49 protein-coding genes and 2 pseudogenes (2 of these 51 running past the window's edge) are annotated in these 55,650 nt (G+C 72.4%); 24 read left to right on the top strand and 27 right to left on the bottom strand.

What is annotated here, in order from left to right:
• Positions 1-137: the beginning of a carboxymuconolactone decarboxylase family protein gene (locus tag ACFVVO_RS08825; protein WP_390053009.1), read on the bottom strand. The gene continues 514 nt to the left of window position 1, outside the view; 137 of the gene's 651 nt are visible here — the first part of the coding sequence; it begins with the start codon at positions 135-137; its stop codon lies off the left edge, out of view.
• Positions 138-360: 223 nt separating this feature from the next.
• Between ACFVVO_RS08825 and ACFVVO_RS08820 the strand changes: the two genes are divergently transcribed.
• Together ACFVVO_RS08820 and ACFVVO_RS08815 are read left to right on the top strand one after the other, a co-directional pair.
• The gene (locus ACFVVO_RS08820) at positions 361-1,533 is read left to right on the top strand and encodes a PucR family transcriptional regulator (RefSeq protein ID WP_390053007.1); all 1,173 of its coding nucleotides are present in this window, start codon (positions 361-363) and stop codon (positions 1,531-1,533) included.
• A gap of 223 nt (positions 1,534-1,756) precedes the next feature.
• The gene (locus ACFVVO_RS08815) at positions 1,757-4,189 is read left to right on the top strand and encodes a SpoIIE family protein phosphatase (protein ID WP_390053005.1); all 2,433 of its coding nucleotides are present in this window, start codon (positions 1,757-1,759) and stop codon (positions 4,187-4,189) included.
• Between the two features lie 303 nt (positions 4,190-4,492).
• Here ACFVVO_RS08815 and ACFVVO_RS08810 read toward each other — a convergent pair whose 3' ends face one another.
• The 3 genes from ACFVVO_RS08810 to ACFVVO_RS08800 form a co-directional block, all read right to left on the bottom strand.
• A complete protein-coding gene (locus tag ACFVVO_RS08810; RefSeq protein ID WP_390053003.1) occupies positions 4,493-6,109 on the bottom strand; it encodes a cation acetate symporter in 1,617 nt (538 codons plus the stop codon).
• Positions 6,106-6,642, bottom strand: coding sequence for a DUF485 domain-containing protein (locus tag ACFVVO_RS08805; protein WP_390053001.1), 537 nt, complete (start codon positions 6,640-6,642; stop codon positions 6,106-6,108). Before ACFVVO_RS08805 ends, ACFVVO_RS08810 begins: the two co-directional genes overlap by 4 nt.
• 720 nt (positions 6,643-7,362) lie before the next feature.
• Positions 7,363-8,583: a metallophosphoesterase gene (locus tag ACFVVO_RS08800; RefSeq protein ID WP_390052999.1), complete on the bottom strand. Its 1,221-nt coding sequence runs from the start codon at positions 8,581-8,583 to the stop codon at positions 7,363-7,365.
• Between ACFVVO_RS08800 and ACFVVO_RS08795 the strand changes: the two genes are divergently transcribed.
• Positions 8,537-9,004, top strand: coding sequence for an RHS repeat domain-containing protein (locus ACFVVO_RS08795; RefSeq protein WP_390052997.1), 468 nt, complete (start codon positions 8,537-8,539; stop codon positions 9,002-9,004). The two genes, ACFVVO_RS08800 and ACFVVO_RS08795, sit on opposite strands and share 47 nt — an antisense overlap.
• Positions 9,005-9,224: 220 nt before the next feature.
• Here ACFVVO_RS08795 and adh read toward each other — a convergent pair whose 3' ends face one another.
• The 6 genes and pseudogenes from adh to xylB all read right to left on the bottom strand — a co-directional run bounded on the left by adh (position 9,225) and on the right by xylB (position 16,202).
• Positions 9,225-10,748: an aldehyde dehydrogenase gene (gene adh / locus ACFVVO_RS08790; protein ID WP_390052995.1), complete on the bottom strand. Its 1,524-nt coding sequence runs from the start codon at positions 10,746-10,748 to the stop codon at positions 9,225-9,227.
• A gap of 56 nt (positions 10,749-10,804) precedes the next feature.
• The gene (locus ACFVVO_RS08785) at positions 10,805-12,127 is read right to left on the bottom strand and encodes a GAF domain-containing protein (protein ID WP_390052993.1); all 1,323 of its coding nucleotides are present in this window, start codon (positions 12,125-12,127) and stop codon (positions 10,805-10,807) included.
• A gap of 78 nt (positions 12,128-12,205) precedes the next feature.
• Entirely contained in the window at positions 12,206-12,808 is a 603-nt protein-coding gene (locus tag ACFVVO_RS08780) for an N-acetylmuramoyl-L-alanine amidase (RefSeq protein ID WP_390052992.1), read from the bottom strand.
• Between the two features lie 112 nt (positions 12,809-12,920).
• Positions 12,921-13,097, bottom strand: a pseudogene (locus tag ACFVVO_RS08775) (acetamidase); the annotation flags it as partial.
• A gap of 372 nt (positions 13,098-13,469) precedes the next feature.
• On the bottom strand, positions 13,470-14,693 hold the full coding sequence (locus ACFVVO_RS08770; protein WP_390052990.1) for an ROK family protein: 1,224 nt from the start codon (positions 14,691-14,693) through the stop codon (positions 13,470-13,472).
• Between the two features lie 63 nt (positions 14,694-14,756).
• Complete coding sequence (xylB, locus tag ACFVVO_RS08765; RefSeq protein ID WP_390052989.1) at positions 14,757-16,202, bottom strand: xylulokinase; 1,446 nt, start codon at positions 16,200-16,202, stop codon at positions 14,757-14,759.
• A gap of 186 nt (positions 16,203-16,388) precedes the next feature.
• On the opposite strand from xylB, the gene xylA reads away from it, so the two are divergent.
• The gene (gene xylA / locus ACFVVO_RS08760) at positions 16,389-17,555 is read left to right on the top strand and encodes a xylose isomerase (RefSeq protein ID WP_390052987.1); all 1,167 of its coding nucleotides are present in this window, start codon (positions 16,389-16,391) and stop codon (positions 17,553-17,555) included.
• Between the two features lie 81 nt (positions 17,556-17,636).
• Here the strand turns inward: xylA and ACFVVO_RS08755 are convergent, their stop codons facing one another.
• Both ACFVVO_RS08755 and ACFVVO_RS08750 read right to left on the bottom strand, forming a co-directional pair.
• Positions 17,637-18,998 carry an SWF or SNF family helicase gene (locus ACFVVO_RS08755; protein ID WP_390052985.1) on the bottom strand — a complete coding sequence of 454 codons (1,362 nt, stop codon included), beginning with the start codon at positions 18,996-18,998 and terminating at the stop codon, positions 17,637-17,639.
• The gene (locus ACFVVO_RS08750) at positions 18,995-21,757 is read right to left on the bottom strand and encodes a DEAD/DEAH box helicase (protein WP_390053378.1); all 2,763 of its coding nucleotides are present in this window, start codon (positions 21,755-21,757) and stop codon (positions 18,995-18,997) included. Before ACFVVO_RS08750 ends, ACFVVO_RS08755 begins: the two co-directional genes overlap by 4 nt.
• 363 nt (positions 21,758-22,120) lie before the next feature.
• Here ACFVVO_RS08750 and ACFVVO_RS08745 point away from each other — a divergent pair, with 363 nt between their 5' ends.
• Entirely contained in the window at positions 22,121-22,303 is a 183-nt protein-coding gene (locus ACFVVO_RS08745; protein WP_358929048.1) for a hypothetical protein, read from the top strand.
• 115 nt (positions 22,304-22,418) lie between these two features.
• Here the strand turns inward: ACFVVO_RS08745 and ACFVVO_RS08740 are convergent, their stop codons facing one another.
• Together ACFVVO_RS08740 and ACFVVO_RS08735 are read right to left on the bottom strand one after the other, a co-directional pair.
• On the bottom strand, positions 22,419-23,261 hold the full coding sequence (locus tag ACFVVO_RS08740) for a hypothetical protein (RefSeq protein ID WP_390052983.1): 843 nt from the start codon (positions 23,259-23,261) through the stop codon (positions 22,419-22,421).
• Between the two features lie 161 nt (positions 23,262-23,422).
• Positions 23,423-23,719, bottom strand: coding sequence for a hypothetical protein (locus tag ACFVVO_RS08735; protein ID WP_390052982.1), 297 nt, complete (start codon positions 23,717-23,719; stop codon positions 23,423-23,425).
• A 130-nt stretch (positions 23,720-23,849) separates the two neighbouring features.
• Here ACFVVO_RS08735 and ACFVVO_RS08730 point away from each other — a divergent pair, with 130 nt between their 5' ends.
• The gene (locus tag ACFVVO_RS08730; RefSeq protein ID WP_390053376.1) at positions 23,850-24,719 is read left to right on the top strand and encodes an oxygenase MpaB family protein; all 870 of its coding nucleotides are present in this window, start codon (positions 23,850-23,852) and stop codon (positions 24,717-24,719) included.
• Here ACFVVO_RS08730 and ACFVVO_RS08725 read toward each other — a convergent pair.
• Positions 24,696-25,229 carry a PadR family transcriptional regulator gene (locus tag ACFVVO_RS08725; protein WP_390053374.1) on the bottom strand — a complete coding sequence of 178 codons (534 nt, stop codon included), beginning with the start codon at positions 25,227-25,229 and terminating at the stop codon, positions 24,696-24,698. The genes ACFVVO_RS08730 and ACFVVO_RS08725 overlap by 24 nt on opposite strands.
• Positions 25,230-25,351: 122 nt before the next feature.
• On the opposite strand from ACFVVO_RS08725, the gene ACFVVO_RS08720 reads away from it, so the two are divergent.
• Complete coding sequence (locus tag ACFVVO_RS08720; protein ID WP_390052980.1) at positions 25,352-26,107, top strand: alpha/beta fold hydrolase; 756 nt, start codon at positions 25,352-25,354, stop codon at positions 26,105-26,107.
• Between the two features lie 13 nt (positions 26,108-26,120).
• On the opposite strand, the gene ACFVVO_RS08715 is transcribed toward ACFVVO_RS08720, so the two are convergent.
• A complete protein-coding gene (locus ACFVVO_RS08715) occupies positions 26,121-26,720 on the bottom strand; it encodes a class I SAM-dependent methyltransferase (protein WP_390052979.1) in 600 nt (199 codons plus the stop codon).
• Between the two features lie 152 nt (positions 26,721-26,872).
• On the opposite strand from ACFVVO_RS08715, the gene ACFVVO_RS08710 reads away from it, so the two are divergent.
• The 5 genes from ACFVVO_RS08710 to ACFVVO_RS08690 are packed head-to-tail and all read left to right on the top strand — an operon-like array spanning position 26,873 to position 31,795.
• Positions 26,873-27,646, top strand: a complete 774-nt coding sequence (locus ACFVVO_RS08710) for an MHYT domain-containing protein (protein ID WP_390052977.1) — start codon at positions 26,873-26,875, stop codon at positions 27,644-27,646.
• A gap of 53 nt (positions 27,647-27,699) precedes the next feature.
• Positions 27,700-30,288, top strand: a complete 2,589-nt coding sequence (locus ACFVVO_RS08705; RefSeq protein ID WP_390052975.1) for a nitrate- and nitrite sensing domain-containing protein — start codon at positions 27,700-27,702, stop codon at positions 30,286-30,288.
• On the top strand, positions 30,285-30,722 hold the full coding sequence (locus tag ACFVVO_RS08700) for a roadblock/LC7 domain-containing protein (protein ID WP_390052973.1): 438 nt from the start codon (positions 30,285-30,287) through the stop codon (positions 30,720-30,722). The genes ACFVVO_RS08705 and ACFVVO_RS08700 overlap by 4 nt, the downstream gene beginning before the upstream one ends.
• Positions 30,723-30,740: 18 nt before the next feature.
• A complete protein-coding gene (locus ACFVVO_RS08695; RefSeq protein WP_390052971.1) occupies positions 30,741-31,154 on the top strand; it encodes a DUF742 domain-containing protein in 414 nt (137 codons plus the stop codon).
• Positions 31,155-31,195: 41 nt separating this feature from the next.
• Complete coding sequence (locus tag ACFVVO_RS08690; RefSeq protein ID WP_390052970.1) at positions 31,196-31,795, top strand: ATP/GTP-binding protein; 600 nt, start codon at positions 31,196-31,198, stop codon at positions 31,793-31,795.
• Positions 31,796-31,805: 10 nt separating this feature from the next.
• Here ACFVVO_RS08690 and ACFVVO_RS08685 read toward each other — a convergent pair whose 3' ends face one another.
• Complete coding sequence (locus ACFVVO_RS08685; protein ID WP_390052968.1) at positions 31,806-32,234, bottom strand: PPOX class F420-dependent oxidoreductase; 429 nt, start codon at positions 32,232-32,234, stop codon at positions 31,806-31,808.
• A 92-nt stretch (positions 32,235-32,326) separates the two neighbouring features.
• Between ACFVVO_RS08685 and ACFVVO_RS08680 the strand changes: the two genes are divergently transcribed.
• Both ACFVVO_RS08680 and ACFVVO_RS08675 read left to right on the top strand, forming a co-directional pair.
• Complete coding sequence (locus tag ACFVVO_RS08680; protein ID WP_390052966.1) at positions 32,327-32,737, top strand: roadblock/LC7 domain-containing protein; 411 nt, start codon at positions 32,327-32,329, stop codon at positions 32,735-32,737.
• Between the two features lie 124 nt (positions 32,738-32,861).
• The gene (locus ACFVVO_RS08675) at positions 32,862-33,974 is read left to right on the top strand and encodes a DUF6397 family protein (RefSeq protein ID WP_390052964.1); all 1,113 of its coding nucleotides are present in this window, start codon (positions 32,862-32,864) and stop codon (positions 33,972-33,974) included.
• Here the strand turns inward: ACFVVO_RS08675 and ACFVVO_RS08670 are convergent.
• Positions 33,911-34,780 (bottom strand): acyl-CoA thioesterase, encoded by an 870-nt coding sequence (locus ACFVVO_RS08670; RefSeq protein ID WP_390052962.1) that lies wholly within the window; start codon positions 34,778-34,780, stop codon positions 33,911-33,913. The two genes, ACFVVO_RS08675 and ACFVVO_RS08670, sit on opposite strands and share 64 nt — an antisense overlap.
• 19 nt (positions 34,781-34,799) lie before the next feature.
• Positions 34,800-37,313: a DEAD/DEAH box helicase gene (locus tag ACFVVO_RS08665; protein ID WP_390052960.1), complete on the bottom strand. Its 2,514-nt coding sequence runs from the start codon at positions 37,311-37,313 to the stop codon at positions 34,800-34,802.
• Between the two features lie 145 nt (positions 37,314-37,458).
• Between ACFVVO_RS08665 and ACFVVO_RS08660 the strand changes: the two genes are divergently transcribed.
• Entirely contained in the window at positions 37,459-38,253 is a 795-nt protein-coding gene (locus ACFVVO_RS08660) for a metal-dependent hydrolase (protein WP_390052958.1), read from the top strand.
• Positions 38,254-38,267: 14 nt separating this feature from the next.
• On the opposite strand, the gene ACFVVO_RS08655 is transcribed toward ACFVVO_RS08660, so the two are convergent.
• From ACFVVO_RS08655 to ACFVVO_RS08640, 4 genes are all read right to left on the bottom strand, one after another.
• Complete coding sequence (locus ACFVVO_RS08655) at positions 38,268-38,531, bottom strand: type B 50S ribosomal protein L31 (RefSeq protein WP_390052956.1); 264 nt, start codon at positions 38,529-38,531, stop codon at positions 38,268-38,270.
• Positions 38,532-38,573: 42 nt separating this feature from the next.
• Positions 38,574-39,044 carry a DUF5709 domain-containing protein gene (locus ACFVVO_RS08650; protein WP_390052954.1) on the bottom strand — a complete coding sequence of 157 codons (471 nt, stop codon included), beginning with the start codon at positions 39,042-39,044 and terminating at the stop codon, positions 38,574-38,576.
• Between the two features lie 465 nt (positions 39,045-39,509).
• A complete protein-coding gene (locus ACFVVO_RS08645) occupies positions 39,510-41,291 on the bottom strand; it encodes an ABC transporter ATP-binding protein (protein ID WP_390052953.1) in 1,782 nt (593 codons plus the stop codon).
• Positions 41,288-43,114 carry an ABC transporter transmembrane domain-containing protein gene (locus ACFVVO_RS08640; RefSeq protein WP_390052951.1) on the bottom strand — a complete coding sequence of 609 codons (1,827 nt, stop codon included), beginning with the start codon at positions 43,112-43,114 and terminating at the stop codon, positions 41,288-41,290. The genes ACFVVO_RS08645 and ACFVVO_RS08640 overlap by 4 nt, the downstream gene beginning before the upstream one ends.
• A gap of 215 nt (positions 43,115-43,329) precedes the next feature.
• Here ACFVVO_RS08640 and ACFVVO_RS08635 point away from each other — a divergent pair, with 215 nt between their 5' ends.
• Positions 43,330-44,076, top strand: a complete 747-nt coding sequence (locus ACFVVO_RS08635; protein ID WP_390053372.1) for a L,D-transpeptidase family protein — start codon at positions 43,330-43,332, stop codon at positions 44,074-44,076.
• Between the two features lie 55 nt (positions 44,077-44,131).
• Positions 44,132-45,754 (top strand): peptide-N4-asparagine amidase, encoded by a 1,623-nt coding sequence (locus ACFVVO_RS08630; RefSeq protein ID WP_390052950.1) that lies wholly within the window; start codon positions 44,132-44,134, stop codon positions 45,752-45,754.
• Between the two features lie 58 nt (positions 45,755-45,812).
• Here the strand turns inward: ACFVVO_RS08630 and ACFVVO_RS08625 are convergent, their stop codons facing one another.
• Positions 45,813-46,262: a MarR family winged helix-turn-helix transcriptional regulator gene (locus tag ACFVVO_RS08625; RefSeq protein ID WP_390052949.1), complete on the bottom strand. Its 450-nt coding sequence runs from the start codon at positions 46,260-46,262 to the stop codon at positions 45,813-45,815.
• 112 nt (positions 46,263-46,374) lie between these two features.
• Here ACFVVO_RS08625 and ACFVVO_RS08620 point away from each other — a divergent pair, with 112 nt between their 5' ends.
• The gene (locus ACFVVO_RS08620; protein WP_390052947.1) at positions 46,375-48,177 is read left to right on the top strand and encodes an ABC transporter ATP-binding protein; all 1,803 of its coding nucleotides are present in this window, start codon (positions 46,375-46,377) and stop codon (positions 48,175-48,177) included.
• A 71-nt stretch (positions 48,178-48,248) separates the two neighbouring features.
• Positions 48,249-49,139 (top strand): endolytic transglycosylase MltG, encoded by an 891-nt coding sequence (mltG, locus tag ACFVVO_RS08615; RefSeq protein ID WP_390052945.1) that lies wholly within the window; start codon positions 48,249-48,251, stop codon positions 49,137-49,139.
• A gap of 12 nt (positions 49,140-49,151) precedes the next feature.
• Here mltG and ACFVVO_RS08610 read toward each other — a convergent pair whose 3' ends face one another.
• Positions 49,152-50,246 (bottom strand): NAD(P)-binding domain-containing protein, encoded by a 1,095-nt coding sequence (locus ACFVVO_RS08610; protein ID WP_390052943.1) that lies wholly within the window; start codon positions 50,244-50,246, stop codon positions 49,152-49,154.
• A gap of 119 nt (positions 50,247-50,365) precedes the next feature.
• Between ACFVVO_RS08610 and ACFVVO_RS08605 the strand changes: the two genes are divergently transcribed.
• The 4 genes and pseudogenes from ACFVVO_RS08605 to ACFVVO_RS08590 all read left to right on the top strand — a co-directional run bounded on the left by ACFVVO_RS08605 (position 50,366) and on the right by ACFVVO_RS08590 (position 53,116).
• Complete coding sequence (locus ACFVVO_RS08605; RefSeq protein WP_390052942.1) at positions 50,366-50,788, top strand: secondary thiamine-phosphate synthase enzyme YjbQ; 423 nt, start codon at positions 50,366-50,368, stop codon at positions 50,786-50,788.
• A 137-nt stretch (positions 50,789-50,925) separates the two neighbouring features.
• Entirely contained in the window at positions 50,926-52,323 is a 1,398-nt protein-coding gene (locus ACFVVO_RS08600) for an FAD-binding oxidoreductase (protein WP_390052940.1), read from the top strand.
• Between the two features lie 33 nt (positions 52,324-52,356).
• Positions 52,357-52,618: pseudogene (locus tag ACFVVO_RS08595) on the top strand (hypothetical protein); the annotation flags it as partial.
• A 141-nt stretch (positions 52,619-52,759) separates the two neighbouring features.
• On the top strand, positions 52,760-53,116 hold the full coding sequence (locus ACFVVO_RS08590; RefSeq protein ID WP_390053395.1) for a hypothetical protein: 357 nt from the start codon (positions 52,760-52,762) through the stop codon (positions 53,114-53,116).
• A 57-nt stretch (positions 53,117-53,173) separates the two neighbouring features.
• Here ACFVVO_RS08590 and ACFVVO_RS08585 read toward each other — a convergent pair whose 3' ends face one another.
• On the bottom strand, positions 53,174-53,566 hold the full coding sequence (locus tag ACFVVO_RS08585) for a DUF5997 family protein (protein ID WP_390052938.1): 393 nt from the start codon (positions 53,564-53,566) through the stop codon (positions 53,174-53,176).
• A 58-nt stretch (positions 53,567-53,624) separates the two neighbouring features.
• Here ACFVVO_RS08585 and ACFVVO_RS08580 point away from each other — a divergent pair, with 58 nt between their 5' ends.
• Positions 53,625-54,416: a LysR family substrate-binding domain-containing protein gene (locus tag ACFVVO_RS08580; RefSeq protein WP_390052936.1), complete on the top strand. Its 792-nt coding sequence runs from the start codon at positions 53,625-53,627 to the stop codon at positions 54,414-54,416.
• A gap of 49 nt (positions 54,417-54,465) precedes the next feature.
• On the opposite strand, the gene ACFVVO_RS08575 is transcribed toward ACFVVO_RS08580, so the two are convergent.
• Positions 54,466-55,650: the 3' portion of an MFS transporter gene (locus tag ACFVVO_RS08575; protein WP_390052934.1), read on the bottom strand. It continues 318 nt past the right edge of the window; the window shows 1,185 of its 1,503 coding nt (coding positions 319-1,503); its start codon lies beyond the right edge, outside the window; its stop codon occupies positions 54,466-54,468.

The raw sequence follows: 55,650 nt of genomic DNA, 5'->3' as shown, positions 1-55,650 counted from the left end.
CGGCCGTCGGCGTCCCGGGGGATCGGGGCGAGCAGATCCCGGGTGGACGGGTCCCAGCCGTCCTCGGGCAATGGCGCGAGGCGTGGGCCGGTGTCGGCGGCGGCGTGGTGGGGTCGGTGATGGTGCTCGTCGGTCATGGCGGTCTCCGCACGGTTCGTCAGGGTGGGCAGGTGGCACGAGGGCGGGTCTGAGCACGGTCGATCGGCGCCACCTCGTGTGCGCGCCCATGTGCTCCTTCCGCCGCCGTGCCACTGTGCTTTCGGGGGCTGGGGGTTGTCGACGGCTCCCCGGCCAAGGCCGGAGGGCGGCATATTGTTCAAATGCACAACGGCCGTTACCGGAGGGGCGGAGGTGAGGTTCATGCCCGGGCAGTCGGACGCGACGGCGCCCCTCGAACGGGTCATCGCCGCGATGGCCGCGCAGCAGCGGCACGTGGGCGGGCGGTTGCACGCGGATCTGGCGGACCATGTCCCGTCCTACCGCGCGGTCCCGCGGGAACTCCTGGACCAGATCTGGCACCGGCACCTCCAGCGGGCTCTCGTGGTGGTGCGCGAGGGGACGGTGCCCGCGCCGGAGGACTTCGATGAAGCCGCTGTGGCCCGCGACCGGGCCGCCCGGGGCGTGCCGCTCAGCGACGGGCTCCGCGCCTTCCGCCGGGCGCTGAGCGCGATACGGGACCTGTTCATCGCCGAGGCGACCGAGCGTGGACTGGACCCCGGCCTCATCGTCGACCGCACCAAGTGCCTGTGGGAGCTCGCGGACGTCGCGAGCCTGCAGATCGCCGCCGTCCACCGGCAGGCGGAGGTCGACTCCGCCCTGTTCGACGCACGCCGCCGCGCCGACTTCCTGCGTGGACTGCTCCACGGGACGCTGAGCACGGTGGAGATCCACAGCGGTGCGGCGATCTACGGACTGGACCTGTCACGGCCGTACCGAGCCATCAGAGCTGTTGCGAACGGCAACGTCGGTCCTGACGCGCTGGAACGCTCCCTGGAGTCCCGCGGCCGGAGGAACGGCCGAGGCCCGTTGCTGACCGTGCTGGACCAGGCTGTCGCCGGAGTCGTCGAGGCCAGGCCGGAGATCGGTGACCTGGAGGTGACGGCGGGGCTCGGCCCGCCGACGGACCTGGCCGCGGCGCACCGCTCCTTCCGTGCCGCCGGCAGGCTGCTGGAAGCGGCCCGGGCGTACGGTCTGCGCGGCGTGTACGACCTGAGCGACCTGTCCTGGCGGGTGGCGGTCGTCGCCGAACCGGAACTCGCCGAGTTGCTGCTCGACCGCTATCTGCGCCCGTTGGAGGCGGAGGGGGAGTTCGGTGCGCTCATCGAGCAGTCGGTGCGGGGATACCTGGAGAGGGGACGGCAGATCCGCGAAGTCGCCCGCAGCGCACACGTCCATGTCAACACCGTCCGCTATCGGCTGCGCCGTTTCGAGGAGCTGACCGGCATCAGCCTGGACGCTCCGGACACCGCGGTGGAGCTCAGCTGGGCCCTGGCGGCACGCGAGCTGGGGGCACCTCCACGGGGTCAGGCATGAGCGGGCCGCCGCGCCTGCCGTCATCCCTCATGCCCGCCACGCCGTGCCACGCGGCGGGCGAGACCGCGGGCCTCCACCGGGTTCAATTGGCTCCCATGGCATCAGCAGGTCAGCGCGCATGGGGAACGCCGAGCCACCGCCCGGACTCCGTCATGCCGGTCACCGGCCGCGGCCAGGACGGACGGCAGAACATCGGTGACCGAGTACAAGGTGGTGTCCAGCCGTGGAGGAGCGGGTGAAGGAGTTCAGCGATAGCCACGACGATCCGTTCGCCCTGCACGTCGCCGCCCTGGCGGTGCTCGACGACCAGGGGGTCGTGGCCGGATGGAACCGGCGGGCCCAGGAACTGCTCGGCTATCCGGACACGGCTGTGATCGGTCGTCCGGCGTACGAGGTCCTTGTCGAGCCGCGCGATCTGCCGGCCGTCACGGAGGCCGCGGCGAGCTGCAGGCGAGGCGGCGGCTGGTTCGGCGTGCTCACCTTGCGGCACCGTGACGGGCGGCTCGTGGAGATGGGGCTGAGGGCCCATGCGCTCTCACGAGATGACGGGGTCCGTGAGTGGGTTCTCGCCGGGGCGCTCGCGGTTGACGTCCTGGAATGGCAAAGAGACCGGGCGGTTCTCGACGGGTTGTACCGCCGGTGCCCTATCGGCCTGGTCGTCCACGGCCCCGACCTGACCCTTCTCCGGGTCAACCGGGCCATCGAACGCTTCACCGGCGTCCCCGCAGCGGACTTCCAGGGGCTGCCCACCGGCTGCTTCCTCATCCCCGACGACGCACGCAGGGCCGTGGACCGGGTGCGCCGGGTGATGGAGACCGGAAGACCGTTGGTCTACTCCGAGCAGTTCGTCCGCCTCGAACGGGATCCGGCTCAAGAGCGGGTCGCGATGGTCTCGTCCTTCCGGATGGAGGACCCCTCCGGCCGCATCCTCGGGGTGGCCGAGATGATCGAGGACATCACCGAACGCCATCGGGCCCAGCGTCGGCTAGCGCTCCTCGACCAGGCCGGCAGCCGTATCGGAACCACCCTCGACGTGGCAGAGACCGCCCGGGAACTCGCCGAGGTGATGGTGCCTCACCTCGCCGACCATGCGTCAGTGGACCTGCTTCAGACGGTGACGCGCGGTGAGGAACCGGTGCGGGCCCTGGCAGGGCCTGTGGTTCGGGTGGGGGCCAGCAGCGTCGGTGCCCAGCAACCCGGTCCGCCGCACTCGCAGGGCGAGCCGGTGGAGTTCGGGTCCGACACACCCGAGGCCAGATGCCTGGCCGAAGGCCGGCCCGTCCTGGAAGCGGTTCTTGCGCCCGACTGGTTCTCGACGGGAGGCCGCCAGGGGTCCCACGCTCCGGACCTGGGCGTCCACTCGCTGATCGCGGTACCTCTTGCCGCGCGTGGCCTGGTGCTGGGCGTGATGACCCTGTGGCGTTCGCGCCGCCCCGATCCCTTCGAGGCGGACGACCTCACCCTTGCCCAGGAACTCGCCTCGCGCGCCGCCGTCGCCATCGACAACGCCCGGCGCTTCTCCCAGCAGCAGCAGACCGCGTACACCTTGCAAAGCAGCCTGCTGCCCCGGGCCGTTCCGGACCAGTCGGCCGTCGAGGTGGCCCTGCGGTACCTGCCGGCCAGTGCGTCCCCGGGCCTGGGCGGTGACTGGTTCGACGTCATTCCCCTGTCCGGGTGCCGGGTCGCTCTCGTCGTCGGTGACGTGGTGGGACGCGGCATCCATGCCGCCGCCACCATGGGCCGGCTGCGCACCGCCGTACATACGCTCGCCACCCTCGACCTGGAGCCGGACGAGGTCCTCTCCCGCCTGGACGACCTGGTCAACCTGCTGGCGGTCGAACAGGAAGCAGTGGACGGACGGCCCGTGGGCGAGCAGGTCGTCGGTGCCACCTGCCTGTACGCCGTGTACGACCCGGTCTCCCGGCGCTGCTCCGTGGCCCGCGCCGGTCACCCGCCGCCGGTGGTGACCGCTCCGGACGGACGGGCGGCTCCGCTCGACCTGCCCGCCGGTCCACCGCTCGGCCTGGGCGGACTGCCGTTCGAGGCCCGGGAGATCGAACTGTCCGAGGGAAGCCTGCTGTGCCTCTACACCAACGGAGTCATCGGCGAACGCCACATCGATGCCGACGTCGGCCTGAACAGGCTGTGCGCAGCGCTCACCCGCCCTGCGGACGCCCTGGAACGAACATGCCAAGCGGTGGTCGACTCGCTCGTGCCCTCGCGCCCCAGCGACGACGTCGCTCTGCTGATCGCCCGTACCCGCATGCTGTCACCGGACGATGTCGCCTTCTGGCACCTGCCGCCGGAGCCTGCAAGCGCCGCCCGGGCCCGGGCATTGACCTCGGCCAAGCTGACCGAATGGGGTCTGGAGCACTTGGCCTTCACCACCGAGTTGATCGTCAGCGAACTGATCACGAATGTCTACCGGTACGCCGGCGGCCCTGCGACCCTGCGGCTGATCCGTGAACGGTCTCTGGTGTGCGAGGTCAGCGACACCAGCCACACCTCGCCACACCTGCGCCGCGCCCGTACCACCGACGAGGGCGGGCGCGGCCTGTTCTTGGTGGCCCAGATGGCCGAACGCTGGGGTACCCGTTACACCCGCGAGGGCAAGACCGTGTGGACCGAACAACCACTGACCGGCACACGCATCTGACCGTCCAGGCCATGCCGGGGTGGCCGTGGGCACAGGAGTGTCGGTGCGGGCGTACGGCGACAGGGCCGGAGCGAGCCGTACTCCGGAAGCCAGGCGATCACGAGAACGTCGGGCAGGCCGCGGCCGGCGCGGGCGGCCTCCAGGGAAACATCCGACGAGCCGTGATTCAGCCCGGGTTGATGCCATGAGGGCAGGTGGGGTCGGCACACGGCTGCCATGAAGCGGCCGTGCGGCGCGGACCTGGGTTCCTGGCGGACCGCAGCGGCGGCACAGCGGCCGCTGCGGTCCGCCCCGTCGCCGTGCTTATTCGGCCGCGGCGAGCAGCCGTGCCTCGCTCTCCTCGTACAGTCGCCGGTTCTCACGGCTCTCGGCGGCGCGGCGTCGGTGGTCGAGACGGCTGCCCAGCCAGCCCGCCAGATAGCCGAACGGGATGGACACCAGGCCGGTGGACTGCATGGGGAACCAGTGGAAGTCCGCGTTCGGGAAGACGGCGGACGGCATGCCCGACACGGCCTTGGAGAAGACCATCAGCACCAGCGCGCAGGCCGTGCCCCCGTAGAGGCTGGCGAGCAGTCCGGTGCGCGTGAACCCTCGCCAGAACAGGGAGTAGGTCAACGCGGGGGCGACGGCCGATGCCCCGATGCAGATCGCCAGCGTGGTCAGTACGCCGACGTCCCAGTTCTGGACCAGGGCGGAGAGCAGGATGGCAACGGTCCCCACCACCACGCACGCCCACCCCGCCACTGTCATCTCCGTACGTGGCGCCGCCCGTTCCCGCCGCAGGCTATGGGCGAACAGGTCGTGCGCGAGCGAGGAGGCCGCGGCCAGGGTCATTCCCGCGACCGAGGACAGCAGGGTGATGAACACCGTGCCCGCCATGGCCGCGTAGAGAACCGTCGTGCCCGCGGAGCCGACGCCACCGCCGAGCGTCCGGGACAGCATGAGCACCGACGTCCTTCCGTGGGGGTCGGTCGCGGTGATGTACTGGGCCCCCACCAGGGCCGCCGCGCCCGTACCCATGACGATCACCGCAAGGCAGAACGTGGTGACCGTACCGACGGCCCATGACATGGAGCGGCGCACGGCGGGCGCGTCCCGCGCGGAGTACAGACGCATCGTGATGTGCGGCAGGCAGGCCGCGCCGAGGATCACGGTGATCTGAAGACTGGCGAAGTCGAGCCGTTGAGTCGCCGAGGTGCCCAGTTGGAGGCCCTGCTGGAGGAAGGCCGGGCCCGTTCCGCTGCCGCGCTCGGCGGCCCGGAGCACCTCGCCCAGGCTCCAGTCGAAGCGCTTGAGGACCAGGGCGGCGACCGTGATGCTGGTGCCGAGCAGGAACACGATCTTGATCATCTGGATGAGCGCGGTGCCCCGCATCCCGCCGATCGCCGCGTAGATGATCATCAGGCTGCCGATGAGGACGATGCACGTCGTCCTGGCTCCGGTCTCGTGCGGCATGCCCAGGATGAAGGTGAGCAGCGACCCGGCCCCGGAGAGCTGGACGACCAGGAAGGGGAGGGTCGCCGAGAGCGTCACCACGCAGGAGGCGATGCGGACGGCCCGCCCGGGCATGTTGCGGGCCAGGACGTCACCCATGGTGAAGCTGCCCGCGTTGCGCAGCGGCTCGGCCAGCAGGAACATCAGCAGCACCAGCGACAGGGCGGTGCTGACCGCCAGGACGTAGCCGTCGTATCCGGCGAGCGCGATGATGCCGGTGGTGCTCAGCACCGTAGCCGCGGAGATGTAGTCGCCCGCGATCGCCAGGCCGTTCTTCAGGGGCGTGAGCGAGAGGTAGCCGGTGTAGAAGTTCGTCAGGTCGTCTCGGTCCGGCCCGGCCATCACACACATCAGCAGCGTGAGCGTCACCAGGGTGCTGAACAGGACCAGGACGATTGCCTGCGTTCCTGAGCCGAAGTCGTTCATCTCGCCACCCCGGTGTCCCTGCTCGGGCGGACCGTTCGCTCCCTGACGGCCCGCGCCAGCGGGTCCACGGAGTGTTGTGCGCTGCGTCCGTACCAGAGGACGGCCGCGAAGGTGACGGCGAGCTGGAAGATCCCCAGGCCCATGCCCAGACTCAGCTCCCCGGCGATCTTGGAGGCCATCAGGTCCGGCGCACAGCAGGACAGCACCACATACACCACGAAAGAGCCGAGCGCGGTGAGCGTGGAGACCCGGCGGAGCACTTGGTAGGCCGAGCGGAGGGCGGCGAGGTCGGCATCGTGCGGATGGGGATCGTGCGCGTGCGGTGGGCGCCAGGCGGTTTGTCCGTACGGGTCGTACGAGGGGGCGTCGTATCCATACGAGTTGTCCTGCGGGACGTCGTGTCCGTACGACTCCTGCCATGGGTCCCGCCCGTACGACGCCCGCCGAGGGGTGTAGCCATGGGGCTGGGTCGGCCGCTGCGGCCATTCCGGCGATGCAGGCGGTGGGTACCGGTTGTCGTCGGGGTGTGTCATCGCATGGCCTTCCGGTGTGGCGCGGATCCGTGGGAGGTGGCGGGGAGGCTTCGGTATGGTCGGCGCACGATACCGACTGGTTGGAATGCCTGATAAGCCTGCTGAGAGTCACGTTTTCAGCTCGATGCGGCATCCGGCCGACGGCGGTCCATGACCCCGGGACCCCAGGTCCATGGGCGCATGAGTCGGTCGGCCACCTCGCCGCCCTGCGCGAGCACGCTCAGCGGCTCACGGGCGGCCTGTTCCCGCAGGCGCCCTACAACGTGCTGCGTACGCACACGGACCCGGTCCGGTCCGGTCCGGTGCAACCAGATCCCCGGTCACCCGGCCCGCTACGACCGGGCATCACGACAGCCTCACGACTTCGTGCGCCTCCGCTGTGCCGCCATCCGCGATGTCGGGTGCACGGGTGGGTCGGCTCCCTGCCTGGATCCCCAGCTGCCGCAGGACGACATCCACGCGGCCGCCATGACCTTCTGCGGGCGTTCGATCAACGTCGAACGGTGCCTGCTTCCGGAAGGGCGCCAGGAGGGCGTGTACCCCCTAGGCGCCCAACTTGACCGCTCTGGAAGACCCCGAGCTTCTTGGAGGAGTGGCTACAAAGAAGCCGTCCGCCCGGGAATGGTCCGGATCCTGTCCTCAGCGGGACGAGCCTGGTCATCTGCCGACGCCGCACCCCGCAGCTCGTGGACAGCTCCAAGCGGATGTGCCCGCCCAGTGCTACGGCGAGGTGGGCACGAGCGGGGAGCGGAGCACGAGCAGGGTGATCTCGCTGGGGGCGAAGATGCGGAACGGCGGGCCCCAGAAGCCGGTGCCGCGGCTGGTGTAGAGGAGGGTGCGGGTGCCGTGGTGGCTGAGGCCGGCGAGGGCGGGCTGGTCGATGCGGACCAGGTGGTGGAAGGGCCAGATCTGGCCGCCGTGGGTGTGGCCGGAGAGTTGGAGGTCGATGCCGTCGGCTGCCGCCCGGTCGACGAACTTGGGCTGGTGTGCCAGGAGCAGGACGGGTAGGTCGGGGTCGGCGCCGTTCAAGGCTCCGGCGAGGTGGGCGCGGTGGCCTGCCAGGCCGGAGGATTCGGCGGTGACGTCGTCCACGCCGGCGACCACGAGGGTGTCGCCGCCGCGTTCGAGCAGCAGATGGCGGTTGCGCAGCGGTTCCCAGCCCAGCTCGTCCATCAGGTCGACCCAGCCCTGGGCCTCGCTGTAGTACTCGTGGTTGCCGGTGACGTATACACGGGCCCGGCTGGCTCGCACGGTACCGAGTGGGACGGCCTGGGCGCGGCGGCGTTCGGCCGTGCCGTCCGCGATGTCGCCGGTGTGGCAGACCAGGTCGGCTTCCAGAGTGTTCACCGTCTCGCACACCCGCGCCGACCAGCGCGTGCGGTCGAGTGGGCCGTAGTGCGTGTCGGTGATGAGGACGACGCGGATGCCGTCCAACCCGGCACCCAGCCGCGGGAGTTGCACATCGAGTCGGCGCACGCGTGGCACGCGGCGGGCCTCGGCATACCCCCAGGCGAGTAGTACGGCGGTTACGCCGAGGACGGCCCACGTGACGACTCGGGCCCGGTCCTGACTCTCGCCGACGCCGGCCACGGTCAGGGCGAGCCGCAAGAGGACGCAGAGCAGAACGGACCAGGTGAACAGAACCCAGCTGGTGCCCAGCAGGGTGCCACCGACGATCGCCGCCCGGTCCTGCTGGTGCCGGCCGTGGCCGCGCACCATCGCGAGCGGCATACATATGAGGCCGAGGGCGAACAGGGCGGTGCCGACCAGCGTGACGGGCAGTGGCCAGTGCTGGCCGGTGTGCAGGAGCACCCAGCAGGGCACGGCCCACAGCAGGACGGGGGCGATCAGGGGGATGTAGCGCATCAGGCGGTGCAGTCGGCCCTGCCGCGGTGTGCGCGGTTCAACCTCGGCGGGTCGGGTGTTGCTGGTGTCGGTCACGCTTCCCCTCCCTCACCAGGCAGCCGTCTCGCGCACTGTATCCGGTCGTCCTCGGGCCGGCCGAACGGGCGTTCATAGGCGCGGTCCCTCGGGGCGAAGGGTTCTGTCGGGTCGGCTCATCCAGGCCGTCGCCCCCGGCGCACGGCGATCAGCGTCACGACCCCCATGGGCGTCTGCTGTCCGGGACCGTCAACGGCCGTTCCATCTCCGGAAGTTACGACCCGCTGGTCGCCGTACCCACCGCACCGCCCCGAACGGCGCCACCAGCGAGTGGTCCTACGACGCTGCGGGCAATCCGACTCGGCTGACGACCGCCGGCCGCACGATCGACATCGCGTACGAGCCGGTCGGCCAGGAGACGACCCGGCATGCCGGGGCCGCGATCACCATCATGGATCGAAGGCCTCAGGCGTCGGCCTGACCCTCGACGATCCAGGGTCGCCTTCGGTCAGATCGAGTGGTTCCAGTACCGGACGGAAGGCGAACGCGGGTCGGGTACGCCGTTTGGTCCGTGACTGGTCCGTGACGGATTCACTTGGAGTTCGGACAGTGACGCGAGGAATCGCGTTGGTCGCGGAGAGTGACTCCCGTATCGGGTTGCCTGGAGCGCAACGAGACCTCCAGGCAACCGACTTCGGGCTCTAGAAGAAGCCCAGCTTCTTCGGCGAGTACGACACGAGCAGGTTCTTCGTCTGCTGGTAGTGGTCGAGCATCATCCTGTGCGTCTCGCGGCCGATTCCGGACTGCTTGTAGCCGCCGAACGCGGCGTGAGCCGGGTAGGCGTGGTAGCAGTTCGTCCATACGCGGCCCGCCTGGATCGCGCGGCCCGCGCGGTAGGCGGTGTTGACGTCGCGGGTCCATACGCCCGCGCCCAGGCCGTACAGGCTGTCGTTCGCGATCTTGATGGCGTCGTCGAAGTCGTCGAAGGAGGCCACCGAGACGACCGGTCCGAAGATCTCCTCCTGGAAGACCCGCATGCGGTTGTCGCCCTCGAAGATCGTCGGCTGGACGTAGTAGCCGCCCTTCAGTTCGCCGTCGTACTCGACGCGTTCGCCACCGGTGAGGACCTTGGCGCCCTCCTGCCGGCCGATGTCCAGGTAGGAGAGGATCTTCTCCAGTTGGTCGTTGGAGGCCTGTGCGCCGATCATCGTGTCGGTGTCGAGCGGGTGCCCCGGCTTGATCAGCCGGGTGCGGGCCACGGCCGCCTCCAGGAACTCGGCGTAGTTGCCACGCTGGACGAGCGCCCGGGAGGGGCAGGTGCACACCTCTCCCTGGTTGAGCGCGAACATGGTGAAGCCCTCGAGCGCCTTGTCCCGGAAGTCGTCGTCGTGCGCCCAGACGTCGTCGAAGAAGATGTTCGGGGACTTGCCGCCGAGTTCCAGCGTGACGGGCTTGATGTTCTCCGAGGCGTACTGCATGATCAGCCGCCCGGTCGTGGTCTCCCCGGTGAACGCCACCTTCGCCACCCGCGGACTGGAGGCCAGCGGCTTGCCCGCCTCCGCGCCGAAGCCGTTGACGATGTTGAGCACGCCCGGCGGCAGCAGGTCGGCGATCAGGCTCACCCAGTAGTGGATGGACGCCGGGGTCTGCTCGGCCGGCTTGAGGACGACCGCGTTGCCCGCGGCGAGCGCCGGCGCGAGCTTCCAGGCGGCCATCAGAATCGGGAAGTTCCACGGGATGATCTGCGCGACCACGCCGAGTGGCTCGTGGAAGTGGTACGCCACCGTGTCGTCGTCGACCTCGCTCAGCGAGCCCTCCTGCGCCCGGATGACGCCCGCGAAATAGCGGAAGTGGTCGATGGCGAGCGGGATGTCCGCAGCCAGCGTCTCACGCACCGGCTTCCCGTTCTCCCAGCTCTCGGCCACCGCGAGAGCCTCGAGGTTCGCCTGCATGCGGTCGGCGATCCGCAGCAGGACCTCGGAGCGTTCCGCCACCGCCGTGCGGCCCCATCCGGGCGCGGCCGCGTGTGCCGCGTCCAGCGCTCGTTCGACGTCCTCCGCCGTGCCGCGCGCGATCTCGGTGAACGGCTGCCCGTTGACCGGTGACGGATTCTCGAAGTACTGCCCGCGCACCGGCGGCACGTACTCGCCGCCGATGAAGTGGTCGTAGCGCGCCTGGTAGGAGACGATCGCGCCCTCGGAGCCGGGCGCCGCGTAACGGGTCATGCTGGTCTGCCTCCCGGTGAAGCGCTGCCCGCCGTTGGGCAGCTCTCGGCGCGAGGCTAGGCGCGCGGACGTTGCGAGTACGTTGCGCCGCGGCCCGGCGGCGGCGCGGGCGCCCGGCGGGGTGGGGGTGCCGGGAGGGCCAGCTCGCCCTCCAGCGCCGCGAGCCGCGCCCGTACCGATGGCGAGGGCCGCACCGCCGCCAGGGCCCGCCACACCTCCAGGTCGTCCTCGCCCCACGGAGCGCGCGCCCAGCCGGCGAGCAGATCGGGGTCGCGGTGGGCGATCAGCGCCGACCGCATCCCCTCGGCGAGGCGCCACCTGAGCCGTACGACCGCCGGGGCCTGCGAACCCGGCAGCAGCGGACCGGTGTACGCCGCCACCGCCCCGGTCAGCGCGCCCGCCTCCAGCCGCCGCTCCACCACGGTGACGTCGCACTCCACCGGCACCGTCAGTCGGTACGGCCGTGAAGCGAGCAGTCCGGGCCCGATCAGGCGGCGCAGTCGCGCCAGCTCGGCACGCAGCGTCACCGGGGTCACCGCCTCGTCCTCGTACAGCGCGCAGAGCAGTTCGTCTCCGGTCAGCCCCTCGGGATGGCGGCCCAGCAGCACGAGGATCTCGCTGTGCCGGCGGCCGAGCCGGAGCCGCCGTCCGCCCAGGCGGAGTTCGGCCTCGTCCCGGCCCAGCGCACTGAGCAGGGCCGTGTCCTCGGCGTGCCGGGGCGGCGCCAGCAGCGCGAGCTGCGACTCGGCGGCCCGGGCCACCGCCTGCACGAAGCCCAGACTGTGCGGGTGCGCCAGCCCGTCGCCGCCGGTGATGTCGACGGCGCCCAGGACCCGCCCGGTGTGCGGGTCGTGGACCGGCGCGGCCGCGCAGGTCCACGGCTGCACCCGCCGTATGAAGTGCTCCGCCGCGAACACCTGCACCGGCCGGTCCAGCGCGACGGCCGTCCCCGGCGCGTTGGTGCCGACCGCCGCCTCCGACCAGAGCGCGCCCGGAACGAAGTTCATCCGGTCCGCCAGTCGGCGGGTCGCCGGGTGCCCCTCGACCCACAGCAGTCTGCCGTGCGCGTCGCACACCGCCAGCAGATGCTCGCCGTCGGCGGCGAACGAGCCCATCAGCTCCCGGAACAGCGGCATCACCGGGGCCAGCGGGTGCTCGGCGCGGTGGGCGCCGAGGTCGCCGTCGGTCAGCTCCACGTTCGCCGTGCCGTCCGGCCCCACACCGGCCCGCGCGCTGCGCCGCCAGGACTCGGCCACCACCGAGCGCACCGGGCGCGGCACCGTGCCCGCCGTGGTGAACGTCTCGTGTGCCCGGCGCAGCGCCCGCACGCGCTCGGCGGGATCGGCCCCCGGTTCCAGGGCCACCCAGGGATCGGTCAATTGGCCCTCCCGGACGGTGAAACGGCTGGCACCATCGTCACTCGACGTGTTGGTGGGGACAACCGGTTCGACAGCCGCCTAGGCGAAATTGACCAGTCTGATGTAGCGCACCCAGTCCCACAGCGGCCCGGGATCGGAGTGGTCGCTGCCCGGCACCTCGTAGTGGCCGATGATGTGCTGTCTGTCCTTGGGGATGCCGTAGTGGGAGCAGATCGCCGCCGTCAGCTTCGCGGACTGCTCGTAGAGGGCGTTGGTGAAGTAGGCCGGCTGGTCCACCCAGCCCTCGTGCTCGATGCCGACGCTGCGCGTGTTGTAGTCCCAGTTGCCCGCGTGCCAGGCGACGTCGGCCTCGCGCACGCACTGCGCCACGTGACCGTCCGCCGAGCGGACCACGTAGTGGGCGGACACCTTCCTGTCGGGGTTGCGGAAGATGGCCAGCGTGTCGCTGTACGTCTCCTGCGTGATGTGGATGATCACCCGGTCGATGGAGTAGCTGCCGGGGCGGTTCGACGCCGTGTAGTTGGTGGAGATCGCCGGCTGCCACTCGGCCGAGGGGTAGTCCACGGCCGCCTGCGCACCCGCGCGGGCGTCGGGGAGCAGCGCGGAGGGGACCGCGGCGAGTGCCGCGCCCATCAGGATCCGTCGCCTGTTGAGCTGGAGTCCGGGCCGGTTCGTGTCCATCGTCGGCTGCCTTTCGGGAGCGGGTGGGGGGATGGGGTCCGTGCCGTGGGTGGCTGACGCGATGTCAGAGGTGGAGGAGTCGCGCGGTCTCGCGCGGCCGCGCGTGCGTGCCGCGCACCAGCCACCGCACCAGGTCAAGCTGCGATATCCGGAACGCGTCCTCCAGCGGACGCGCCGAGCCGGCCCAGATCGGCCGTGTGTCTGACTCCAACCGGGGCCAAGGGGTGGTGGCATCCTTGAGGTGGCCGACGATCACCACGGTGTTCGGTGCGCACTCCACGGCCACCCCTCCCCGTGTATGTCGGTGACTCCCGCGACCGGTGTCAGCCGGCCTCACTCGATGCGTGTGCGTTCCTTGTCACGCGAGGCACCGCCGTGAAGGCACCGCCGGACAGGCCCGGCGGCTGTGTCTCGTGCGAATCACGGTACGGCGTGGGGGAGTTGGGAAGAAGAGGGCGCCGCGGATCGGTGGACAGAGCGCGTTGTGTGGACAACTCGGCCACCCGATCGGATGAGGCCGGCCGCCCGGTTCGGTCCGTCAGACCCGGTTCGCCGGGGACGGTCCGTCAGGTCGGCCCCGCAGGCCAGATGCCCGGCCCCGGGCCACGGCTCCCCGGTCCTTCCCGGCCCGGCCGCCTCAGCCCGTCGGCCCGTCAGCCCGTCAGCCCCGTTCCGCCACGGGCCGTTCCGCGACCGTCGCCGGATCGTCGAGCACCGCGCGGACGACATAGTGGGCGGCGCCCAGCAGCGGGCCCTCGGGGCCCAGCGTGGACACGGACACCGGGCAGGCCGGTCCGGCCGTACGGCCCGTCAACTCCGCCTCCAGTGAGGGAAGCAGCCAGGGGGAGAGGCCCGCGAGTGCCCCGCCCAGGACGACCGTCTCGGGGTCGAGCAGATTGACGGCCCCGGTCAGGGCTATGCCCAGGGCCGTGCCTGCGTCCCGCAGGGCCCGGCGTACGGCCTCGTCACCCTTTTCCGCGCGCTCCGCGAGCAGGCCGGCCAGGTCCTCACGCGGCTCGAGGCCGGCCGCGCGCAGCACCGCCTCCTCGCCGGCGTACTGCTCCAGGCAGCCGCGCCCGCCGCACGGGCAGGCGGGTCCGTCGGGGCGGACGGGCACGTGGCCCAGCTCGCCCGCGAAACCGCGGGTGCCGCGCAGCAACTGCCCGTCCACGACCACCGCGGCGCCGATGCCGATCTCGGCCGACACGTGAAGGAAGTCGCGCGGTGTGCCGGCGCCGAGCCACAGCTCCGCCAGAGCACCGAAGTTGGCCTCGTTGTCCACGGTCAGCGGCGGCCGGCCGGGCAACAGGGAACCGAGGTCCACATCGTGCCAGTCGAGGTTCGGGGCGCGTACGACGGTGCGGCCGTCGCGCGCCACGAGTCCCGGCACGGCGACCGCGAGTCCGGCGGGCCACAGACCTTCCCGTTCGGCCTCCGCCAGGACCCGGCCGACCAGCTCCGTCAGCTCCTCCAGCACGGGCTTCGGGGCCCGGCCACGGTTCGCGCCGTACCGCACGGCACGCGCGCGGACGGTGCCGCGCAGGTCGACCGCGCACACCGCGAGATGGTCGACGCCGATCTCCGCCCCGATGCCGGCCGGTCCGCGTCCGCTCACGGCGAGAGCCGATCCGGGGCGACCCACCCGGCCCGGCCGCTCAGGGCCCAGTTCCTCCAGCAGCCCCCAGCGGATCAGCTCGTCCACGAGGGTCGACACCGCGGCCCGGGTCAGACCGATGCGCGAGGCGACCGCCGCCCGGGACAGCGGACCCGCCGCGCTGACGGCATGCATCACCCGGGCGAGGTTGCGCCGGCGCATGCCCTGCTGGGTGTCCGGCAGGGAGCGTCCGGTACCGCGCGAGCGGCCCTCGTGCAGTGGTGCGGTCATGCCCTTCGTCAGTCCTCGGTGTCTGCGGCGGACCCGGCCCCACGCCCGGGGCCGGGCGCGGGCTCAGTTCGATTCCGTCCCCCGCTCCAGCAGCGGGGCCGCGTCGGAGAGTACCCCGCTGATCCGCGCCAGCGTCGCCTCGTCCCGCTCCACGGCCTCCAGCACCGGGCCGGCGGCCGTGTTCCAGCGGCGTGCCACCGCACCCGGATCCTCACCGGTCAGCAGGCCGGCGGCCTGTGCGGCGGCCCCCAGGGCGACCAGTTCGCCCGCCCGGGGAACCTGGACCGGCCGCCCCGACAGCCGCCGTACCGTCTGCTGCCAGGCGGTGCCCCGGGCCCCGCCGCCGATCAGCAGCAGCGGCGTGCTGCGGTCCGCGTCCTCGTCCAGGACCAGCTCGAGCGCGCCGAGCAGGGCGTGCACCGCGCCGTCGTAGGCCGCCTGCAGCAACTGGCCGGCCGTCGTGTCGTGACGCAGCCCGTGCAGCAGGCCGGAGGCGTGGGGGAGGTTCGGGGTGCGCTCACCGTCCAGGTACGGCAGCAGGGTGACGGAGGTGCCGGCCTCCACGGCCTCGCGGTCCAGGCCCAGCAGTGCCGCGACGCGGTCCACGGCGAGGGTGCAGTTCAGCGTGCACGCGAGTGGCAGCCAGTCCCCGTGCGCGTCAGCGAAGCCGGCCACCGTGCCCGTCGGATCGGCGGGGCGGCGCCTGGCGACCGCGTACACGGTGCCCGACGTGCCGAGGCTCAGCACCGGCGTGCCCGGCCTCAGCCCGAGACCCAGCGCGGCGGCGGCGTTGTCACCCGTGCCCGGTGCCACCAGAGTGCCCTTGGAGAACGGCAGATCGTGGCCGTCGCGCACGGTGCCGGCCACCTCGCCGGGCCGCACCACCCGGGGCAGCAGCGCCGGGTCGAGCCCCACATGGGCCAGCGTCTCCTCGTCGTACGCCTCCGTGCCGGCGGCCCACCAGCCAGTGCCGGACGCGTCGCCGCGGTCGGTCGTGCCCTGTCCGGTCAGCCGCTCGGTGAGGTAGTCGTGGGGGAGCCGTACGGCCCTGGTGGCACGGACGGCCTCCGGCTCGTGCTCGGCCAGCCAGGCCCACTTCGTCACCGTGAACGACGCCCCGGGCACACTGCCGGTCCGCTCCGCCCAGGCCTTCGGGCCGCCCAGCTCCTCCACGAGCCGACGGGCCTGCGGCGCCGAGCGGACGTCGTTCCAGAGCAGTGCGGGACGCACCGGTTCGCCCCGCTCGTCCAGCGTGACCAGGCCGTGCTGCTGGCCGCCGATCGACACCGCGGCGGCCTCGTGAGCAGGCTCGCCGCACTGGCGCAGCGCCTCGCGCAGCGCGTCCCACCACTGGCGCGGATCACTCTCCCGGCCCGCCCCCGACGACACGGTGTGCGGCGCCTGGCCGCTCGCCACCACCTCGCCGGTGGCCGAGTCGACTACCAGCGCCTTCGTGGACTGGGTGGAGGTGTCCACGCCCACGACGAGCGGACCCTCGGCTGCTGACATGGGGCTCTCCCTCTTTCCGCGGCTCCGCGGGACGTGCTGTGACCCGGCAGGACATCCGTCCGCGGCGGCGGTGGAATGGATCCCTCGCCGTCGAGGACACACCTTGCTTCTTCCCAGAGGTGCGTGCGCATACTAATTTGTAAACGGCCATGACGAAATAGTCGTACCAAGCTAAGGAGACGCGGCATGAGCTACCAGCCCACCCCCGAGGACAGGTTCACCTTCGGCCTGTGGACCGTTGGCTGGCAGGGCAGGGACCCGTTCGGCGACGCCACCCGCCGCGCCCTCGACCCGGTCGAGACGGTGCGGCGCCTGGCGGAGCTCGGCGCCCACGGAGTGACCTTCCACGACGACGACCTGATCCCCTTCGGGTCCTCGGATATCGAGCGCGAGTCCCGCATCAAGCGCTTCCGCCAGGCCCTGGACGCCACCGGCATGACCGTGCCGATGGCCACCACCAACCTCTTCACCCACCCCGTCTTCAAGGACGGCGCGTTCACCGCCAACGACCGCGACGTCCGCCGCTACGCCCTGCGCAAGACGATCCGCAACATCGACCTCGCCGCCGAACTGGGCGCGAGGACGTACGTCGCCTGGGGCGGCCGCGAGGGCGCCGAGTCCGGCGCCGCCAAGGACGTCCGCGCCGCCCTCGACCGCATGAAGGAGGCCTTCGACCTTCTCGGCGAGTACGTCACCTCGCAGGGGTACGACCTCCGGTTCGCCATCGAGCCCAAGCCCAACGAGCCGCGCGGCGACATCCTGCTCCCCACGGTCGGCCACGCGCTGGCCTTCATCGAGCGCCTGGAGCGCCCCGAGCTGTACGGCGTCAACCCCGAGGTGGGCCACGAGCAGATGGCCGGGCTGAACTTCCCGCACGGCATCGCGCAGGCCCTGTGGGCGGGCAAGCTCTTCCACATCGACCTCAACGGCCAGTCCGGCATCAAGTACGACCAGGACCTGAGGTTCGGCGCCGGTGACCTGCGGGCCGCCTTCTGGCTCGTCGACCTGCTGGAGAGCGCGGGTTACGAAGGGCCCCGCCACTTCGACTTCAAGCCGCCGCGGACCGAGGACCTCGACGGCGTGTGGGCGTCGGCGGCCGGCTGCATGCGCAACTACCTCATCCTGAAGGAGCGTGCCGCCGCGTTCCGTGCCGACCCGGAGGTCCAGGACGCGCTGCGCGCCTCGCGGCTGGACGAGCTGGCCCAGCCGACCGCGGCGGACGGCCTGCAGGGCCTGCTCGCCGACCGCGCGGCCTTCGAGGACTTCGACGTGGAGGCGGCCGCCGCGCGCGGCATGGGCTTCGAGCATCTCGACCAGCTGGCCATGGACCACCTGCTGGGCGCCCGGGGCTGAGCCCTGATTCCCGCCCGGGGGGCATTCCGAATTCGCCGGGCGGCTTCGGAATGCCCCGGCGGCCCGGCCGGTGGACACCGTTCAGGTACGCCTTGATCCCGCTGCCCACGAGCCGTCCCGCTGCTCGTGACGGCCGTCAGGCGCCCGTGGTGTCCGGGCCTCCGGGCTCAGTCGTGCCGTCGCGAGCGCTGTCGCCGGGTTCCGGTCGGGGGCGCCCGCCGGAAGCCAGTGGCCGCCGTCCGCCCGGTACGGCCACCAGCGGCCGTCCGGCCCGAGGCGCAGCTGTACCTCTTCGTCCGGGACCGTCCACCGGTTGCCGCCCCGCCGGAACGACGGCCGTTCGTCCGCCTCCCAGGCCGCGTCCAGGGCCGCACGCGCGCGTGCGAGCGTCGCGTCCTGGACCTGCCACTCCTCGTCGAGCACGGCCAGGGCCGGGGCCCCTCCCAGGCGCCAGGCGCGAACGGCCGTCGCCAGCCCCTCGCGGCCCCGCCCCGATCCGTCGGCGAGCCGCTCGGTCACGGCATCGGGAACCGCACCGTCGGCGAGCCGTACGACGTCCTCGGCCGCCGTCAGCGCCCGGTGATCCCGCTCCCCGGGACCACCGTCGCCGAGCGCCTGCCCCAGCAGCCGGTGGGCCTCCTGGGCCGTCTTCCCGGCCAGGTACCGCAGTGCCGCGGAATCCGGTGCCGGCGTCGGTGCCGTCCCGGCGTCGTAGGACGGTGGTCCGCCGGGCGCCTCAGGGACGGCGGGCAGCGCGGGGAGCGCGGGGAGGATGTCCGCGGCCGCCCACGCCTCCGCGGCATCCACGCCCTCGGCCTCGTACGGCTCTCCCGGCTCCGCCGGCTCGTCCGGGGGCGCGGTGCTCCGCTGGTGCAGTTCCCGCAGGAACGTGCTCTCTCCCCGGCCGCGCATCAGCAGCAGCACGAACGGATCCTCGTCCAGCAGCCGTGCCACCTGATGGCACAGGGCGGCGGTGTGCCCGCAGTGGTCCCACGCGCCGCAGTCGCACTCGGGTTCCAGCTCGCCGAGGCCGGGCAGCAGCTCGATCCCTCTGATCGCCGCGTCCTCGATCAGGTGCGACGGCAGGTCCCCGTCGAGGAGCGCGGCCAGGTGTCCCGCCTGCTCAACGGCCAGCTCCACGAAACTCGCCCACTCCCGCTCGGACAGCACGGGCAGCAAAACGTCGGCCCGGTGCGCCGCGCCCTTCGGCTCCCGGACGACGGCGGTCACCCGGCCCGGCCGGACGGTCACCGCGCCCACCTCGCCCGCGCGCGCGAGCCGGCGCCCCGCCTTCACGGCGGTGGCCTCCAGTGCCGCGTCCTCCAGCGCCGCCAGCCAGGCGCCGCCCCACCAGGTCCGCGCGAACCCCCGCCCGCGCGCGGGCGGCAACGCGGCGAACGTGCGCTCCGGGCCGCCTTCGTGCCCGTGCTCGTAACGGCTCACCACGCCTCCCCGCGCAGTTCCACCAGCGCGGTGAGTTCCGCGTCCGTCAGCTCCGTCGGTTCCGCCGGCGCGGCCCCGCCGGTGCCGAGCACCGCGTCCGCCAGTGCGCGCTTGCGCCCGAGCATCTCCGCGATGCGGTCCTCGACGGTTCCCTCGGCGATCAGCCGGTGCACCTGCACCGGGCGGGTCTGCCCGATGCGGTACGCCCGATCGGTGGCCTGGGCCTCGACCGCCGGGTTCCACCAGCGGTCGTAGTGCACCACATGATCGGCCCGAGTGAGGTTCAGGCCCGTCCCCGCCGCCTTCAGCGACAGGAGGAAGACCGGCACCTCGCCGTCCTGGAAGCGGCGCACCAGCGTCTCGCGCTCTGCGACGGGGGTACCGCCGTGCAGTAGCTGCGAGGGGACTCCACGGGCCGTGAGGTGCCGTTCGAGCAGACGGGCCATGCGCACGTACTGCGTGAAGACCAGCACCCCCGAGCGCTCGGCCAGGATGGTGTCGAGGAGTTCGTCCAGCAGCTCCAGCTTGCCGGAGCGTCCCGCGCGTCCCGGATCGTCCTCCTTGAGAAACTGTGCCGGGTGGTTGCAGATCTGCTTCAGCCCGGTCAGCAGCTTCACGATGAGGCCCCGGCGGGCCATGCCGTCGGCGTCCGCGATCAGGCCGAGGGTCTCGCGGACGAGCGCCTCGTAGAGGCCGGTCTGCTCGTGCGTCAGTGCCACCGGATGGTCGGTCTCGGTCTTCGGCGGCAGTTCCGGCGCGATGCCCGGGTCGGACTTGCGGCGCCGCAGCAGGAACGGCCGCACGAGCCGTGCCAGACGCTCCGCCGCGGCGGGGTCCCCGCCGCCCTCGACGGGCCGCGCGTACCGCGCGCGGAAGGTGCCGAGGCGGCCGAGCAGCCCCGGGGTGGTCCAGTCGAGGATCGCCCACAGTTCCGTGAGGTCGTTCTCCACCGGTGTGCCGGTCAGCGCCACGCGCGCGCGTGTGCCGATGGAGCGCAGTGCGCGCGCGGTCGCCGCGTAGGGGTTCTTCACGTGCTGTGCCTCGTCGGCGACGACCACGCCCCAGGGCACCCCGGCGAGCCGTTCGGTGTCCAGGCGCATCGTGCCGTAGGTGGTGAGCACGAACTCGCCGTTCGCCACGGATCCGAGACCGCGCCCGGGGCCGTGGAACCGGCGCACCGGGACACCGGGCGCGAACCTCTCGATCTCGCGCTGCCAGTTGCCGAGCAGGGAGGCCGGGCAGATCACCAGCGTGGGACCGGCCGAAGAGGGGTCCGCCTGCCGGTGCAGATGGAGCGCGATCAGCGTGACCGTCTTTCCCAGCCCCATGTCGTCGGCCAGACAGCAGCCCAGTCCGAGGGCCGTCGTCCGGGCGAGCCAGCCCAGGCCGCGCAGCTGGTAGTCGCGCAGGGTGGCGGCGAGCCCCGGCGGCGCGGCGACCGGCTCGGCGGCCTCCGGGTCCGCGAGCCGCTCCCGGAGCTGCGCCAGCCACCCCGTGGGCCGTACGTCGACCCGGAGGCCGTCGGCCTCGGCGGAGCCCGTCAGGGCGGCGGCCAGGGCTTCGACCGGGGTGACGGAACGATCCTCGCGGCCGCGCGCGCGGTCCGCCTCGCGGGGGTCGACGAGCACCCAGCGGTCGCGCAGCCGGACCAGGGGACGTTTGGCCTCCGCCAGCAGGTCCAGTTCCTCCCGCGACAGCTCGCGCCCGCCCAGCGCGAACGACCACCGGAACACCGACCGGGCATCCGCCAGGAGCGACGACGGCCGCGCCTCGGCCTGCCCGTCCGGCGGGCCGACGGAGGCGTGCGCGGTCAGCCCGCGGGACAGGTCCTTCGGCCAGTGCACGTCGACGCCGGCGGCGGCCAGAGCCGGGGCACCCCCACCCAGGAGGTCGGCGATCTCGTCGTCGGCGAGGTGCACCACGTCGGGAACGGCGGCGGTGAGCAGCGGAGTCAGCGGCGGCCATGCCCGGACCGCCCTGCGCAGGGCCAGCAGAGTGTCCGCTCGCGCGCGCGGTCCCAACGCCTCCCGAGTGGCCGCCGGGCCGGACCAGAGCTCGGCGGCGTCCGCGACATCCACCGTCCCGCTCGCGCTGTGCACCTGGAGCACCGCACGGAACCGCACGGGAGCGTGGCCCTCGCCGGTGGCGTCGTGGAGGCCGGGCGCCTCCACCCGCAACGAAAGCCGAACACCCGTGTCGTGGCCGGCGGCGATGTCGTCGGCCCACCCGCGGAGGCCGGGCAGGTGCTGGGGCTCCGGCGCGGCGAACGCGGCGCCGCCCGTCACGAGCGCGGCGGCGGGGGAGCGGGGGAGGGTGTCGGCGACCGCGTCCAGGAAGGAGCGCAACAGCCGTTCCGGGTCCGGCAGCCGTGGCCGGCCGTCCAGCGCGAGAGGCGTGGCGTGGGCCTCCGGGGGCATGGCGGCGGCGAGTTCACGGACCAGCTCGGCATCGCGCGCGGACAGCGGTCCTACCCGCCAGGTGTCGTGATCGGTCGGCGACAGGCCGGGCAGGAGCAGACCGCGCGCAAGGAACCGCAGGGCGAGCAGGCCTGCCGTGCCCCAGAACTCGACGGCCCGGTGTCGCCCGTCCTGCATCGGCCGGGCGAGCACCGGGAGGGCCGCCCGGACCGGCAGCAGTACGGCGGGCAGCCGCACCCGCTGTACGTAGCCGTCCGGTGCGGGCAGCACCAGGTCCAGCTCCGCGACGGATCCTTGGGCGACGGCGGGGAGAGCTTCGCCGTCAGGCCGCCAGAAGGCCATCGTCCCGGTGCGGGGCGGGTCGGACGGGACGAAGACCGCGCAGCAGCGGTTCAGCTCGGAGGGGCCGGGGAGCGCGGACGGCTCGGTCGCATCGGACGGTTCGGGCTGCTCGGACGGTTCGGGGGGTGGTGCGGTGGAGATCCTCTGCACGACTCTGCCCGCGCTCCTCAAATTTGACTACCGATTCGAAGTCGCCGAGGGTACAGCACGCCCAAGGGTTGGTCCGAGCGCCCGGCCTGTGATGCGGGCCACTAAGGGATGGGTCTCGGGGAAGTCTCAGGGTCGGGCTTCGGAACCGCGGGAAGCGTGCGGCCGTTCTCAGGGCAGAGAGCGGCAAGGGCTGCCGCGGAGGAGGCGACGCTCATGTCCAAGAACGCGAAGATCGCCGCAGGAGGCGTGGCGGTCGGTCTGCTCCTGCTGATCTGGCTGCCCTGGTGGGTGGCGTTCCTCATCGTGGTGGGAGTCCCGGTCGCCGCTTACCTGGCCCTGGACCCCTCGCAGCGGCGCAGGCTCCGTCGTGTCACACGCAAGGAACTAGGCCGCTGAAAGGCCGCTGAAGGGTCGGTGACCGGCCCGGACGGACACGGACGGGTTCACCGGCGGGCCGGAAGCCGGTCGATGGGGAGCCACGCCGCTATGGTCGCGGCGCGGCTCCATCGACTCACAGGGGCCGTACGGCCATCTTGTCGAGCGCCTCCAGCAGGCCGGGCAGCTCGGGGCCCCGGCCCACCGGCAGTACCTCACCCGGCTCCTCGTCCAGCAGGACGAAGGCGATGTCGTCGGTGCGGGCCACGATCGACCAGCCGGGGCCGTCGGCCCGCAGCGTACGGGCGTCGCCCGGGGCGAACGAGGAGCGGACCCGGCCGAGCGGCGGCGGTGAGTCGACGTAGGCGCGCGCCTCCGCCAGTACGCGCCGGACGCCCTGGTGCCCGGACGTGGGCTTACCCTCGGCGTCGTCCGCCAGGGACTCCACCGCATCGGGCCGCGTGTCGGGGGAGGGCGAGTAGCCGTCGCCGATCTGCTCCCGCCAGACCGCCCACTGCAGGGCGATCTCGTCGGCGCCCAGGCGGCGCTGGGCCGGCCCCCAGGAGCTGGTGTCCGGCGGGGTCAGCGCGGGCCCGTCCGCGGCGTCCGGGGTGGGATCGTGGGGTGCGGGCACCCCCGGTGCTGCTACGGCGACTGCCAGCGGCCAGCCCGGCAGGGCGGCCACCACCGTGTTCTCGTCCGGCGACAGTTCGTACTCCATGCCGCAGTCCCAGGACGCGATCGCCACGGCGACCAGGGACACGTCGTCGATGGCGACCGTCCAGCGGGCGCCGTCACCGTCCTGCCCCAGCACCAGGCCGTACCCGTCGGCGTACGGCGCCAGACCCAGCGCCGCGCAGGCCTCCGGATAGTCGTCGCCCAGCACGCTCGGGAACTGTGCGGGCGTCAGCAGCACCGCCGTGAGCACATACAGCGCCTCGTCCGCGGCGGCGACGGCCTGCTCGTCCGTCCCGGCCATCACAGCCCTCCCAGTGGTTCGTCCATCGGCGCGCACCCTAGTGCGAGTGGAAGGTGCTTGTCACGACTCCACACACCACTCGGAGCTGCAGGTTTCCACCTGGACGTGGGCGAAACGGCCGCCTGGCGGAAGGCCGTGATCCGGCATTGGTCCGTTCCGGCTCAGGCGGCCGGCAGACCGAGGAGGTCACGGGCGACCGTCCGGGGCGACTCGTTGCGTTCCCGGGCCAGCGCGATGACCGCCCGGCACGCCAGTTCGCTCACCCCGAAGGACAGCGCCTCCGGCGACACCCATGCCGCCGCCTCGTCGATACCGTCCTGATCGTCCTCCGCGCGGGCCGCCACATAGGCCGCCGCGGCCTCGAACAAGTTGTGTGGACGCCGTTCCCGGCCGCCCGTGGTCTCCCCGCGCGGGAAGGTGCGGAACCTGGCGGCGTACTTGCGCATCGCGTCGAACACGTGACCCGCCTTCCTCTCAACGGGGTCGTCACCGACCACCCATCCGGCACTGTTCAACGTAGAGTTGAAGCTCCGGCGGTAAAAGGGGGCAGCGACGGTGCGCTTCGACCGGCTCAGGCGGATCCAGCGGATGGACCCGGTGGCGGACGCTCACGAAATCTACCGGCTCAGCACGGCGTTCGAATTCCCGTGGGACTACACACGGGCCCTGGAGCTGGCTCTGTACCGCACCTACGCCGTCCCCTCGATCGGCCGGCTGCTCGCACAAACGGGGGAGCTGACGGAGCGCGCGCAGAAGCGGTACGACGACACCGCACTGCTCCTGGACACCGTCGTGGAGCACGGTTTCGCCGCCCCCGAGGGCCGCACCGCGATCCGCCGCATCAACCAGATGCACCGCAGCTACGAGATCAGCGACGACGACATGCGGTACGTGCTGTCCACGTTCGTGGTGGTGCCCCGGCGCTGGATCGACAGCTACGGCTGGCGTCGGCTGTCCCGGCACGAGATCGTCGCCGCCACCGAGTACTACCGCACCCTCGGCCGGCACCTGGGCATCCCCGGTGTACCGGAGACCTACGAGGAGTTCGAGGCGCTGCTCGACGCCTACGAGCAGGCCCACTTCGCCTGGGACGAGCAGGGGCGGCGGGTCTCCGACGCCACGCTCGACCTGATGGCGTCCTGGTATCCGCGCCCGCTGGCACCCCTGCTGCGCACGGCCACTCTCGCCCTGCTCGACGAGCCCCTGCTGCGCGCCTTCCACTACGAGCCGCCGGGTCCCGTCTCCTGCGCACTCGTGCGCCGCGCGGTCCGGACGCGCGGCCGGCTGGTCCGCCTGCTCCCGCCCCGCCGCGCACCGCACTTCGCGCGGCAGAACCGGGAGATCAAGAGCTACCCGAACGGCTACCGTCCGGCCGATCTGGGCACCCGTCCGGTTCCGGGGATGGGTGGCTGCCCGGTACGGAACCTGGACGCCTCAGCGGGCGACGTCCCCGAGTGAGGCCAGGGTGTCGCGCAGCCAGGCGAGTTCGGCCCGGCTCGTGGCACGCGCGATGGTGAGGACGCCGCGCCGGAACGGATCGTCCAGTTCCTCGGCGCGTAGTGGCCTGTCGCCCTCGTAGAAGAAGCTCGCCGGCTCCTCCAGGAAGGCCAGCCGGCGCCGCAGCACGGTCGCCTGGGCGGCCGGATCGTCGAGGTGCCGCAGGAACGCGAGCACGGTGAACCAGTGGTTCTCGTCGGTGATCTCGCGCTGTCCGGGCTCGGCCAGGCGGCGGCGCAGCTCCTGCCCGCCCTCCTCGGTGAGCGTCAGGACGTGACGCGGCGCGGCCACGGCGCCGGGCTCGGTGTTCCGCGCCAGCAGCCCCGCCTTCTCCAGCCGCTTGATCGCGGGGTACAGCGTGCTCTCGGCCACGGGCCGCACGTGCCCGGTGAGCGCGGCGATGTGCCTGCGTAGGACGTAGCCGTGCAGCGGGACGTCGTAGAGGAAGCCGAGGATGGCGAGTTCCAGCATGGCCGCATTCTCCCGCATGGGCGCTGTACCTCAAGACGCGAATATTCTTGTGGCGCAATACATCGGCACCGAAGTATGTTGTGCTCAGTACAGCCGAGTCGCAGTGACGCAGGAGGGGTGACGTGGAGCAGGCCGTGTTCGACGACAGGGGAAGCCGGATCCGGTGGACGGAGATGTCGGGTGAGGAGCCCGCGCGCGTGTATCTGCACGGCCTCGGATCGATCTCCTCCGTGTACCACGCGCATGTCGCGGCCCGTCCCGAGCTGGTCGGCAGGCGCAGCCTGTTCGTGGACCTGCCCGGGCACGGCATCAGCGACCGGCCCGAACACTTCGGTTACACGCTGGAGGAGAACGCCGACGCCCTGGCGGTCGCGATGGACCAGGCGGGTGTCACCGGTGCCGAGCTGATCGCGCACAGCATGGGCGGAGCCGTCGCCATCGTGCTCGCCCACCGGCGGCCCGACCTGGTCTCACGGCTGGTCCTCACCGAGGCCAACCTCGACGCCTTCCCACCGCCCACGGCCGGCAGCAGCTCCATCGCCGCCTACGGGGAGGACGAGTTCGTCGAAAGGCGGTACGCGCGCGTGCTGGACGCCGTCGGCCCGCTGTGGGCGGCCACGATGCGGCTGGCCGACCCCCGGGCGCTGCACCGCAGCGCCGTCGGCCTCCGCCGCGGCTCGGAACCTGTCATGCGCACGATCCTCGAGGACCTCGAGGTCGACCGCGTCTACCTCCAGGGCGAACACAGCGGCGAACTCCCCGGCCGGAAGGACCTGGAAGCCGCGGGGGTCCGCGTTCTCACGGTGCCGGGCGCCGGGCACAACGTCATGTTCGACAACCCCGACGCCTTCGTGGCGGCCGTGGCCGGACTGGGCTGACACGTCCTCGCGGTCAGTCCTCGCGTGTCGCCAGCGCGAGGAAGCGGGCGTCCTCGTCCACGTACGAGGTCATGCGCCACCCCGCGCGGTCCAGCAGCGGGCGGAGGTTGGCCTCGGCACGGAGGTCGTCCGGGGTGATCAGCCGCCCCTGACGCGCCGCCAGGGCCGCCCGGCCGATGGGATGGAACAGCGCGAGCCTGCCGCCCGGCCGCACCACACGGGCCAGTTCCCGCAGGTTCTCGACGGGCCGCGGCAGGTGCGCGATCAGGCCGGCCGCGAAAACCGCGTCCAGGGCACCCCGGCGCAGCGGCAGCGCGGCGACGTCCGCGAGCAGCAGGCGGCCCTCCTGGTCCCTGCCGGCCCGTACGGCGGTCTGGAGCATCGCCGGGGTCAGATCGACGCCGACCACCACCCCGGCAGGCCCGACCGCGGCACGCAGAGGCGGCAGAGCGCGGCCCGTGCCGCATCCGGCGTCGAGCACGCGGTCGCCCGGACGCAGTCCCATCTCCGCCACGGCGGCCGCGTAGGCGGGGCCGTCATCGGGGAACCTGCTGTCCCACCCGGCCGCACGGGCGGTGAAGAAATCCTGGACGTGTGTGTGGTCGTTGCTCATGCTCGGCATGATTCCTCACCGACAGGAGGGGCACTGCTGCGCGCACGTTCGAGCGCGACCCGATCGTTCCGCCGCCTCTCTGCGTCATATTCCAGCACCTTTCGAAATGCGCCCCCTTCGTGCGCCTCTGCCCCGGCTAGCGTCCCGGGGCCATGGGACACCTGGACCACGCCGCCTTCGGCTGGCTGACCCCCGTGCTGTCGTATCTGATGGCCTGCACGGGCGCCGCACTGGGACTGCGCTGCACCGTCCGCGCACTCGCCGCGACCGGCCGGTCGCGCCGCAACTGGCTCCTCACCGCGGCCTCCGCGATCGGCACGGGCATCTGGACCATGCACTTCGTGGCCATGCTCGGCTTCCGCGTCAGCGGCACCGACATCCGCTACGACGTACCGCTGACCATCCTCAGCCTGGTCGTCGCCATGGCCGTCGTCTGCGCCGGCGTCTTCGCCGTCGGCTACAGCCGGGACCGCAACCGCGCCCTCCTGCTCGGCGGGCTCACCACCGGGCTGGGCGTCGCCAGCATGCACTACCTGGGCATGGCGGCCGTACGGCTGCACGGCGACGTGACCTACCGACCCGTCCTCGTAGGCCTCTCGGTGCTGATCGCCGTCGTGGCGGCGACCGCGGCGCTGTGGGCGGGGCTCAACATCAAGTCGCCCCTCGCGGTCACCCTCGCCTCCCTCGTCATGGGAGCGGCCGTCAGCAGCATGCACTACACCGGAATGTTCGCGGTGAGGGTGCGGGTCACCCCCTCCGGCCACATCCTGCCCGGGGCCACGGCGATGCAGTTCATCTTCCCCCTCGCCGTCGGCCTCGGGTCCTACCTGTTCCTCACCTCGGCCTTCGTCGCCCTCTCGCCCACGGCCGGCGAACGTGAGGCGTCCGCCTCCGCCCAGCGGCCCGTCCAGAGCGCCGCCCGCTGACGGGATCCCGTCCCGTCCCCGGACCCCCGTCCCACGTCCCGAGCGAGGAGGCCATGCGCCCACCCCGTGACACCCCGCATGCCGGTTCACCCGGACGGATTCCGCCCCCGCCGCGCGGACGCCGCGCGCACGCCGGACCACCGGCCGACGAGGGCACGGACCGGCCCCTCGACCTTCCTCCGTTCAACCCGCCCGAGCGCGTGGGACGCCGGCGCGTCCGACCCCGTACGGTGCGCGCCAAGGTGATCTGCCTGCTGATGGTGCCCGTCGTCTCCCTGCTGGCTCTGTGGGCCTACGCCACCGTCAGCACCGCCCAGGACATCGCCCGGCTGCGCCAGTCCCAGCGCGTCGACACCGAACTGCGCGCCCCGGTGGCCGCCGCCGTCACCGCGCTGCAGAACGAGCGGGCGGCGGCCGTTCGCTACGCCGCCGAGCCCGGCGCGGCGCGCGGCGACGACCTGCGGAGTATGGCCGCCCGCACCGACCGCGCGCTGACCGGGCTGCGGCTCGGCGACGACAGCACGGTCGCCGACAGCCAGGAACTCCCGGGCCGGGTCGCCGGGCGGCTCGAGACGTTCGTGACCGGCGCCGAGCACCTGCGCGCGCTGCGGACCGCCGTGCTCGACCGCAGAACCGGCTGGAGTCAGGCCTACGACCGGTACACGAAGACCATCGGTACGGCCTTCACGGTGGACGGCGCCCTCACCGGCATCCAGCAGGCCGACGTCGGCTCGGACGCGCGCGTGCTGCTCGAGTTCTCCCGGGCCGCCGAGGCACTGGCCCAGGAGGACGCCGTCCTCGGCAGCACCCGCGCGGACACCCGACCGCAGGGTGAACGGCTGCGGCTGTTCGCCGCCGCCGTCGCCACGCGCCGTGCGCTCACCGAGGCCGCCGTCGCCGACCTGCCCGGCGCCCAGCGTGCCGCCTGGCACGACCTGGCCGGCAGCGGCGCCCACACCGCCCTCACCGCCACCGAGGACAGGATCCTCGCCGCCGGCCCCGGAGCCAGGGCGGCCGGCACGGCACCGGGGACCGCCTGGAACAGCGCCCACGCGCGCGTACGGGACGACATGCGGACCCTGGCGGCGGACACCGGTCGTGCCGTGGCGGGCCGATCCGATCCCTACAAGCGCGGACTGCTCAGTCCGGCGGGCGCCGCCGTGCTCTTCGGTCTCGTCGCCGTCGGCGCCTCGCTCGTCATCTCCGTCCGCATCGGCCGGGCCCTCGTGATCGAACTGGTCAGCCTGCGCAACGACGCCCTGGAGATCGCCCGCCGCAAACTCCCCGCGGCGATGACGAAACTGCGAACGGGCGAGGAGATCGACGTCGAGGCCGAGGCGCCCGCCGGGCCGCCGGCGGAGGACGAGACCGGTCAGGTCGCCGAGGCCCTGACGGTCGTGCACCGCGCCGCCCTGCGTGCGGCGGCGGAACGCGCCGAACTCGCCGGCGGCATCTCCGGGGTCTTCGTGAACCTGGCCCGGCGCAGCCAGGTGCTGGTCCACCGTCAGCTCAGCCTCCTGGACAGCATGGAGCGGCGCTCCGACGACCCCGACGAGCTGAGCGACCTGTTCCGGCTCGATCACCTCACCACCCGCATGCGGCGGCACGCCGAGAGCCTGATCATCCTCTCCGGAGCGGCACCCGGCCGGGCCTGGCGCACGCCGGTGCCCCTCACGAACGTCGTGCGCGCGGCGGTGTCCGAGGTCGAGGACTACGCGCGCGTGGAGGTGCGCGGGCTCCCGGGGGCGTCCGTCGTCGGAGCGGCGGTCGCCGACCTCACCCATCTGCTGGCCGAACTCGTCGAGAACGCGGCCCAGTTCTCACCGCCCCACACGCGCGTGCGGGTCACCGGTGAGCCCGTCGGCAACGGCTATGTCCTGGAGGTCGAGGACCGGGGCCTCGGCATGGGGCCCGAGATCCTCGCGGAGGCGAACCGGCGGATCGAGCAGTCCGAGGCCCTCGATCTGTTCGACAGCGACCGCCTCGGACTCTTCGTGGTCAGCAGACTCGCCTCCCGGCACGGCATCAAGGTGCACCTGCGCGCCTCCCCCTACGGAGGCACCACCGCGGTGGTCCTGCTGCCCACCGCCCTTCTGCACGGATCCCCGGAACACTCCGCGCGGGAGGAGGCGCCGGAGGCCCCGCAGCGCCGGCCCGAGTACGCGCGCGTGCCGGACGAGTCCCCGGCTCCTTCCGAGGTCACCGCCCGGACAGGCCGGCCCGCCCTCGCGGCCACCGCCCCCGCACACGAGCCCTCGACCCCTGAACGCCGGCCGTCGCCCCCCGCGCACCTGGCCTCGACTCCCGCACCCCCACCCTCGGCCCCCGCACACGAACCGCCGCCCGCCGGAGTCACCGCCTTGAGGCCGCACCGTCCGCCGCACGACTCCGAGCCCTCCGATGTCCTCCCGCGCCGCGTGCGCCAGGCGAACCTCGTCCCTCAACTCCGGCGGCAGCGCCCCGAGGGGCCGACGCCGGAACCCGTCCCGCGCGGTGACGACGGACGCACCCCCGAACTCGTGCGGGACCGCATGACGGCCTACCGCGACGGCTGGGTCCGAGGCGGCGCCGGACAAGCCGGCCGCGGTGCCGTCCCCGGAACCGGAACAGGCAGTGAGAGCAGTGAAGGAGACCCGGCATGATCCAGGACCCGAACATGAGGGCCGCCCAGCGATCCGGTGAACTCGACTGGCTGCTGGACGACCTGGTGATGCGGGTGAGCGAGGTGCGGCACGCGGTCGTGCTGTCCAACGACGGCCTCGCCGTAGGCGCCTCCACCGGCCTCGGGCGGGAGGACGCGGAGCATCTGGCCGCTGTGGCATCGGGTTTCAACAGCCTTGCCAAGGGCGCCGGACGCCACTTCGGAGCGGGCGGCGTACGCCAGACCATGGTGGAGATGGACGATGCCTACCTCTTCGTCGCGGCCGCCGGAGAAGGCTCCTGCCTCACCGTGCTCACCGCCGTCACCGCGGACATCGGCCTGGTCGCCTACGAGATGGCACGACTGGTCAGGCGCGTCGGCGAGCACCTGTACACCGCGCCGCGCATCACCGCCCGGCCGCCCGCCGGCGGATGAGCCGGAAGGGCGGCAGCGATGACCGACACCCCGACCGGCGGCCCGCGCGAACCGGGCATCCAGTGGTACGACGGAGAGGCCGGCCCCCTGGTCCGCCCCTACGCCATGACCGGCGGACGCACCCAGCCGGGACCCTCCGGAGTGAGCTTCGACCTGATCGCCCTCGTCACCCTCGACCCAGCCGCACCGGCGATGGACGACGACACCGTGCTCGGACCCGAACACCGTGCCCTGATCGGCCTGTGCCGTCTGGAGACACAGTCCGTCGCCGAACTCGCGGCCGGTGCGGACCTGCCGGTGGGCGTCGTCAGAGTGCTCCTCGGCGACCTGCTCGAACTGGGCCGTGTCACCGTCAGCCGTCCGGTGCCCCCGGCCCACCTGCCGGACGAACGCGTTCTGCGCGAAGTCATCGAAGGGCTGCGGGCGCTGTAGATGAACCCTGTGGAACCCAACTCACGCCGAGAGAAGTGATCATGGTCTCCGAGTCCGACGCAGCAGCCGACACGTCCGCCCTGGCGCTGAAGATCCTGGTCGCCGGCGGCTTCGGGGTCGGCAAGACGACCCTCGTCGGCGCCGTCAGCGAGATCCGTCCGCTGCGCACCGAGGAACTGCTCAGTGAGGCCGGTCAGTCGGTGGACGACACCGACGGCGTGGACCGCAAGGTCACCACGACCGTCGCCATGGACTTCGGGCGCATCACCATACGGTCCGGCCTCTCCCTGTACCTCTTCGGGACGCCGGGGCAGGACCGCTTCTGGTTCCTGTGGGACGAACTCTCCCAGGGGGCGCTCGGCGCCGTGGTCCTCGCCGACACCCGGCGCCTGGAGGACTGCTTCCCGGCGGTCGACTACTTCGAGCACCGGCGCATTCCGTTCGTGGTGGCCGTCAACTGCTTCCCCGGCGCACGCGGCTACGGCGCCCACGACGTCTCCCGGGCCCTCGACCTGGACCACGGAACACCGGTCGTGCTGTGCGACGCGCGCGAGCGGGACTCCGGCAAGGAGGTACTGATCCGGCTCGTCGAGTACGCCGGGCGGATGCACACCGCCCGGCTCCTCGACTCCGTGAGCTGAGCGCGTCTGCTCAGGCGGCCAGGTCCTTGACCGCCACCACCTTGTCGATGGTGACCCTGACCAGCAACTCGCCCGGGACGCCGTTGCGGGCACCGTACTCCTCGGCGCGCTCCTCACCCATGTACCGGGCGGCGATGCGGGTGGCCCACAGCCGCACGTCGTCCAGTTCCTCCGACAACCGGGCCCGGCCGCTCAGCACCACGAAATGAAAGGGCGGCCGGTCGTCGTCCACGCACAGTGCGATCCGTCCGTCACGGGTGAGATTGCGCCCTTTCACGGTTTCCCTGCCGGTGTTGAACACCAGATCGTCCCCGTCCAGCAGAAACCAGATGGGGGCCACATGCGGGCTCCCATCGGCGCTGACGGTGGACAACTTGCCGGTTCGGGTGCCGTTCGAGACGAACGCCCGCCATTCCTCATCGGTCATCTTCTGTGCCATACGCCCATCCTGCTTGCCCGGACGCCGGTCGTGGGGAAGGCTGGCGGGCAGGTCCTCCGGCCAGGAGGAGACGTCACACGGGGAGACGGAACATGGCGCAGAACCAGGGACTCGGCTGGCTCCTGGACGATCTGACCGAGCGAGTGGACCATGTGCGGCACGCGTTGGTCCTGTCCAACGACGGGCTGGTCACCGGAGCGAGCACCGGGCTGCGACGGGAGGACGCCGAGCATCTGGCCGCGGTCGCCTCCGGGTTGCACAGCCTGGCGAAGGGTTCCGGACGCCACTTCGGCGCGGGCACGGTCCGCCAGACGATGATCGAGTACGACGACGCCGTGCTGTTCGTGACCGCGGCCGGCACCGGCAGCTGCCTGTGCGTGCTCAGCGGCGCCGAAGTCGACATCGGCCAGATCGCCTACGAGATGACCCTGCTCGTCAACCGCGTCGGCGAACACCTCGGCGTGGACGCCCGGCAGCCCGACCGCCCCCTGACGGACCTCTGACCTGCGTGCTCTCCTGAACCCCGGAGTTATCCACAGGCTCACCGCGCCTCGCGCGGTTCCGGCTACGGTGTGTGCACAGGCAACGCACAGGGCGTGAGCCATCCACTCCACGGGGGAGTACACCATGCCGGACAGCACCCTTGTCCCCACCGTCCCCGCCACCTGCTCGCCGAGCCGAGCCGCGCGCGAACTGGGAATCAGGCGGGCGGAGTTCGACCTCGCCGTCCATCTCGGCCGGATCCGGACGGTGCCCGACGAAGGCGGCGGCGGAGGCCGCGGGGTCGAGCGGGCCGAGATCGACCGGCTGCGCGCCCAGTACGGCTTTCCCAGCACCCTCCGCGAGCGCGTGCGGGTGGTGGGTACGGCGGAGGGCGCCGCGCTGATGAGGATTCCCGCGGGCAGGTTCACCCGGCTCGCCCGTCTGGGCCTGCTGGTCCCGGTCCGGTTCTATCTGAACCGCTATCGCGCCGTGGTCTGGCTGTATCTGGCCGAGGAACTCGAGCAGTTCGCGAGCGGCGCGGAGAACGCGCGCCTGCTCAAGGGGCGTACGCCCGAGACCCTCAGGGGGCAGCTGGCGAGCGGGGCCGATCTGAGGGCCCGCAACTGGCGGGGCCGGCACTTCGGGTTCCTGCTGCGGCAGGTCGGAGATCCCTGGGCCCGGGCGGCGGCGGTGGCCGCGTTCCTGGCGCCCACCGAGGTCGCGGACGTCGTCCGGGACCCCCATGAGCGCGCTCTGCTGGAGCGACTCCGGCCCGCTCCACCGGCCCATGGCGCACCGGGCTCCTCTGTCGCCCACCTCGCCGAGCACCTCATGACCGCGCAGGACCCCGACGAGGTCGGCTGGCTGCGCAGCGATCTGGCGCGGGCGATGCGGGAGGCGCGCACCCATTCACCCGCTCCGCGCCCGCCGGTTCGGCTCCCGGAGGCCGCGGAGCACACTCCTGCGGGGTACGGCGAGGCCGAGCGACGTGGGCCGGCAAGGCCCCGCGGGGCCACGGAAAGCAGGCCCGCCCGGCACCATCGGGCGGTGGCACACACCGTGGTCGCGGCGCCGCCGGACCCGACGGGGCCGCGCCAGGCCCAAGAGGCCCGGCCAGAGGTGCACCGGTCCACCCGCGGCCTTCGGGCGTGGTGGTTCCGCGCGAACTTCCGGCCCACGGAGGTCGCACCGCGCTACAGGGCCCGGAACAGACCCTCCTGCACGACAGAGACGAGCAGCCGGCCGCGCACGTCGTAGATGCGGCCGCGGGCCAGCCCGCGCCCGCCGGTGGCGACCGGGGACTCCTGGTCGTACAGGAACCACTCGTCCGCGCGGAACGGCCGGTGGAACCACATGGCGTGATCCAGCGAGGCCATGTCGAAGTTCCGCGGACCCCACAGCGGTTCGATCGGAATGCGGACCGCGTCCAGCAGAGTCATGTCACTGGCGTAGGTCAGTGCGCAGGTGTGCACCAGCGGGTCGTCCCCGAGCGGGCCGACCGCCCGCATCCACACGGCGCTGCGCGGATCGGCCCCCTGGATCTCCTCGGTGTTCCAGCGCAGCCGGTCCACGTAACGGATGTCGAACGGCTGGCGGCGCGCCATCCGCTCCAACTGCTCCGGCAGCGCGCCCAGATGTTTGCGGATCTCCTCGGTCACCGTCGGCAGGGACTCCGGGTCGGGCACCTCGCGGGCGGGCGGCAGCTGGTGCTCGAAGGGCCCTTCCTCAGGCTTGTGAAAGGAGGCGGTGAGATTGAAGATCGTGCGGCCCTGCTGCACGGCCGTGACCCGTCGGGTGGTGAACGACCGGCCGTCGCGCACCCGTTCCACCTGGTACACGATGGGCACACCCGGCCGGCCCGGGCGCAGGAAGTACGCGTGCAGCGAGTGCACCGGGCGCTCGCCGTCCGTGGTGCGTCCGGCGGCGACCAGCGCCTGGCCCGCCACCTGGCCGCCGAAGACCCGCTGCAGGGACTCCTGCGGGCTTCGGCCGCGGAAGATGTTGACCTCGATCTGCTCCAGGTCGAGCAGGTCGACCAGCCTCTCGGCGGGATTCGTCGTCATCGGTGGAGTTCTCCTGTGCTCACAGCTGGCCGACATCGGTGACGCGGACGACCGCACGGCCCTCGGCGTCGGAGGCGGCGAGATCGATCTCCGCGCTGATGCCCCAGTCGTGGTCGCCGTTCGGGTCGTCGAAGATCTGGCGGACCCGCCACAGGCCGTTCTCCGGCTCCTCCTTGATGACCAGCAGCTTGGGGCCGCGCGCGTCCGGACCGGTGCCGAGGTCCTCGTACTCGTCCCAGTACTTGTCCATCGCGTCGCCCCACGCCTCGGCGTCCCAGCCGGACTCGGCGTCCAGCTCGCCGAGTTCGCCGACCTGGTCGAGCGCGGCGAGCTCAACCCGGCGGAACATGGCGTTGCGGACCAGGACCCGGAAGGCGCGCGCGTTGGCGGTGACCGGCTTGACCTCGTCGGCCTTCTCCTGGGCCTCCTCGGCGGTCATCTCCTCGGGGTTGGCCAGCTGCTCCCACTCGTCCAGCAGACTGGAGTCCACCTGGCGCACCATCTCGCCGAGCCACTCGATCAGGTCCTGCAGGTCCTCGGACTTCAGGTCGTCCGGGATCGTGTGGTCCAGGGTCTTGTAGGCACTGGCGAGGTAGCGCAGCACGATGCCCTCGGTGCGGGCCAGCTCGTAGAAGGACACCAGTTCCGTGAAGGACATCGCGCGTTCGTACATGTCGCGGATCACGGACTTCGGCGACAGCGGATGGTCGCCGACCCACGGGTGGCTCTTGCGGTAGGTGTCGTACGCGTGGAAGAGCAGCTCCTCCAGCGGCTTCGGGTACGTGACGTCCTGGAGGCGCTCCATGCGCTCCTCGTACTCGACACCGTCGGCCTTCATCGCGGCGACGGCCTCGCCGCGGGCCTTGTTCTGCTGGGCGGCGAGGATCTGCCGGGGGTCGTCCAGCGTGGACTCGACTACGGACACCATGTCGAGGGCGTAGGAGGGCGACTCGGGGTCGAGGAGCTCGAACGCGGCGAGCGCGAACGTCGACAGCGGCTGGCTCAGGGCGAAGTCCTGCTGCAGGTCGACCGTGAGCCGGACGATGCGGCCCTCGGCGTCCGGCTTGTCGAGCTTCTCCACGATCCCGCCGTCCAGCAGCGAACGGTAGATCGCGATGGCCCGCCGGATGTGCCTGAGCTGCTGCCGGCGCGGCTCGTGGTTGTCCTCGAGGAGATGGCGCATCGCCTCGAAGGCGTTGCCGGGCCGGGCGATCACCGACAGCAGCATCGTGTGTGTCACCCGGAACCGCGAGGTCAGCGGCTCGGGTTCGGATCCGATCAGCTTCTCGAAGGTGTTGTCCGTCCAGCCGACGAAGCCCTCCGGTGCCTTCTTGCGCACCACCTTGCGGCGCTTCTTGGGATCGTCGCCCGCCTTGGCGAGGGCCTTCTCGTTCTCGATGACGTGCTCGGGCGCCTGGGCCACGACGAGTCCGGCGGTGTCGAAACCGGCCCGGCCGGCGCGGCCCGCGATCTGGTGGAACTCGCGGGCGCGCAGCGTACGCACCCGGGTGCCGTCGTACTTGGTGAGGGCCGTGAAGAGCACGGTGCGGATCGGCACGTTGACGCCCACGCCGAGCGTGTCCGTACCGCAGATGACCTTCAGCAGACCGGCCTGCGCGAGCTTCTCCACCAGGCGCCGGTACTTGGGCAGCATGCCGGCGTGGTGGACGCCGATGCCGTGCCGGACGTAACGGGAGAGGTTGCGGCCGAACTTGGTGGTGAAGCGGAAGTTGCCGATCAGCTCGGCGATCCGGTCCTTCTCCTCGCGCGTGCACATGTTGATGCTCATCAGCGCCTGCGCCCGCTCCACGGCCTGCGCCTGGGTGAAGTGCACGATGTACACCGGCGCCTGCTTGCTCTCCAGCAGATCGGTGAGCGTCTCGGTGAGCGGGGTGCGCTCGTACTCGTAGGAGAGGGGCACCGGGCGGGTGGCCGAGCGGACCAGCGAGGTCGGGCGGCCGGTGCGGCGGGTGAGGTCCTTCTCGAAGAAGGATACATCGCCCAAAGTGGCGGACATCAGAATGAACTGCGCCTGCGGGAGCTCCAGCAGCGGGATCTGCCACGCCCAGCCGCGGTCGCCCTCCGCGTAGAAGTGGAACTCGTCCATGACGACCTGGCCGACGTCCGCGTTCTTGCCGTCGCGCAGCGCGATGGAGGCCAGCACCTCGGCGGTGCAGCAGATCACCGGCGCGTCGGCGTTCACGGAGGCGTCACCGGTCAGCATGCCGACGTTCTCGGTGCCGAACAGCTTGCACAGCTCGAAGAACTTCTCGGACACCAGCGCCTTGATCGGGGCGGTGTAGAAGGTGACCTCGTCCCGGGCCAGCGCCGCGAAGTGGGCGCCCGCGGCGATCATGCTCTTGCCGGAGCCGGTGGGCGTCGAGACGATCACGTTCGCCCCGGACACCACCTCGATCAGCGCCTCCTCCTGATGGGAGTAGAGGGTGAGGCCGCGCTCCTGCGCCCACGACTCGAAGGCTTCGTACAGGGCGTCGGGGTCGGCGGTCGGCGGGAGCTGATCGATGAGGGTCACGCACCCATCTTGCCTGGCCTCGTGCCCGAGGGGGGAATCGGCTGCGGATACGAAGATCACTGCGGCTACGCTGTGTCGCCGACGACGCGTCAGCGCTCCAGGTCAACTGGACAGCGGCACATGAGGAATGGGGCGGGAAGCGGCCATGATGGGACCAGCACACTCACTGTCGGGGGCCGCGGCCTGGCTCGGCGTCGGGGCGGCCGCCGCCGCGGCCGGACACCCGATGCCCTGGCCCGTCCTTCTCGTCGGAGCGCTGATCTGCGCCGGCGCCGCGCTCGCCCCGGACCTCGACCACAAGGCGGCCACCATCTCCCGGGCCTTCGGGCCGATCTCCCGTTGGATCTGCGAGATCGTGGACAAGCTCTCCTACGCCGTCTACAAGGCGACCAGGAAGAAGGGCGACGCCCGTCGCTCGGGCGGCCACCGCACGCTCACGCACACCTGGCTGTGGGCGGTCCTCATCGGTGCGAGCAGCTCCGGGGCGGCGATCGCCGGGGGCCGCTGGGCGGTGCTGGCCATCCTCTTCGTGCACATGGTGCTGGCGATCGAGGGCCTGCTGTGGCGGGCGGCCCGCGGGTCGAGCAGCGACGTCCTGGTCTGGCTGCTCGCGGCGACCAGCGCGTGGATCCTCGCGGGAATACTGGACAAGCCGGGCAACGGGTCCGACTGGCTGTTCACCGCGCCCGGGCAGGAGTACCTGTGGCTGGGCCTGCCGATCGTGCTGGGCGCCCTGGTCCACGACATCGGGGACGCGCTGACGGTGTCCGGCTGCCCGATCCTGTGGCCGATCCCGGTGGGCCGCAAGCGCTGGTATCCGCTGGGGCCGCCGAAGGTGCTGCGCTTCCGGGCCGGCAGCTGGGTCGAGCTGAAGGTGCTGATGCCCGTGTTCATGCTGCTGGGCGGAGCAGGCTGCGCGGCGGCGCTCAATGTGATCTGACGCGCCGCGGGCCCTCAGGCCTCCCCGCCGGCCTCGCCCCCGCCGTAGCGGCGTTCGAACCGGGCGATGCGGCCCTCGGTGTCCACCGTGCGGGCCTTGCCCGTGTGGAAGGGGTGGCTCTCGGAAGAGATCTCCACGTCGATGACCGGGTAGGTCTCGCCGTCGTCCCATTCGATGGTCTGCTCGCTGTTCGCGGTGGACCGGGTGAGGAAGGCGTATCCGGCGGCGCGGTCCCGGAAGACCACGGAGTGGTAGTCGGGGTGCTTGTCCTTCTGCATGGCGGCTCCTCGCGCGCGGCGGTCGGGCAGGGGGCGTCCGGGTCAGCCGGAGAGGGTGTCCTCGTCGACGATGTGCATCGCGGCCTCCTCGGCCGAGGCGGCGGCGCCGTCGATGCCGACGTCCGTGGCGACGAGGGCGCTCTCCTCGTCCTCGTGCGCACCCTCGTCCGGGGCGACCAGGCGCCCGGAGCGGGAGGCGCCGACCTCGTTGTCGAGGAGTTCCCCGTCCGTGCCGTCGCAGTCACCGATGCCGTCCCCGTCGGGGGCGGCGGATTCGGGCAGCTCCTCGGCGAGCCGCTGGTCCAGGGTCTCCCCGGTCTGGCGTTCGCCGGCCGTCACCCCGGTGTGCTCCACTGCCCACGGCCGCTCGGGAGGGGACCAGCCCCGGTCGAGGGGATCGTCGACACCGTCGAAGTCCAGAGTGTCCTCGGCGTCGAGGACGCCCGAGTCCTCCCGGATCTCCGAGGGATCGGGCTGGTAGACGTCATCCCCCCATCCGTCGGCGCTGTCCACGGGTACCTCCATGTGGTGAGGACGGCCTTGTGCCCCCAGAAGGGGCAGTGCGCCGTCGGCACGCTCGGTACCGGTTGCGTACGCCGGGACCCGACGGGTTCCCGGCCGTCCCCCGAGCCGGTGCCGCTATCCAGCCTTCCACCCCTGTTCGCTCCCGCGCAACGGCACGGGTGGTGGCCTGGGGCCGCGTACCCCGGCCGGACCGTACGGAACCGCCGTCCGGCCCCGCCTTCGCACGCCGGCCTGGACGCGACCGCGTTCCCGGCCGCCGACCGGCCCGCTCGTCCGGACGCGCCCGCGAGCCAGGACGGCGCCAGGCCCGACTGCCCGGCCACCGTCAGGCCCGACTGCCCGGCCACCGCCCGGCCCGGCCGCGCGGCACCGTGCGGCCGGACACGCGATCTCGTCGCCGCGGGCTCGCCCGAGTCGGCCACAGGCTGGGCGCCCGGCCTCAGCGCCGTGCGCTCACCCGTGCCACGACCGCCACAGCGCCGCGTACGCCCCGCCCGCGGCGACCAGCTCCGCATGGCTGCCCAGCTCGCTGATCCGGCCGTTCTCCACGACGGCGATCACATCGGCGTCGTGGGCGGTGTGCAGCCGGTGGGCGATAGCGACCACCGTGCGGCCGTCCAGCACACGGGCCAGCGAGCGTTCCAGGTGCCGGGCCGCCCGCGGGTCGAGCAGCGAGGTCGCCTCGTCCAGGACCAGCGTGTGCGGGTCGGCCAGCACCAGCCGGGCCAGCGCGATCTGCTGGGCCTGCGCCGGGGTCAGGGCCAGCCCGCCGGATCCCACCTCGGTGTCCAGTCCGTCGTCCAGCGCCCGGGCCCAGCCGTCCGCGTCGACCGCGCCCAGCGCCGCCCAGAGCTCGGCGTCGGCGGCACCGGTACGGGCCAGCAGCAGGTTGTCCCGCAGGGAACCCACGAAGACGTGATGCTCCTGGTTGACCAGGGCGACGTGCGAGCGGACGCGTTCCGCCGGCATCCGGGACAGTTCGGCACCGCCCAGGGTGACGCGGCCGTCCCGGGGCGCGTAGATCCCGGCGAGCAGCCTGCCCAGCGTGGACTTGCCCGCGCCGGACGGACCGACCAGGGCCAGCCGGGTGCCCGGGGCGACCTCCAGGGACACCCGGCGCAGCACGTCGACGCCCTCGCGGTAGCCGAAACGCACCCGGTCGGCGTGCACGTCACGGCCACCGGGGGCCAGCGAGGCGTCCCCGGCCTCCGGCTCGATGTCCCGGACGCCGACCAGCCGGGCCAGCGACACCTGGGCCACCTGCACCTCGTCGTACCAGCGCAGGATCAGATTGACGGGATCGACGAGCATCTGCGCGACGAGCGCGCCCGTCGTCAGCTGACCGACCCCGATCCAGCCGCGCAGCACGAAGAAGCCGCCCACCATCAACACCGAGCCGAGCACGGTGACATGGACGGCGTTGATGACGGGAAAGAGCACGGACCGCAGCCAGAGGGTGTAGCGCTCCCAAGCGGTCCACTGCTTGATCCGCCGCTCCGACAGGGCGATGCGCCGGTCGCCCAGACGGTGCGCCTCGACCGTGCGGCCCGCGTCCACGGTCTCGGCGAGCGCGGCGGCGACGGCGGCGTACCCCGCCGCCTCCGAGCGGTAGCCGGAGGGCGCCCTTCTGAAGTACCAGCGGCACCCCGCCACCAGCACCGGCACCGCGAGCAGCACGGCGGCCGCGAGCGGCGGGGCCGTCACCACCAGGCCGCCGAGCAGCAGCAGGGCCCACACCACGCCGATGGCCAGCTGCGGCACCGCCTCCCGCATGGCGTTGGCGAGGCGGTCGATGTCGGTGGTGATGCGGGACAGCAGGTCACCGGTGCCCGCACGCTCCAGCACGCCCGGCGGCAGTCCCACCGAGCGGACGAGGAAGTCCTCGCGCAGGTCGGCCAGCATCCGCTCGCCGAGCATCGCGCCCCGCAGCCGCACCTGCCGCACGAACAGGGCCTGCACGAGCAGCGCGAGCACGAACAGCCCGACGGTCAGGCCCAGGTGCAGCTCCCGCGCTCCGTCCGACACCCGCTCGACGAGGCCGCCGAGCAGGTACGGGCCCACCATGGAGGCGACCACGGCCACGGTGTTGACGGCGACGAGGAGGAGGAAGGCCCGGCGGTGCCGGTGGAACAGTTCGGCCACGTAGGCGCGCACGGTCGCGGCCGCACCGACGGGCAGGGTGGTGGCGGTCGTCGGGGCCGCCGGGTTGTACGCCGGTGGCGCAACGCCGATCATGCGCTCTCCTCGATCTCTTCCAGCGTGTCGAAGGCGCCCAGGAGGGCGCCCTGTCCGGGCACGTCCGCATCCGCCTCGGCGGCGGCCCGCTCGTCGTCGGTCTCCCGCGTCACCACGGCCCGGTACCGCGGCTCCGCTTCGACCAGTTCACGGTGCACGCCGACCGCCACGACCTCGCCGCCGTGGACGAGGACGACCCGGTCCGCGTGGTCGAGCAGCAGGGGGGAGGAGGTGAACACCACCGTCGTCCGCCCCGAGCGCAGCCGCCGCAGACCCCGCGCGATCCACGCCTCGGTGTGCGAGTCGACGGCGGAGGTCGGCTCGTCCAGGACCAGCACCTCGGGGTCGGTGATGAGCGACCGGGCCAGTGCGAGCCGCTGGCGCTGGCCGCCCGAGAGGGAGCGGCCCCGCTCCGTGATACGGGAGTCCAGTGGGTCGGCGGCGTCCAGCGACCCCTGCACCAGCGCGTCCAGCACGTCCTCGCACCGGGCGGCCGCCAGCGCGTCCTCGGCCCGTACGGCACCGGACGCGGGCACGTCGAGCAGCTCGCGCAGCGTTCCGGACAGCAGCACCGGGTCCTTGTCCTGGACGAGGACGGCGGCGCGGGCGCTGTCGATCGGGAGCTCGTCGAGCGGCACGCCGCCGAGCAGCACCGACGTACCCGCCTCCGCGGGGTGGCCGCCCAGGCGTTCCGCGAGCCGTCCGGCCGCGTCGGGGTCGCCGCACACCACCGCGGTGAGCAGACCGGCGGGCGCGAGGAGGCCGGTGACCGGGTCGTACAGATCACCGCCCGGCACCTCGGCACCGCGCGCTCCGCCGGCGTCCGTGGACCGCTGCAGCGACAGCACGCGCGCGGCCCGTCTGGCCGAGGGGCGCGAGAAGGAGTACGCCATCGCGATCTCCTCGAAGTGCCGCAAGGGGTAGTTGAGCACCATCACCGCGCTGTAGACGGTGACGAGTTCGCCGACCGTGATCCGGCCCTGGCGGGCCAGGTGGGTGCCGTGCCAGACCACCGCGATCAGCAGCAGCCCCGGAAGCAGCACCTGGATCGCGGAGATCAGCGACCACATCCGGGCGCTGCGCACGGCCGCGTGCCGTACCTCCTGGGAGGCGCGGCGGTAGCGGTCGAGGAAGAGTTCCTCGCCGCCGATCCCGCGCAGCACCCGCAGGCCGGCCACCGTGTCCGAGGCCAGCTCGGTGGCCCGGCCGGCCTTCTCGCGCTGCACGTCGGCGCGCCGGGTGGCCCGGGGCAGCAGGGGCAGCACGGCGAGCCCGACGACCGGCAGTCCCGCGGCGACGACCACGCCGAGAGCGGGCTGGTAGACGACCAGGCCGACGCAGACCACGACGACGGTGAGCGCGGCGGCGGTGAACCGGGAGACGGCTTCGACGAACCAGCCGATCTTCTCCACGTCGCCGGTGGACACGGCCACCACCTCGCCGGCCGCGACCCGCCGGGTCAGCGCGGAGCCCAGCCGGGCCGCCTTGCGGGCCAGCAGCTGCTGGACCCGGGCGGCGGCGGTGATCCAGTTGGTGACGGCGGACCGGTGCAGGAAGGTGTCGCCGACCGCGATGGCCGTGCCGCACAACGCCATCAGGCCCCCTGTCAGGGCCAGCCGGCCGCCGGAGCGTTCCACGACGGCCTGGACGGCGAGACCGACGCAGAAGGGCAGCGCGGAGACGGCGACGAAGTGCAGCAGCCCCCAGGCCAGCGCCTTGAGCTGGCCGCCCAGCTGGTTGCGCCAGAGCCACCACAGGAAGTGAGGACCCGAACGCGCGTCCGGTACGCCCGGATCGGGATACGGAAGGTCTTGGATTCGCATGACGTCCCAGTGGCTCGTGTCAGGGAGGGTGGGGGAGCGGCGGCAAGCCGTGAAAGCGTCGCGTCGCGGACCGGGTAATTTCAACCGGTTTTCCCCGGGCGGCCGGCGCGATCAGCCGGGTTCCGGCCAGGTGCGGGCCGGCGACGGGCGGCAGCCGTAACCCGGCAGGGTGAATGTCCGGAAGATCGCACGATGAACCGGTGGCCGATGTCAGCATGGGCCGCGTGCGGAGCGACAGTGCGCGGTGTACGGCGTGGTTGGTGACGGCCGCTGGGACCCTGCTCGCTGCCCTGGCGGCGTGTGGCTCCCCGGGCGGCGCCACCCGCGCCCCGGAACCGGAGGGCCGGGCCGGGCAGTCCGGCAGGGACGGGCGCGAACCGCATCGCGTCCCGGGCATCGGCCCCGAACTGCGGCGGCGCATCCCGGCCGGTTCCGGACAGGTGGTGGTCGTCTACGGCGACGGCAGGAACTCGGCGGACTCCACGGTCGTGCTCTACGCCAGGCACGGCGGGGCCTGGCGGCGCGTCCGCGATTGGCCGGCGCACAACGGCAGGAAGGGGTGGACCACGGACCACCGCTCCGGCGACCGGCGCAGCCCCGTCGGTGTGTACACCCTCACCGACGCGGGCGGCGTACTCGGCGATCCGGGCACCGAACTGCCCTACGCGCGGGACCGGTCCCTCGCCGCCCCGCGCTGGTGGGCCAAGCCGTACTGGCACGACTTCGACTACGTCATCGCCATCGACTACAACCGAGTCCGGGGCGCCCCGCCGAACGACCCCAGGCGGCCCGAGGGGGAGGGGAAGGGCGGGAGCATCTGGCTGCACATGGACCACGGCGGCGGCACTTCGGGCTGCGTCAGCGTGTCCAGGCAGGCCATGGAGTTCCTGCTGCGCGAGCTGGATCCGGACCGGCATCCCGTGGTGGTGATGGGGGACAGGGCGGATCTGATGGGCCGGTGAGGATGGCGCCACGCCTCATTGCGGGCCGGCCCCGAATCCCCGTAGAACCGGGCCCATGAGTAGACGGATAGTCATGTCCATGCTCGCCGGAGCGACCCTCCTGGCGAGCACGTTCTTCGGCACCGGCGCGGCGGCCGCCGCGCCGGCGACGCAGGCCGCCGACGCCCCCGCCGAGTTCGGCACCGACTGGCACGATCCGGTGACCGCCGCCCCGCCCGTCACCAGGCCGGACACCAAGTCCTGCCAGGTCACCCTGGCCGAGACGCAGTTCCGTGACTTCACCCCGTACCGGGGCGCGTACACGCCGCCGCGGGGCTGCGGCGACCGCTGGAGCAAGGTCGTCCTGCGTCTCGACGGCAAGGTGAAGGGCCGTCAGTTCGACCGTCTCGGCTACCTGCACGTCGGCGGTGCCGAGATCCTGCGCACCTCGACACCGGAGCCGTCGCCCGACGGCGTCGAATGGCACGTGGAGAAGGACGTCACCCGGTACAGCGACATCTTCCGCGGCCCGCAGGACGTAGAGATGCTCATCGGGAACGTCGTGGACGACACCTACACCGGCGTCATCGACGTCAAGGTGACGCTCACCTTCTACCGGGGCCGCCCCGACGCGCCGGCGCCCGACCGCGTCCTCACCCTCGCCGGCGCACCCGACGCCACCACCCTCACCACGCCACGCAACAGCGAACGCATCGTCGCGGAGGTGTACGCCACCGGATCCGGCGGCGGCTGCGAGGAGTTCTGGTACCTGACCGTGGCCGACCCGGCCGCGTACTCCTGCAAGGCCGACCACGGACCGTACCGCGAGGTGCAGATCAAGGTCGACGGACAACTCGCCGGGATCGCCGCACCGTTCCCCCATGTGTGGACCGGCGGCTGGTCCAACCCCTTCCTCTGGTACGTCCTCCCGGCGCCGCGCGCCTTCGACGTCCGGCCCGTCGAGTACGACCTCACGCCGTTCGCCGGGCTCCTCAACGACGGCCGCCCGCACCGCGTCGAGGTCACCGTGGTGGGCGTGCCCGCCGGTCGGCCCGGGTGGAGTGTCCCCGTGAACGTGCTGGTGTGGCAGGACGCGCACCGCGCCCACGTCACCGGGGCGCTCACCCGTTCCGAGGGGACCGGCGTCGCCAACTCCTCGGTCTACACTCCAGGTGCGGAGAACCGTGTCGACACCGAGGCCGGACACCGGCTCACCGTCTCCGGATTTCTGAACACCTCGCACGGCCGCGTGACCACCACCGTCACCCGCACCCTCGCCAACACCTCCGCACACCGCTGGACCGACGGTGAGAACACGGACGGACTCGACGCGGCCTGGTCGGACGACGAGACCGTCGCCGTCGAGGGAACCGGCCCCGCACGGACGACGCACACCCACCGGACGTACACGATGAACGGCGCCACCACCCTCGGCACGGACGACCGGCTGCGCACCGTGCTCACCCTGGGCGACCGGGCCACGGTCGTGCGGCGCGAGGGCGGCCGGCGCACCGCGTGGTCGCGGCTCGACGACACCTACAGCGGCGACGCCGCGTACACGGTCGACGTCCCCCGTGACCAGCGGCACGCGGTCGGCACGTCCGGCGAGCGCTACCGCGTGGACGGCTCGGCGGGGTGCTACGACCGTTCGCTGAGCACGGCGCAGGGCGCGCTCACGGAGGACCGCCGCCGCTGCTGAGGCCGACGGCCGTCCCCGCTCCCGCGGCACGAGGCGGAGCGGGGGCGGCCGCGTGCGTTCAGCAGGGCTTGGCGGTCTCCGAGTCGATCAGTGTGTCCAGGAGCACGCCGAGCACCGCGCGCTCCTTCTCCGTCAGCGGGGCGAGTATCTCCTCGGCGGCCGACCGGCGCGCTCCGCGCAGCTCACTCAGGGTCTCCCGGCCCTCGTCCGTCAGCTCGATCCGGGTCACCCGCCGGTTCGACGGGTCCGCCATCCGGCGCACCTTGCCGCTCGCCTCGAGACCGTCGACCAGTGTCGTCACGGCGCGTGGCACCACCTCGAGGCGCTCGGCGAGGTCCGCCATGCGCGGGGGCGAGCCGTAGTGCGCGAGGGTCCGCAGCAGCCGGGACTGGGCCGGGGTGACGCCCAGCTCCCGTCGCTCCAGATGGCGCTTCTGGATGCGGTGCACCCGGCGGGTGAGCCGCAGCAACTGCTCGGCGAGCAGGCCGTCGGGATCGGGGGAGGTCATGCGGGAACAATATCAGGATGCCGTTCATTGTGAGTATAGGTAACAATGAGCTACGATCCGTCAGTCGCCGGCGGCCGGTCCCGGCCGCCGCCCGCCACCTCCGTAGGAGCCCATGCATCCCGAACGAGAACCCTCCTGGACCCCGCCCGCCGACGCCGGTGAGCAGCCCCGGCAGGTGCGCCGCATCCTGAAGCTCTTCCGTCCCTACCGCGGGCGCCTCGCGATCGTCGGCCTGCTGGTCGGCGCCTCGTCGCTGGTCTCGGTGGCCACGCCGTTCCTCCTCAAGGAGATCCTCGACGTGGCGCTCCCCGAGCGCCGCACCGGCCTGCTGAGCCTGCTCGCGTTCGGCATGATCCTGAGCGCGGTCCTCTCCAGCGTCTTCGGCGTCCTGCAGACCCTGATCTCGACCACCGTCGGCCAGCGCGTCATGCACGACCTGCGCACGGCCGTCTACGGCCGCCTGCAGCGCATGTCGCTCGCCTTCTTCACCCGCACCCGCACCGGCGAGGTGCAGTCCCGCATCGCCAACGACATCGGCGGCATGCAGGCCACCGTCACCTCCACCGCCACCTCGCTGGTCTCCAACGCCACCAGCGTCGTCGCCACCATCGTCGCGATGGTGGCCCTCGACTGGCGGCTCACCATCGTCTCGCTGCTCCTGCTGCCGGTGTTCGTGTGGATCAGCCGCCGCGTCGGCAACGAGCGCAAGAAGATCACCACCCAGCGCCAGAAGCAGATGGCCGTGATGGCCGCCACGGTCACCGAGTCGCTCTCCGTCAGCGGCATCCTGCTCGGCCGCACCATGGGGCGCTCCGACTCGCTCACCGCGTCCTTCGCCGCGGAGTCCGAGCAGCTGGTCGACCTCGAGGTCAGGTCCAACATGGCGGGCCGCTGGCGGATGGCCGTGATCACGATCGTCATGGCCGCCATGCCCGCCGTCATCTACTGGACCGCGGGACTCGCCCTCCAGTTCGGCGGCCCGCAGGTCTCGCTGGGCACCATCGTCGCCTTCGTCTCGCTCCAGCAGGGCCTGTTCCGCCCGGCGGTGAGCCTGCTGGCTACCGGCGTCCAGGTGCAGACCTCCCTCGCGCTCTTCCAGCGCATCTTCGAGTACCTGGACCTGCCCGTCGACATCACCGAGCGCGAGCAGTCGGTCCATCTCGACGAGGTCAAGGGCGAAGTGCGCTTCGAGGACGTCGAGTTCCGCTACGAGGGCAAGGGCGCCCCGGTCCTCGACGGCCTCGACATCACCGTGCCCGCCGGCGGCAGCCTCGCCGTCGTCGGTCCCACCGGCGCCGGCAAGTCCACCCTCGGCTGCCTGGTGCCCCGGCTCTACGACGTCACCGGCGGCCGCGTCACCCTCGACGGCGTGGACGTGCGCGACCTCGACTTCGACACCCTCGCGCGCGCCGTCGGCGTCGTCTCGCAGGAGACCTACCTCTTCCACGCCTCGGTCGCCGACAACCTGCGCTTCGCCAAGCCGGACGCCACCGACGAGGAACTGCACGCGGCGGCGCGGGCCGCCCAGATCCACGACCACATCTCCGCGCTGCCCGACGGCTACGAAACCGTCGTCGGCGAACGCGGCCACCGCTTCTCCGGCGGCGAGAAGCAACGTCTGGCGATAGCCCGCACCATCCTGCGCGATCCGCCGGTGCTCATCCTGGACGAGGCGACCAGCGCCCTGGACACCCGTACGGAAGCCGCCGTGCAGCAGGCCATCGACGCCCTGTCGGCCGACCGGACGACCCTCACCATCGCCCACCGTCTGTCCACCGTCCGCGGTGCCGACCAGATCGTCGTCCTGGACTCCGGCCGGGTCGCCGAACGGGGCACGCACGAGGAACTGCTGGAACTGGACGGACGGTACGCGGCCCTGGTGCGCAGGGACGCCCGGCTGGCACCGACGGGCTGACGTACGGCGGCCCTCGCCGACAAGCTGACGATATGTCGGGTTTGTGACCTTACGCGTATTACCGTGCCCGCATGCAGATGAACACTCCACCACGGAGCACGATGCGACTGACGCGCCGGGGCAAGCTCGGCCTCGTCGTGACCGGCGCCGTCCTGGCCGGCACCGCCGTGGCGGTGCCGCTGCTGAGCCTGGCGAGCGATCGTACGGAGCAGGCCAGGCCCCGCACGCTGGCCATCCCGGAGGGCCGGCGGGCGAGCCAGGTGTACGAGGCCGTCGACAAGGCCCTCGAACTGCCCCCGGGCAGCACCCGCAAGTCACTCGGCAAGGCCGCCCTCAAGCTGCCCAAGGAGGCGGCGGGCAACCCGGAAGGCTACCTCTTCCCGGCGGTCTATCCCCTGGCGAAGGGCACCACCCCCGAGTCGCTGCTGCGGCTCATGGTCGACACGGCCAACAAGAAGTTCGACACGACACCCGTCGCCGCCGGGGCGCAACGCAACACGCTGAACGTCTACCAGACGGTCATCGTCGCCAGCATCGTCCAGGCCGAGTCGACCGCCAAGGCCGACATGGGGAAGGTGGCGCGGGTCATCCTCAACCGGCTGCAGCGGGGCATGCCGCTGCAGGTGGGCACCACGCTCAACTACGCGCTGAACCGCACCGGCGGCAACGCCGGCGACCACGCCGACTCGGACAGCCCGTACAACTCCTACCAGCGCATGGGACTACCGCCCACCCCGATCGGCAACCCCGGCCCGGAGGCGATGCGCGCCGTCACCAATCCGCCGTCAGGCGACTGGCTGTACTACGTCACGGTCAAGCCCGGAGACACCCGCTTCACCGCCGACTACGCCGAACACGTGCGCAACGTCGCCGAGTTCAGCGCCCGCCACCAGAGCCCGGCACAGTCGCAGCAGCCCAGTGGCAGCCCCCGGCAGCCCCCGGCCACACAGCCGCCGCGCTGAACCCGCGGAACGTCACGCGGCGACCGGCCGGACCGGCTCCCCGGCCAGCAGCCGCCCGATGTCCCGTACGGCCGCGCGTCCGGCCCGGTTCGCGCCGACGGTACTGGCCGAGGGGCCGTAGCCGACGAGATGGACGCGTGGATCGGCGACCGCCCGGGTCCCCTCGAGCCTGATCCCGCCGCCCGGCTCCCGCAGCCGCAGCGGTGCGAGGTGATCCAGGGCAGCCCGGAACCCGGTGGCCCAGAGGATGACATCGGCCTCCACCCGCCGTCCGTCGTCCCACTCCACCCCGTCCGGGGTGATCCGGTCGAACATCGGCCGGCGCTCCAGGACCCCGTCGGCAAGGCCCCGCCGGATGGCGTCGTTCAGAGGCAGCCCGGTGACGGAGACGACACTCCTCGGCACCAGGCCCTGCCGTACCCGCTCAGCCACCAGCGCCACGGCCGCCCGGCCCGCCTCCTGGTCGAACGGGCCCTCGCGGAAGACCGGGGGCCGCCGGGTGACCCAGGTGGTGGCGGCCGCGTAGGGGGCGAGTTCCAGCAGGTGCTGGGTGCCGGAGGCGCCGCCGCCCACCACCACGACCCGACGGCCGGTGAACTCCTCCGGCCCGGCGTACCGCGCGGTGTGCAACTGCCGTCCCCGGAAGGTCTCCTGGCCCGGACAGCGCGGCCAGAACGGTCGGTCCCAGGTTCCGGTCGCGTTGATCAGCGCCCGCGTGGCCCAGCCGCCGTCCGAGGTCTCCACGGCCAGCCGCCCGTCCTGTCCCTCGCTCCCCGCTCGTACGGCCGTCACGTCCACAGGACGGCGTACGCGCAGGTCGAAGGTCCGCTCGTAGCGGTCGAAGTAGGCGCCGACGACCTCCGCCGACGGCCGCGCCGGATCGGCGTCCGTCAGCTCCATACCCGGCAGGGAGTGCATCCCGTGCACCTTGCCGTACGTCAGCGACGGCCAGCGGAACTGCCAGGCGCCGCCCGGCCCGGGGGAGTGGTCCAGGACCACGAAGTCGCGGTCCGGTTCGAAACCGTTGCGCCGCAGGTGATAGGCGCTGGACAGGCCCGCCTGGCCGGCGCCTATGACGACCACGTCGACCTCGCGCGTCTCGCTCACGCCCCTCCCAACAGCGGGGCGGTCACGGATCTTCCCGTCCGCTCGGCAGCCGCCCGAGCCCGGCCGGCGCCGTCCCATCCCGGCGTGTGAAACCCGGCACATGGGTCAGGATGGAGGGCATGTCAGATGCCTTCACCACGCGAATGCTGAACGTCGCCACCGGTTCCCGGGAGCGGGTCGTCGATCTCACCGGCGAGTGCGAGGACTTCCTGCGGGAGGCCGCGGCCGGCCGCGACGGTCTGCTCAACATCTTCGTCCCGCACGCCACGGCCGGCGTCGCGATCATCGAGACGGGCGCCGGCAGCGACGACGACCTCCTCGCCGCCCTGCACTCCCTGCTGCCCGCCGACGACCGCTGGCAGCACCGGCACGGCAGCCCGGGCCACGGCCGCGATCACGTCCTCCCCGCGCTCGTGCCGCCGTACGCGACGCTTCCGGTCATCGGCGGGCACCTGGAGCTGGGGACCTGGCAGTCGGTCTGCCTGGTCGACACGAACAAGGACAACCGCGACCGTCAGGTGCGGCTGAGCTTCCTGGGCTGAGGGCGGCAACGGAGCTCCGTCCGCCTCCGGCGACGCCGACGTGCGGGGCGCGACCCGCGGGTGAAAACTGAAGACCGGGCGCGCGGCCCAGGTGGCGCGTCCGCGCAGGTCCACGCTCCCCACAGAGGTCCCCAACCATGGGCGCTATCGACGAAACGGCTGCCAGCAGTCTGCGCGAGGCACTGCGGGGGCCGGTGATCGCCCCGCGTGACCCCGGCTACGACGAGGCCCGCAGCATCTACAACGCCATGATCGACCGGCGGCCCGCAGCCTTCGCGCAGTGCGTGGACGTGGCGGACGTGCAGGCGACGATCTCCTTCGCCCGGGACACCGGCGCCGAACTGGCGGTACGCGGCGGCGGCCACAGCGGTCCGGGTCTGTGCCTGGTCGACGACGGGCTCGTGCTCGACCTGTCGCCGATGCGCTGGGTCAGGGTGGACCCCGAGACGAAGACGGTCCAGGTGGGCGGCGGCAGCCAACTCGGGGATCTCGACCACGCGACCCACGCCTTCGGGCTCGCCGTGCCGGCGGGCATCATGTCGACCACCGGCGTCGGCGGCCTCACGCTCGGCGGCGGCCACGGCTACCTCACCCGCAGGTACGGCCTGACGATCGACAGCCTGCTTTCGGCCGACGTCGTCCTCGCCGACGGCAGCTGTGTCACCGCCTCGGCGGAGCGCCATCCCGACCTGTTCTGGGCGCTGCGCGGCGGCGGCGGCAACTTCGGCGTGGTCACGTCGTTCACGTTCCGGCTGCACCCGGCCGCCACGGTCGGGGTCGCGGTGACCGTGTGGCCGGTCGACCGCATCCAGGAGGTGCTGCGCTGGTACCGCGAGTTCCTGCCCGCCGCACCGGAGGAGCTCAGCGGGTTCTTCGCCGTGCTGGTCGTGCCGCCCGGACCGCCGTTCCCCGAGCCGATCCACGGGCAGAAGGTGTGCGGCGTCGTCTGGTGCTACACCGGCGGCCTCGCCGACGACCACCTGGCCCAGGTGCTCACCGTGGTCAACGACCCCGCGCCGCCGGCCTTCCACTTCACCACCCCCATGCCCTACCCCGGGCTGCAGAGCATGTTCGACACGCTGATCCCCAAGGGGCTGCAGTGGTACTGGCGCGGTGACTTCTTCGACTCCATCTCCGACGGCGCCGTCGATGTGCACCACAAGTACGCCGAGAACATCCCCACCGGCCTGTCGATCATGCACATGTACCCAGTGGACGGGGCGGCCCAGCGCGTCGGCCCCGACGACACGGCCTGGGCCTACCGGGACGCCGTCTGGTCCGGCGTGATCGGCGGCATCGACCCCGACCCCGCCAACGCCGAGCTGGTGCGGCAGTGGTGCGTCGACTACTGGACCGACCTGCACCCGCACTCCATGGGCGGCACCTACGTCAACTTCATCGGCGAACAGGAGAACCCGGACCGGGTTCGGGCGACCTACCGGGGACACTACGACCGCCTCGCCTCGGTCAAGCGCGCCTACGACCCGGAGAACCTGTTCCACGCCAACCAGAACATCCCGCCGGCCGCGGACTGACTCCGGCCCGCCCTCGGACGAACGGCTCCGGGAGGCTGGGAGACGGGCACCTGGCCGGACCTCTACCGGCAGCCCCTGACGGCGGACATCCCCGTACTGGCGGGCCCGATATGGCTGGGTGACAACAGTTCCGCCATGAAGCAGGTGACCGAGCGCCTCCAACTCCCGCACGAGCCTGCTCCTGCCGCACCTCGCCCGGGCGCTGAGGGACCTCGGCGGCATTCCCGCCCACGGCGACCAGCGCACCGCCTGGGACGCCGGATGCCGCCGTGACTTCGAGAACCCCGAGCACCGCTGGCGGCCCCCGGGCGCCGCGACAGCCCGAGCCGCTGAGCGCGCAGGAGGGTGCCGATCCGGTCGCGGGTGCCCGGCTCGCGGTAGACGTTCTCGACGTGCTCGTGCACCGTGCGGGCCGAGATGCCGCAGGCGCCGGCCGATGGCGTCGGCGGCCGGGGCCTCGGCGAGCAGGAGCAGTACCGTCGTCTCGCGCGGCGTCAGCGCGCAGTCCGCCGCCCGCTCGTCGGATGCCCCGGCCGGGGCCAGGGACCGCCGCCACTCCTCCAGCAGCCGCCGCTGCCGCTCCACGACGGCCGTCAGCGGCTGGGCGCGCTCGGCCATCGTGAGGTGGCCGTCGGTGAAGTCCGTGCCGGACCGGAGGACGAGGCAGCCGGTGACCGGAGCGGAGCCGCCGGGCAGCGGCACACCCGGCACGTGGTCGACGTCCAGCACCGCGCCGAGCAGCCCGGCCGTCGCACTGCCCCGCCGGACCCGGCCCGCCGCAGTGATCAACTGAGCGGAACCGCACGGGAGGCCACTGACAACGCCCCCGGGGCCGGGGGCGTCAGCCGTCTCAGGCGTCCGGCGTGTCCTTCTCCTTCTTGAGGCTCTTCAGCCGTGCGCCCTCCTTGCGGACCTCGGCCTGGGTGGCCCGCTCCTTCTCCAGCCACTCGGGCCGCTCCTGCTTGAGCGCCTCGATCTGCTCGGTGGTCAGCGCCTCGGTGATCCCGGCGCGCGCGAGGCCCGAGATGGACACGCCGAGCTTCGCTGCGACGACCGGACGCGGGTGCGGACCGTCCGCTCGCAGCACGCGCAGCCACTGGGGCGGATCGGCCTCCAGCTCCTGCAGCTCGGCGCGCGTGACCACACCCTCCTGGAACTCGGCGGGGGTGGCGGGGAGGTACACACCCAGCTTCTTCGCCGCGGTCGCGGGCTTCATCGTCTGGGTGCTCTGCTGCGAACTCATGAGGTCAAGGGTATCGGCCGGGTGCGGGACGGCCGACCACGGCCGGTAGCCTGGCCTGGTGACAGGCTCGGATGAATCACCGTCGTTCCGGCTCGCGTACGTCCCCGGAGTGACGCCGGCCAAGTGGGTGCGGATCTGGCAGGAGCGCCGGCCCGGCATCCCGCTCACCCTGCTCCAGGTCCCCGCCCCCGAGGCGCCCGGGCTGCTGCGCGCCGGGGAGGCGGACGCGGCCTTCGTACGGCTGCCGGTCGACCGTACGTTCTTCAGCGCGATCCCCCTGTACACGGAGACCTCGGTCGTCGTCGTGCCCAAGGATCACCTGATCACGGCGGTCGACGAGGTGACCCTGGCCGACCTCGCCGACGAGGTCATGTTCCACCCCCTGGACGACGTCTTCGACTGGGCCGCCCCGCCCGGCGAACCCGCCTTCGAGCGTCCCGCGACGACACCCGACGCCCTTGAGCTGGTGGCGGCCGGCGTCGGCCTGCTGATCGTCCCGCAGTCCCTGGCCCGGCTGTACCACCGCAGGGACCTCACCTACCGTCCCGTCACCGACGCGCCCCAGTCGAGCGTCGCCCTGTCCTGGCCCGAGGAGGCCACCACCGACCTGGTGGAGGACTTCATCGGCATCGTCCGCGGCCGCACCGTCAACAGCACGCGGGGCCGCACGGCGGAGAAGGCCGAGGCGGAGCAGCGGCGCGGGCGGGCGCAGCAGGGCGGCGGCCACCAGAAGCCGGCGGCCGGGAAGTCGACCGGCTCGAAGCCCGCGAGCCGTACCGCGCGGGGCCGCACCGGTTCCGGGGGCGGCGGTAAGGCCGCCAAGCGGGGCAAGCCGCGCCACAAGTCGTAGCCCGCCGTAGTCCCGTGCCCCCTGGCCTCCGGTCTCGGGGCGTACCGGCTCAGGACCCGGGCCGCACCGGTTCCTCCGCGCCGCCCTCCGCGGAGCCCCGCCGGACCCTCTCCCCGGCTCGTGCCGGTTCGGGGTGCGTCTGGCGCTCCCGCAGGTCCGCGACCGCGAGTGCCAGCGCGATCATGATGAGCCCGACGGCGGTGAGCAGCCCGAGCTGAATGGCCGTGACGGAGTACCCGGGGCCGGCCTGGTGCGCGAAGTACACCGCGCCCACCACGGCGATCCCGGCCGCCGACCCGACCCGCTGGCCCGTCTGGAGGACACCGCCGGCCGCTCCGGCCCGGTGCACGGGGACCCGGGTGAGGGTGAGGGTCGTGTTGGGGGAGACCGTCAGGCCGGAGCCGATCCCGCCGATCAGCAGCGGCAGCGCGGTCGCCCAGCCCACGTTCCGCCCGGGCACGAGCTGCACCGCCGCGACCGCCCCGAGCAGCCCCAGCGCCACCCCGCTCAGGCCGATGACGACCAGCTTGCGGCCGAAGCGCATCACCAGCCGCCCCCCGGCGGCCGCGCCGACCGCCGAGGCCGCCGCGAACGGCAGCACCGTCAGGCCCGCGGCCAGCGCGCTGTAGCCGACCGTGTTCTGCAGGAACAGCGTGTAGACGAAGAAGACCGTGGTGAAGCCCGCGAAGTAGGTGAGGCTGATCAGTGCGCCGAGCGTGAACGACCGCAGGGAGAACAGCTCCAGGTCGACCAGCGGGGCCCGCCCGCGCCGCCCCTGCCGTCTCTCCCACGCCCAGAACGCGGCCAGCAGCAGCGCCGCCACCGGCAGCAGCGCCCACTTCAGCCGCCCGGTCCACTGCTGCTCCTGGACCAGCGGCAGCATCAGCGCGAGCACACCGGAGCCGAGGAGCAGCACTCCGAACAGGTCGAACGTCTCCCGCTTCTCGGCGGCCACGGGAAACCGGGGGAGCAGCCGCAGCCCGGCGGTGAAGGCGGCCACCCCGATGGGCAGGTTGACGAAGAACACCCAGCGCCAGCCGTCGGCGGTGCCGACGGCGTCGATCAGCACGCCGCCCGCCAGCGGCCCCGCCGCCGTCGAGACCCCGATGACGCTGCCGAGCATGCCGAAGGCCTTGGCCCGCTCGGAGCCCTGGAACATCTGCTGGATCAGCCCCGAGGTCTGGGGCGCGACCATGCCCGCCGCGGTGCCCTGGATCAGCCGGAACACCACCAG

This window comes from Streptomyces sp. NPDC058145, assembly GCF_042884245.1.
In the GTDB taxonomy this organism is placed as follows: Bacteria; Actinomycetota; Actinomycetes; order Streptomycetales; family Streptomycetaceae; genus Streptomyces.
Note: the sequence above shows the minus strand (reverse complement) of the source record. Positions and strands in the feature narration are given on the sequence as shown.

What these genes read in the sequence shown, in the direction of transcription:
- ACFVVO_RS08730 (WP_390053376.1), top strand. Translation starts at nt 23,850, where the DNA reads ATGGACCCGGTGGCGGACGCTCACGAAATCTACCGGCTCAGCACGGCG.
- ACFVVO_RS08635 (WP_390053372.1), top strand. Translation starts at nt 43,330, where the DNA reads ATGGGCCGCGTGCGGAGCGACAGTGCGCGGTGTACGGCGTGGTTGGTG.
- ACFVVO_RS08770 (WP_390052990.1), bottom strand. Translation starts at nt 14,693, where the DNA reads ATGACCGCACCACTGCACGAGGGCCGCTCGCGCGGTACCGGACGCTCC.
- ACFVVO_RS08810 (WP_390053003.1), bottom strand. Translation starts at nt 6,109, where the DNA reads ATGAACGACTTCGGCTCAGGAACGCAGGCAATCGTCCTGGTCCTGTTC.
- ACFVVO_RS08710 (WP_390052977.1), top strand. Translation starts at nt 26,873, where the DNA reads ATGGGACACCTGGACCACGCCGCCTTCGGCTGGCTGACCCCCGTGCTG.
- ACFVVO_RS08750 (WP_390053378.1), bottom strand. Translation starts at nt 21,757, where the DNA reads ATGGCCTTCTGGCGGCCTGACGGCGAAGCTCTCCCCGCCGTCGCCCAA.
- xylB (WP_390052989.1), bottom strand. Translation starts at nt 16,202, where the DNA reads ATGTCAGCAGCCGAGGGTCCGCTCGTCGTGGGCGTGGACACCTCCACC.
- ACFVVO_RS08620 (WP_390052947.1), top strand. Translation starts at nt 46,375, where the DNA reads ATGCATCCCGAACGAGAACCCTCCTGGACCCCGCCCGCCGACGCCGGT.
- ACFVVO_RS08780 (WP_390052992.1), bottom strand. Translation starts at nt 12,808, where the DNA reads ATGGACACGAACCGGCCCGGACTCCAGCTCAACAGGCGACGGATCCTG.
- ACFVVO_RS08680 (WP_390052966.1), top strand. Translation starts at nt 32,327, where the DNA reads ATGGCGCAGAACCAGGGACTCGGCTGGCTCCTGGACGATCTGACCGAG.
- mltG (WP_390052945.1), top strand. Translation starts at nt 48,249, where the DNA reads ATGCAGATGAACACTCCACCACGGAGCACGATGCGACTGACGCGCCGG.
- ACFVVO_RS08605 (WP_390052942.1), top strand. Translation starts at nt 50,366, where the DNA reads ATGTCAGATGCCTTCACCACGCGAATGCTGAACGTCGCCACCGGTTCC.
- ACFVVO_RS08655 (WP_390052956.1), bottom strand. Translation starts at nt 38,531, where the DNA reads ATGCAGAAGGACAAGCACCCCGACTACCACTCCGTGGTCTTCCGGGAC.
- ACFVVO_RS08675 (WP_390052964.1), top strand. Translation starts at nt 32,862, where the DNA reads ATGCCGGACAGCACCCTTGTCCCCACCGTCCCCGCCACCTGCTCGCCG.
- ACFVVO_RS08705 (WP_390052975.1), top strand. Translation starts at nt 27,700, where the DNA reads ATGCGCCCACCCCGTGACACCCCGCATGCCGGTTCACCCGGACGGATT.
- ACFVVO_RS08590 (WP_390053395.1), top strand. Translation starts at nt 52,760, where the DNA reads ATGGCGTCGGCGGCCGGGGCCTCGGCGAGCAGGAGCAGTACCGTCGTC.
- ACFVVO_RS08820 (WP_390053007.1), top strand. Translation starts at nt 361, where the DNA reads ATGCCCGGGCAGTCGGACGCGACGGCGCCCCTCGAACGGGTCATCGCC.
- xylA (WP_390052987.1), top strand. Translation starts at nt 16,389, where the DNA reads ATGAGCTACCAGCCCACCCCCGAGGACAGGTTCACCTTCGGCCTGTGG.
- ACFVVO_RS08725 (WP_390053374.1), bottom strand. Translation starts at nt 25,229, where the DNA reads ATGCTGGAACTCGCCATCCTCGGCTTCCTCTACGACGTCCCGCTGCAC.
- ACFVVO_RS08715 (WP_390052979.1), bottom strand. Translation starts at nt 26,720, where the DNA reads ATGAGCAACGACCACACACACGTCCAGGATTTCTTCACCGCCCGTGCG.
- ACFVVO_RS08805 (WP_390053001.1), bottom strand. Translation starts at nt 6,642, where the DNA reads ATGACACACCCCGACGACAACCGGTACCCACCGCCTGCATCGCCGGAA.
- ACFVVO_RS08690 (WP_390052970.1), top strand. Translation starts at nt 31,196, where the DNA reads ATGGTCTCCGAGTCCGACGCAGCAGCCGACACGTCCGCCCTGGCGCTG.
- ACFVVO_RS08700 (WP_390052973.1), top strand. Translation starts at nt 30,285, where the DNA reads ATGATCCAGGACCCGAACATGAGGGCCGCCCAGCGATCCGGTGAACTC.
- ACFVVO_RS08685 (WP_390052968.1), bottom strand. Translation starts at nt 32,234, where the DNA reads ATGGCACAGAAGATGACCGATGAGGAATGGCGGGCGTTCGTCTCGAAC.
- ACFVVO_RS08670 (WP_390052962.1), bottom strand. Translation starts at nt 34,780, where the DNA reads ATGACGACGAATCCCGCCGAGAGGCTGGTCGACCTGCTCGACCTGGAG.
- ACFVVO_RS08585 (WP_390052938.1), bottom strand. Translation starts at nt 53,566, where the DNA reads ATGAGTTCGCAGCAGAGCACCCAGACGATGAAGCCCGCGACCGCGGCG.
- ACFVVO_RS08660 (WP_390052958.1), top strand. Translation starts at nt 37,459, where the DNA reads ATGATGGGACCAGCACACTCACTGTCGGGGGCCGCGGCCTGGCTCGGC.
- ACFVVO_RS08745 (WP_358929048.1), top strand. Translation starts at nt 22,121, where the DNA reads ATGTCCAAGAACGCGAAGATCGCCGCAGGAGGCGTGGCGGTCGGTCTG.
- adh (WP_390052995.1), bottom strand. Translation starts at nt 10,748, where the DNA reads ATGACCCGTTACGCGGCGCCCGGCTCCGAGGGCGCGATCGTCTCCTAC.
- ACFVVO_RS08625 (WP_390052949.1), bottom strand. Translation starts at nt 46,262, where the DNA reads ATGACCTCCCCCGATCCCGACGGCCTGCTCGCCGAGCAGTTGCTGCGG.
- ACFVVO_RS08600 (WP_390052940.1), top strand. Translation starts at nt 50,926, where the DNA reads ATGGGCGCTATCGACGAAACGGCTGCCAGCAGTCTGCGCGAGGCACTG.
- ACFVVO_RS08630 (WP_390052950.1), top strand. Translation starts at nt 44,132, where the DNA reads ATGAGTAGACGGATAGTCATGTCCATGCTCGCCGGAGCGACCCTCCTG.
- ACFVVO_RS08695 (WP_390052971.1), top strand. Translation starts at nt 30,741, where the DNA reads ATGACCGACACCCCGACCGGCGGCCCGCGCGAACCGGGCATCCAGTGG.
- ACFVVO_RS08640 (WP_390052951.1), bottom strand. Translation starts at nt 43,114, where the DNA reads ATGCGAATCCAAGACCTTCCGTATCCCGATCCGGGCGTACCGGACGCG.
- ACFVVO_RS08645 (WP_390052953.1), bottom strand. Translation starts at nt 41,291, where the DNA reads ATGATCGGCGTTGCGCCACCGGCGTACAACCCGGCGGCCCCGACGACC.
- ACFVVO_RS08740 (WP_390052983.1), bottom strand. Translation starts at nt 23,261, where the DNA reads ATGGCCGGGACGGACGAGCAGGCCGTCGCCGCCGCGGACGAGGCGCTG.